Origin of the sequence: Clostridium sp. CMCC3677 (genome assembly GCF_023845585.1) — a bacterium.
Taxonomy (GTDB): Bacteria; Bacillota; Clostridia; order Clostridiales; family Clostridiaceae; genus Clostridium; species Clostridium aquiflavi.
Genome location: NZ_JAMQHS010000001.1, coordinates 461,372 through 514,423, shown reverse-complemented (window position 1 = coordinate 514,423; position 53,052 = coordinate 461,372). Strand labels below are relative to the sequence as shown.

Sequence of the window (53,052 nt, the reverse complement as noted above, 5' to 3'; positions counted from 1 at the left end):
GATATATGCATAAGCAAAGTGGACTGAGTAATTGAACTTAGGAATGCTAAAATGAGTATAGTCCCATTTTAGCTTGCTCCCAATATAAAATTGTGACAAGCAGTAAATATGACAATACTCATTAAGAATTCTCAAAGTCCAATTACAATGCCACTTTACCTATTGCATATATCAACACGCATTTAAAACAGAGCCATAAAATAAAAAAGTTAGCAGTAACTATCTAGTTACTGCTATTAAGGTATATTAGTTTTCACATTCTAAGTTTGCAACTGTGCAAGATGTCTTACATGCTGATTGACATGAGTTAGCACATTCTTTGCATCCTGGCTTACATAAACTATTTTTTATGTTTGTTTTATTGATTGTTTTTATGTGTTTCATTATAAAAACACCTCCATTTAAAAATATACGGTGTTATTATACCATAATACTCTAAGGTATTAAAGGACAAGCTTACCACCTTTTTAATATATACTCAAATTATAGTAACATTATTCTCCTAAGAACTGCATTAATAATAAATTTATAAATTATTTAGTATAAAATTTATATAATTATCACATAATATATAAATTGCTTAAAATATTAATTTAAATAATTCAATAAAAATAATATATAATAACAAAAAAGGTACCTGAAAAATTCATCAAGTACCTTTTTAGCAATACTGTTATTTTATAATAAAATTCTACTTAAAAGTTCATTATTTCTCTTTATAAATTCATCCATATCTTCTGGACTTAATTCCTTATTAGCTATTTTAGCTAAATCAAATATGTGTTCACAAATGAATTTAACATCTTCTTTTTTAGAATCATCTTCATATAAACTTATAATCTTTTTAACAATAGTATTATTGTTATTTACTACTAAAGTTTTTTCTTCATCAAACATTCCTGCTGGCATATTCATAGCTGCATACATTTTGCTCATTTCAGCCATTCTTCTTGACTGTTCAGATATTAATATCATAGCAGGAGTTCCTGCATCCTTTAATCCCTCTACTGATATATTCTTTATCTTTTCACCAAGAGTAGATTTAAACATTTCCTCTATTTTTTTATTTAATTCTTTTACTTCTTCAGTGTTAGAATCTTCATCAGATTTTAAAACATCTGATATATCTGAATCTATTCTAGTAAATTGTACTCCACTTTCTTTCATTTCTAAGAAAGATATTAAATGATTATCTAAACTTGCATCTAATATAATTGCATCTAATTCATATTCTTTAAATAATTTTATATATTGAGATTGTTGTCTTACATCATTTACATAGAATACTTTATTTTCATGTTTTTCTTTAGCTTTTTCTAAATAATCTTTTAATGTAACATATTCATCATTAATAGTTTTAAATATAATTATATCTTTAATTTTTTCATAGAATTTTTCATCTCTTAAACATCCATACTTAATGAATATTTGTATATCATTCCAGAATTTATTATATTCATCTCTGCTATTTTTAAATAATGATGTTAGCTTATCAGCTACTTTTTTAACTATATGATTAGATATTTTAGCTACATCTTTATCATTTTGTAAAAAGCTTCTTGAAACATTAAGAGGTAAATCCGGACAATCTATTGCACCCTTTAAAAGTAATAAAAATTCTGGAATTACTTCTTTTATATTATCAGCAACAAAAACTTGATTGTTATAAAGCTTAACTTGACCTTCTGTAGCTTCTAATTCATGTTTTAATTTAGGGAAATATAATATTCCTTTTAAATTAAATGGATAATCCACATTTAAATGAATCCAAAATAGCGGTTCATTGAAATCAGTAAATACATGTCTATAAAAAGCTTTATATTCTTCATCAGTACATTCGCTTGGTTTTTTCATCCAAAGAGGATGTGTATCATTTAAAGGTTTTGCTTCTTCTGGTGTTATAAGTTCTTTATACTCAGTTCCATCTTCATTTTTCTTTGTTTCATATTTAGGTTCTTCTTTTACCTTGTTTTCATCTTCTAAATATATTTCTATAGGTAAGAATGAACAATACTTAGTAATAATAGTTCTAAGCTTGTATTCATCTAAAAATTCATTACTATCTTCATTGATATATAAAGTTATTATTGTACCTCTTTCATTTTTAGAATCCGAGTTAGAAATCTCAAATTCAGTACCACCTTCACATATCCATCTTGTAGGTTCTGAACCCTCTTTATATGATAATGTATCAATTTGAACTTTATCAGAAACCATAAATGCTGAATAAAATCCTAGTCCAAAATGACCTATGATATCACTACCTTCATCCATTTTATCTTTGTACTTCTCTACAAAATCTTCTGCTCCTGAAAAAGCTACTTGATTTATATATTTTTTAACTTCGTCTTCTGTCATTCCAATTCCGTTGTCAATAAATTTAAGAGTTTTTTTCTCTTTATTTACTATTACTGTAACCTTAAATTTTTCATTTTCATCTACATTTGCTTCACCTAAAGCTGATAATCTTTTTAACTTACTTATAGCATCACAAGCATTACTTATAAGTTCTCTAATGAAAATATCCTTATCCGAATATAACCATTTTTTAATAATAGGGAATATATTTTCTGTATGAATTGAAATATTACCATTTTCTTTTATCATAAACTATCACTCCTTCTAATATCTCGTGTACTTGCTTCTTCACACTATATTTCTTTTTATAGTGAATATTTTATTAACACAACTAAATATTGTCAATGTTTAAAAAATGAATACTTTTTCTAAAAATCTTAATTATCTTAAACCATTCAGTATAAATCTAAGTTTTTCTTCAATTTTGACTTTCTTTGACCTTTGTTTACTCTGAATATTTTCCCATTTACCCATTAATATAGTTTAACTTCGTTCAATCCTTACCTTGCTTCCCCCTTTTCCTGATTCTGCTGAAGTAAGTATTAACTTTACAGGCACTCTATTTTTAATAGACTCAACATGACTGATTATACCTATTTTTAATTTATCATTATGCAATCTTTCTAACGAACTCATAACTACTTCTAATAAATTATCATCTAATGTTCCAAATCCTTCATCTAGGAAAAACAATTCTAATGGTGCTGTTCCCTTAAGCTGTATTTGTGATGATAATGCCAATGCTAATGCTAGTGATGTTAAAAATGTTTCTCCTCCTGATAAGGTAGATGCATCTCTTTCAGCACCTCCATTTTTATAATCTCTTATTATAAATTTTCCATTTTCATCTACTTCCAATCCATAAGTTCCATTAGTTATTTCCTTTAATTTTTTAGATGCTTCCATTGAAATATATTTTAATTGAGTAATAGCAACAAACTCTACAAACTTCTTACCTTTAAATAATTTATCTAAATCATCTAGCAAAGCTAATTTATGATCAATCTTTTCTTTTTTGATTAATAAATCCTTAAGCTCTTTAAGTTTATTGTCTATAAATTTATATTCTTCTTCTAATTTAATTTTAATTTCATTTAATGATTCAAATTTTAGTTTCTTTTCTTTTACACTATTTTGAATACTTATCCATTGTTGTTCTGTAACTTCTCTATTATTTAATTTTTTAACTAAGTTCTCTATTGCTCCTTTGATTTTAGATAAATCTTCTTTATATTTTTCTATCTTTGCCTTTAATATTTCAATGTCATTAAGTTCAATAATATTTGCTTTTACTTCTTCTATAGATTCAAAATTTTCACTTTTTAAACTTTTATTTAAATTTTCTTTTTCTATTTCACATCTCTTTATAATCTGATTTTCCTTAGCTACTATTGAAATAAATTCCTCATTACATTTTTCATATTTAATACAAATTATGTCTTTCAATTCATGAATTAATTTAAATTCTTTTTCTATACACTCTATTTCTTTTTTTATAGAATCTAATAACATAAACAACTTATTTCTATCAATATTATTTGAATCATCAATTAAATTAAATTCTTTTTCTAACTTATCTTTTATTATTTTTATTTTTTCTTCTCTATTTTTATTTTTTTCATTTAATGATGTACGTGCATACGTTCCTTCTTCAGTAATTAAGTTTAAATTTTCTTGTACTTTATCCTTTTCTTTAATTAAGGTTTCAAGATTAATTCTAAATTCTTTTATCTTCTTTGATAAAATTTCTCTTTCTTTTTCTATATTAACTATCTCTTGACTTTTTTTATTAAAATCACTGACATTAGTTTCTCTTATAATAATATTTAATTTTTCATTTATATTGTTAAGTTCTCCTATATCAATAGCTAATTCTTCATTTATCAAATTTACTTGTGTTTCTTTTTCCTTTATTAAAGTTGATATTCTTTCACTATCATTTTCCAATTTATGATTCTCATCTTTTAGTTGTATAAGTGCATTTTCTAACACTTCTTTTTTTGCATCATAGTTTTCTATATCTTTTTTCAACCTATTAAATTGACCTTCTAAATCCTTAGGTACTACGTTTTTAAACTCTTCTCCTAAATTTTCTATTTGAAGATTTTTCTCTCTAATTTTATCTTCCTCAGAGTTGATTTTAGTATTATATATTGTTATGTCTTGTTCCAATACTTTTAAGTTAATTTCATAATCATTAATTTTATTATTTAATTGATTTACTATATCATCATCTAAATCATCTATTAACTTATCTTTGCTTTTTATACCATGTTCTAATGATCCACATACCGGGCATGCTTCACCATTCTTTAAATTCATTCTTATTTTAAAAGCTAAATTTTCTATTTCACATTTTTTGTATTTTTCTTTTAAGTCTAATAATTCATTATCAATACTAGATTTTTTATCTTTATCTTTTTTTAATAATTCTTCTAATTCTTCAATTAATAATTTAGATTTTTTTATTTCATCAGAATATTGATTGAATTTTTCCCACTTTTCATTACAATTAGTTAGATTTTTTTGAAGTATTAATAAATCTTCCTGGTTACCTGGACAGTGTTTAATCAAGTTTTCTAATTCATCCTTGCTTTTATTTAATGAATTAGACTTTACTTTATATATTTTTTGTAACTCATCAAAATTCACTTTTAAATTTTCTATTTCTTTATTTATATTCGTTAATTTATCTTTATTATTACTAATATTTTTTTCAAATAAACTGTATTTTTCAGTGATTAAAAGACCATCTTGAATCTTAACTTTTAATTCATCATCTATTTTTAAGCTTTCAAATTTTTCTTCCAATTCCTTGATATTAATAGTTGTATTTTTAATACTATCCTCTATAATTAAACTATTATTCTTTTCTTTCTTATATTTTTCTCTTAATACTTGAACCTTTGAAGAAATTTCTTCTATTTCTTTATCTAAAATATCTAACTTATTTTTTTCTTCTATTACGTCATTTATTTTTTGTTCTCTTAATTTTAATTCTGGTATTTCTTTATCTTTTTTTTCTGTAATTTCTAATAAATTTTTTTCTGAATTTTCTTTTTCAACCTTCAATTTTTTAAAGTTTATTTCTAATCTCTCTTTTTCTTTTTGAGTCTCATTGCCTTCATTTAAAGTATTTTCATATGCTAATACATATGGATTAACCTTTAATGCAGCTTCCGCAAGTTTAATCTTAATTTTATCTTCTTCTATTTCACTAGATTTATAATTTAAAACTTTTTCTTGTTCTTTATAAGAGTTTAATTCAAATTGTAAATTCCAAATTTCTTCACTAGATTTATATTTTTTCTCTATATCTTTTAATTCATTATTTGCATTACTTAATTGATTTTTAGCACATTCTAGTTCTTCATTTTTTAAATTAAGTTTTTCACTGCTAACTTCATCATAACCTTTTAATTCTCCAGTTAGAAGATTACTCTCTGTTTTTTCTTTACCTATTTCTCTAGATAATTTTACCGAAAGAATATTTCCATACTTTTGAAGATTAAATAATCTTTCAAGCATCTCTCTTCTACTTTTTCCTTCAAGCTTTAAAAATTCACTAAATTTGCCTTGTGGCAATACAACTGTTCTAGTAAAATCCTCTAATCCAAGACCTATTATTTCTTCACATTTTTCAGTTACTTTTTGAGCTTTATCAGCTAAAACTTCTTCTATTTCATTGGTTTTATCAATTATTTTAGCCCTTGAAGTTCTTGGATTACCAGTTTTATTATCACGTTTAAATTCTCTACTTACAACGTATGTTCGCTTTTCTATACCTGATATTTGAAATTTAAAACTTACATTTAATGAATCACAATTAGTATTTATATAGTTAGAGCTTTTTCTTGAAACCTGTCCATATAAAGCTAATGTTATTCCATCTAAAATAGTTGATTTTCCACTACCTGTAGGTCCAAAAATCCCAAAAAATCCTCTTTCAGTCAACTTATTAAAATCTATCTTCTGCTCTTCTATAAAACTATTTAATCCCTTAATCCTAAGCTCAATTGGTCTCATCTTCTTCACCTACCTCTGACATTATATTTAAAAATAACTCAACAACTTCCGTGTCTGCTTCAACGCCTCTTTCTTTCTTATAAAAATCCTTAAATATTTCATCAAAAGACTTTTCTGATATATTCTTAATATCTTCTTCCTCATCATTTATTTTAATCTTAGGAATTATCTCTAATATATCTTTCTTAAAATCTTTCATCTGCTTTATTTCATCTTCTCTTACATATCTATCAGTTTCTATTTCAAGATAAACAAAGCTTTCTCTTTCTGAGTTTTCTTTACATTTTAATATTGCTTCATCAATATTAGTGCATTTCCATATTTCAATAGGCTTATATACCTTTAAATCAATGTCTTGTATATTAGGCTCTTCATTGCATTTTACATCTACAATAAAACACTTCTTATCAAAATTTATTTCTTTTCTATTATAATGAATAGGTGATCCACAATATCTTGCTCTTTTATTAGTACCAGGAACAATTTGTGGTTTATGAACATGCCCTAAAGCTACATATTGAGCTTCATGGGGAAAACATCCTCCATCTACTATATAGCTTCCCCCTAACTGAATACTTCTTTCTGAACCACCTTCTTCACTCCCCATAGCAAATAAATGTGATGCAACTAAATTAATCGTATCTTTTCTATAATGTACCTTAAGAGAATCAAATAATGAATGTATTCTATCGCTATAAGACTTCACTCTATCTTCTTCATTGTCCATTTCTCCATATAAAACTTCATTTAATCTTTTTTCACTAGGATATGGAACAGTTAATATAACAGCTTTTTCATCATTTATTTCTAATTCAACATATCCTTCTCCAGACTCTATAACTTTATGATTTCCATATTCACCACATTGAACTATGGTTTTAGGAGTACCAACCATAATTATTCCATGATCTCTTGCAAGAGGACCTGCTGATACAAGTCTTTCTGGACTATCATGATTGCCTGATATAACTAATGTAATTCTCTCGCCATTAGATGATATTTTTTTCAATGTATCATAAAACATTTTTTCTGCTCTTGCTGGGGGATTACTAGAATCATACACATCACCTGCAATAATAACTAAATCTATATTATTTTCTTTAACTAACTTAGCAAAATCATTTAAAAATAATTCCTGCTCATCCATTCTACTTTTTCCCTCTAGGTTTTTACCTAAATGCCAGTCACCAGTATGTAATATCCTCATCTTTACCTCCCAAAATTAATATAAATATTTAATTAAAACATATCTTCTTAGTCCACCATATTTTAATTTATCTTTTCCAACTTTATATCCTATTGATTCAAATGTATTTAAACTAAATTTATTATAAGGAGAAACTGTAGCTGTCATAATTGAAATTTTATTATTTAAAGCTATCTTCTCTAAAATTTCACAAAGAATTTTTTGAAGTTTATTTCCTCTAAAATCTTCTCTAACTATTGTAACTTCAACTTGACCAATCTCTAAAAGTTTTTCTCCCTCTATATCTAAATCATAACCATAATTCTCTTTTTCATATCCTAATTTTCTATATACACCTAAAGCTATTAATTCATCTGAATCTAAAGTAAAATATCCTATAGCTTTACCTTCCCCTTGCATATATTCTATAAATTCTTCTTTTGTTGATAAAACATATAATTCTTTATCTTCTAATGATTTATCTACATATTCTTGTAGTTCCATTATTTTTTCAATATAGCTTTCATCCAACACTTTTAATTGTGCTTTTATATTAATACCATCTTTTCTTTTTAAATCTATTATATTTTTCATTTTTTGCTCTCCACTTCATTTATATAAAGAAAAAACGCACTAAAGATGCTGTGCGTACTTTATATTAATTTTATAATAAATTCTATTCATATACAATTTTATATAAATTCCTAAAGAATAAAAAAATAGTGTATTGATTTAATAAAAACCAATACACTATTTTTTAGATATTAAATATATATTATTTTTAGTTACTGTGAAGAGTTACTCTTATTATTGAACTTTTTTAAAGTTTTTATTCATATCAAAATATTTTTTTATTCCAGTAATGCTAACAATAGATAAGCTAGTAATAATACTAACCGCTGCAATAATTTTTCTATTTTTAGAATTTCTCTTTATTAAATGATATTTACAGTATTTTTCATCCTCTTCCACAGTATTACAACATTCTTTAATTTTACACTTCATAAATACTCCTCCTTTTATTTTGCGCTATATTTACGCAAATTCCCTTACCCATAAAATATAGCCTATTTTTTTAATATGTTTTTTATAAATTTTTTTGAGTTATGTACCATTTGGTTTATATTTACTATTTTCGTTTCATCTAAACTTTTATTTATAGCATTATCTTCTTTAAATTTATGATTCACATAATTTCTTCCATATAATAATTGATGCTGCCAAGAGTTCTCTTCATTTTCAGGAGGCAACCAATTATATATTTTATTTTCGTCTATTATTTCATCTAAATTCTCTAACTTTATAAATAAATATTGTAATTTTTCTTCTTCTATACCCTGAGATATTTTTAAATCTATTAATGTTTTTATTCCTTTTTTTAAATAAACATAATCTTCACATAATTGATTTAACTTTCTCTCTACATTTTTTTCTGAATACTTAGCAGAGCCAAAATTTTTTTCAAAAATATTTAATTCGTCCCATTGTACAAAAAAGTTAACTAGATTTATAAATTCTCTTAAAATACTATCTAATCCTATATTTAGTTTACTTTGAGCCATAAGTTGAATAAAAGTTTTTCTTTCTTCATGATTTTCTAATATTGACTGTTCAAAATCTTCTAAAGCTGACATTATATTAGAATATCTATAATTCCTTTGACTTTCCTTAATATCTTCTAGTAAAAAATTTACATCTTTTATTTTATTCTCTAATCTATTAAACTGTTTATTAATTATAAAATCACTAAAATCTTTCTTACAACTTTTAAACATAATTTTATCCACCTTAAATATATTTTTTAATCTTTCTTAGTTTTTAATACAATAATATCATAATTATTTTTTATATTAAGTCACATTAAAATATCTTCTCATGAAAACTTATTAAGTTCATGAGAAGATATCTTTTAATATAATAAATTATAAACAAGGACGCATACTGTCTGCACTTATCCCCATAGTTGATAAATTATGTAACACAGCAGATGTTGTCGGTCTTATATATCCAAATAAGCCCAGTACAAGAAGTGATGTGTTAAATAAAAGTATATTTCTATAATTTTTATTTATCTTTAACATAAGGTTTTGACTTATCTTTCTAACTATTACAAGTGACTCTAAATCAGATGACATTAATGTTGCATCTGCAACTTCTTTTGCTATATCCGATCCATCTTTCATAGAAATAGAAACATCTGAAGCTGCAAGTGCTGGTGAATCATTAATTCCATCACCTACCATTATTACTTTATGTCCATCTGCTTTTAATTTTTCTATAATATTAGCTTTTTCTTCTGGTAATACCTGTGCATAGAATCTATCTATTCCTAACTTTTCGCTTACTATTCTAGCATTTTTCTCTCCATCACCAGTTAACATTATTACTTGATTTATTCCTGTATCTTTTAAATTTGAAATTATTTGTTTGGCTTCTTTTCTTATTGGATCACTTATGCAAATAAATCCTGCTGGTTTATTTCCAACTGCTAAATAAATAAGAGAATAGCCATTACTTTCTTTTTCTATAAGTTCTTTTTGTTCATCTGATAATATGATTCCTTCATCTTCAAACACAAAATGATAACTTCCTATTATTGCTTTTTCTTCATTAATAGATGTTGCGATTCCATGAGCTACAACATACTCTACTTTTGCATGTTCTTCTTTATGATGAAGTTCTTCTTGTGCAGCTTTTTTAACAATAGCTCTTGCCACACTATGTGGAAAATGTTCTTCTAAACATGCGGCTGTTTTTAATACATAATTTCTTTCAAATCCATCAAAAGGTATAACTTTAGCTACTGTTGGAGATGCTACAGTTAATGTACCTGTTTTATCAAATACAATTGTATCTGCTTCTGCTAATGCTTCTAGGTATTTACCGCCTTTAACCATAACTTTATGGGTTGATGCTTCTCTCATTGCAGATATTACTGAAATTGGAGTAGACAACTTTATTGCACAAGAGTAATCTACCAATAGTATTGCTAATGCTTTTGTAATATTTCTTGTAATTAAATATGTAGCTGCTGCTCCAAATAAACTAAATGGAACAATATTATCTGCTAGTTTTTCAGCCTTGCCTTGTATATTTGCTTTTAACTCTTCTGAATTATCTATTAACTCAATGATCTTACTAATTCTACTTTCTGAACATAAAGCTTTTACCTCTACTTTTATGTCACCTTCTTCAACAACAGTTCCTGCATATACTATATCATCTATTCCTTTTTCAATGGCAAGAGGTTCTCCAGTCATTGAAGATTGATTTACCATAGCTTGACCATCATAAACAACTCCGTCAACTGGTATAACATTTCCAGTATGAATTATTATTTTGTCACCAACCTGAAGATCTCCTATAGGTATTAATATTTCTTTATCATCATTTGCTAACCATACACTATCTACATTTATAGCTAAACTCTTAGTAAGTTCATTTTTTGTTTTCTTTCTTGTATAGTCTTCAAGTAACTCAGAAATATTAAGTAGGAACATTATGGAACCTGCTGTTTTATAGGCCTTTTGAGATAACGCTGCTCCAATTGATGCTGCATCTAATACATCAACATTTATATTTCCTTGTAGTAAACTATTTACCCCCTTATTCATAAACCTAAAAGAATTCCAAACTGCTAATACTTTACGTATGCCTGTTGGTACAAATAGTTTTATAAAAACTCTTCTTCCTATCATATGTAAAATTGTATTTTTAAATTCTTTATCTATTTCCTTTGAGTTTTCTTTATTATCACAATCTAATTCTGGTAATTCTGATATTTTTATTTTAGAAAGTAACTCTAATATTTCATCTTTATAGTCTTCATCATAAAAAATTAAAATACTTCCAGTAACATAACAAGCCTCTGTACCTTCAATATATTCACTCTTTTCCAAGATATACTCTATACTACAACTTTGCTCTAATGAAAAAGCAAATTCTCCGCATCTTACTCTTAAACGACCTGGCATATCATGGACTATTTTATATTTCATTTATAAATCACGTCCTTTTATTTTCATGTGCCTTAATTAAATATTAGGTTTCATAAGCTTGTTTATAAAACTCATGAAACCTAATATAAATTGTTATTAATTAAATCTTAATTTAATTTTAACCTTCAGAAGATACAGAATCTTCTACTGAACTTTTTCTTGCTTCATAGCAGATATCTTGTGCATCTTCTTTCATTGTTTCAAATAAATTTTGTGCATCTTGTTGAAGTTTCATTCCATTAGCTAATGTACTAACATAAATCTTCTTAGCTGTCTTACTTTTTAAAGCTTTTAATCCTAAAGTACCAGCTACAACTCCACCTGCAAATATCATAAGTTTTTCATTTTTTAATATGTTTTCCATAAATACCTCTTCATTCTATTTTTTTATAATTCTACATTTTAAATTATAATTTTACAAAAATTATAATATCATATTTTAAAAATGATTGTCAATTGAACTTGAAAGTCATAATTTCAATCTTAAAATAATATTTATTTATATATTAATTTATTATTAAATTATAGTAAATAAATATTATACATTTAATTTATAAAAAATATTTAAAACTCTAAAAAAATCACAATAATTGTATTTACTGTTATGACTTAAAAACTTATTTAATAAATTTATAATATTTTTATATTAGCTTAACTCTTTAAATATTAAAAACTATATTATTCAATAAAAATATTTTATAATTGATAATGATTTTCATTTACATTTTATAGATTATATGTTATATTATTTTCAGGCTTAATTTTATCGCGGCAATTTTTTATGGGAGATGATATTATTATGGCAAGAATGATTAAACCGAGATTTAAATTATGTAGGAGATTAGGATTAAATGTTATAGGTCATCCTAATGCAATGAAAAGAGCTAATAATGGTAGCGCTAGAAATGCAAAGAAACTTTCAGCTTATGGTACTCAGCTTCTTGAAAAGCAAAGACTTAGAGCATACTACGGCGTAATGGAAAAACAATTTGCAACTTATGTAAAAAAATCACTTAAAGATAAAGAACCCACTGGTCCTGCTTTAATAAAAAGATTAGAATGTAGGTTAGATAATTTAGTTTATAGATTAGGCTTTTCAACTTCAGTTGCTCAAGCACGTCAGATGGTAGTTCATGGACATATTTTAGTTAATGGTAGCAAAGTAAATATTCCGTCTTTCAATATAAAGATTAACGATGTAATTGCTTTAAGAGAAAAATCTCAAAAAAATGAACTTTTTAAAGAAAATTTTTTATCACAAAGTAATAATTTATATCCATATTTAAGCAAAAATGAAACTGATTTTTCAGGTACTCTTATAAGAAATCCTGAAAGACATGAAGTTCCAATACAAATTAATGATTCTCTAGTAGTAGAATACTATTCTAAACTTTAATAATTAATAGACTATATATTAAATATAGTCTATTAAAAAAAATACTTATATATAAATTTTAAGATAATTTATATTAGTTTTTTAGTTGAAAAGAGGTGTCTTATGTGAAGAGTAATACTAATAAAAACCCAAATCAAAAAAATAATTATAAAGAATACTTGTTTTGGGAAAATAGAATATTAAATGATCATTCGTTATGGGAAGGATATTTTGATAACAGATCTATAACCACAGAATCTAAAATTGCTTATACTGGAATATTAGATTCTGAAAAAGGTATTTTAAAATGTGGATGGGTAGTTTATCCTTCTATAAATGCTCTTTTGGGTTTTTTACAACATATATTCTTACCTACTTCTTTTTTAACTTATTTTGATCGTACATGTGAAGGATTCTTCATTCCAGTATCTACTTTTGATATTATAACTGAAGAAGTAATTAAAAATAATTCTATTAATATAAGTAATCTTAATTCAATGATAGAATCTTACAATTTTCTAAATTCTCTTTGGGAAAGTAATGAAGACAGGCTATTATTAGAATTAAATTTATTTTGTGATAAGTTTAATAACAACTGGGATAGTGATCCTGAAAAAAAATTATTTATTAAAATTTTCAATTCTCCTTCAGATACATATGAATTTATAACAGAGTCTATAAGATGGGACTTTGAAGAATTTATAGAAGAAGAACTTTCTATGAGTTTAAGTAATCTTAAATTTACTTGTAATAATGTAATTAATGAACCTTTATTAAATAAAAAGTTCATTGATATATTAAATATAAATATACCAATATTATTTTAGCAAATTGTAATAATTAATTTAACATTGTTGCGCCAAAACAATGTACACCTTCTATTACAATAATTATTTGTTTTTGCTAAAATCTAAAAATATATAATATTATTAAAAGAACAAAAATAAAGAGGATAATTTAATTTATTCTCTTTATTTTTGTTCTTTTAATTACATAACTTTAATAATTAACTAGAATTATAAAAAATAAGAATTTCAATAATATAGTTATATTTTTACATTGACTTTTCATGTAATGCTAAATACTATCAATATAATAACTGAAAAATTTATATGGAGGTATATAATGATTATCTTATTAGGATTAACAACAATTACATTTTTAATTTTTCTATTTTCATACCTAAAAGATTCAAGAAAATTAATTAATGGATTTCTATTTAATATTTTCTTATTTTCAGCAATGATAACAACTGTTGATATTGCATTTGAAACACAAAATAGATTTTTAATACTTTTATTTCTTGTATTTTTTATAATTATGTTTATAGTTTTTGCTTTTGGTATTTATGCATTAATTGTAGGGTTATTTATAAATGCTAAAGTTGTCATAAAACGTGAAAGTAGAACTCCTGCTAACTTATTAACTTTTTTTCTTGCACTAGCATTAATACTATATTTAATTTGGTCTTTTGTAATAAGTAGTTGGAATTTTCCTGAGGAAGTAAAAGTTCTTTTAAGTGGAATAAATTTTGTTTTACTATACTATTTATTCGATGTTTTCAATTTTTTAATGATATCATTTCTTTATCAATTTAATAAGCCAAAACTTTGCCAAGATTTTGTTATTGTATTAGGCAGTGGATTAATTGGAGAGAGAGTTCCACCACTATTAGCTAGTCGTATTGATAAAGCTATTGAATTTTATAACAAACAAGGTACTGTAACTAATCCACCTAAAATTATTTTTTCTGGTGGTCAAGGATCTGATGAAAAAATTTCTGAAGCATTAGCTATGCAAAGATATGCTATCAAAAAAGGAATTCCTATTGAAGATACCATTTTAGAGGATAAATCAGTAAACACTTTACAAAACATGGTGTTTTCTAAAAAAATAATGGATAATTTAACTCCAAATACGCACTCTAGTATATTTGTAACAAATAATTTTCATTTATTTAGAGCTGGAATTTTTGCAAGAAAAGCAGGTTTAAAAAGTCAAGGAATTGGCTCTAAGACAGCATTTTATTTTTTACCAAATGCAATGATTAGAGAATATATTGCTTTTGTAGTTATGTATAAAAAAAGACATGCAATTATTACTTTATTAATATTGATTGTGAGTATACTTTTATCTCTAGTTCAATATTTCTTTGTGACACCTTACTTATAAATTTTATTTCGTACATAATTTTAATAGAACAAAATCGCTAAGGTGACTTAGGAGCCGTCGATTTTTTTAGCCATGCACCCTTTCCAAACGCAGTGCAGGAATAATGGTGCGGCATATGATTATTTTTTATTCTTTAGGGGTACTCATAATACCTTTAAAACACATTATTTTAAAAGTTATCCACAATTTTTTTAATAATATAAATTCCTAAAGAATAAAAAAATTGCACTTTAATATAGGCTCTGTTTTAAATATGTGTTAATATATGCAATAATTACTTATTCCACTTTGCTTATGCATATATCAACACGCTACTAAAACAGAGCCTAAAAAGTCCTTAAATTTATTCAAAAATTTTTTTAACTTCATTTAGTTCCTTAAAATTTGTAAAATCGAAATGTAATGGTGTTAATGTAACATAGCCTTGGGATAAAAAGTATAAATCACTTTCATCTTTTTCTATTTCATTTCTAACACCTCTAGTTTCATAAACTCTATCATCATCTTCTTGTAAAAGAACATATTCTGTTTTGTATGTAGATTTTCCAATCTTACATACTTTTAATCCTTTAATATCCTCTTCATTAATATTAGGAACATTAACATTTAATACTACATTCTTTTTTAAATATTTTTCCTCCGCTAAATTAACTACTTTACTTACCCAATTAGCAGCTTTACTGTAGTCCTCATCATCTCTCTCCCAATCTACATCCATAGATATAGCAATGGATGGTACATCATAAATTGCTCCTTCTATTGCAGCTGAAACAGTACCTGAATATAGAATATCAATTCCACTATTAAAGCCTCTATTTATACCTGAAATAACAAGATCAATATCTTTAGCTAATAATGATATTCCAGCTTGAGTACAATCTGCTGGTGTTCCAACAATACTATAAGCCTTACAATCTAAGCCTTCAATTTTTTCTTCTCTAATTTTAATTGGTATATTAATAGATATAGAATGGCTTGATGCACTTTTTTGTTCTCTTGGTGCAACGACTATTACATTATGCTTTTCTAACATCTTTTCTGCCAAAGTTTTTATTCCTCTAGCACCTATACCATCATCGTTAGTAATTAAAATATTCATATTTCTCCTCCATATATTAAACCATATATATTTTGACCATATACTTTTATTAAATGGTAATTATGTTATTATTATACACCATAATTTTACTCTCATTAAATTTATTAATATTTTTTCAAAACAAATTAATATTGATGGTTTTTATTAATTATAATGTTTCAATCAATAAAGAGGCTTCATTCAATTAGAAGCCTCTTTATTTTTTCTATATTTTAAATTTATTTTCTCAATTTAAGTCTTCTTATCATTGTATTCAAAGTTTCTGCTTGTGCTGTTAATTCTTCACTTGCAGCAGCACTTTCTTCTGATATTGCTGAATTAGATTGAATAATATCTGAAATTTGGATAATACCACTATTCACTTGTGCAATTGATTCTGCTTGTTCTTCTGATGAAGATGCTATATCACAAACTAATGCTGTAACTTTATTTACTTTATTAACTACTTCTAATAAATTTTCTGCTGTATTATTTGCTAAATTTTTCCCAGTAATTATGTTATTTATTGCTTCTTCAATTAATATAGCTGTTTGTTTTGAAGCTTGTGCACTTTGATTTGCTAACTTTCTTACCTCTTCAGCCACTACAGCAAAACCTTTTCCTGCCTCACCTGCTCTAGCTGCTTCTATTGCAGCATTTAATGCAAGCAAATTAGTTTGTGCTGCTATGTCATCAATAGCCTTAATAATATTATTTATATCATTGGATGATTTTTCTATCTTATTCATTGAGCTTAACATATTTTTCATTTCATCATTACTTTTTTGTACATCTTCAAGTAGTTTAATTGTTATCTCATTAGTATTATCTGCATTTTCAGCATTATTTTTTACTTTTTCATTTATTCTTTGCATTGATGCTGATAATTCTTCCACTGAACTTGCTTGATTTGTAGATCCTTCTGATAAAACTTGTGCAGTTGTTGAAACTTGTTCTGAGCCTCCAGTAACTTGATTAGATGCCTCTCTAATTTCACCAAATACTTCATTTAAGGATTGCAAAATATTATATAATGAACTTTTTATTTCAAGAAAGTTTCCCTTATACTCTACTTCAGTTTCTATGTTCAAGTTTCCATTTGAAACATTCTCCAAAACATTCTCTATATCATCAATATAAGCCTTTAAAGATTTAACCATTTTAGAAAATGCATCAGTTAATTCTCCAATTTCATCCTTTGATGTTGATTCAATTGAAACATTTAAATTTCCTTGTGATATTTCATTCGCAATATTTACCATGTCATTTATTGGATTACTTATCAACTTTGAAATACGCTTTGCCAATACTATAGTTAATACAAAAGAAATTATTATACATGATATTACTGCCAATATTGCAATGAATGATAATATTCTTAATCTATTTGAAACTTTATCACAATCAATAATATTATTATTTAAAAGTTCATCTGCTAAAGTAGTTATATTTGCTATAACAGGTTTACCTTCTTTTCTAAATAAATCTAATGATTCCTGATTTTTATTACCTAGCCCTAAATTAACTACTTTTGTTCTAACAGTATCATACTTTTCAACTGAATCCTTAAGATTATTAAATATTTCTTTTTCTTTATCTGTCATACTTTTATTTCCAATTTCTTGTAATAATTCACTTATTTTATTCTCACATTCATCAAGTAAGTTTTGAGATTCTAATAGTTCATCCTTATTTTCTAAAAATATAATATCACGTACAATCGCTCTAGATTTTTGAATCTCCATACCTAATTTCCCAATATCACCTTGTGAAAATCCATAATTAACCAAAGCATATTGATAATCCTTATTAGTTTTTATTAGAAAACCAAGTGCAATTAAACCTGATATTATTGAAATTATTGCTATTCCAATAAATGAAACTATTAGTTTTTTATATATTGGCATATCTTTAATCTTCATGAAATCCTCCTTAGTATTTTTCCTCATCTGTTAAGTTATATGAGCATTGCTCTTCTCAAATTTTAGAAACACAATAAATTTAGCTTGGATAAGTAGTTTGACAAAAAATATTAATTAACAAACTTATTCAACTTTCAAAGAATTAGTAGTTCTGCAAAATGTTAATCTATTTTTCATAAGAACCTAATAGAATCAGATTTGATATGATAAAATTAAATCTAAAAATAATATAACATATAATTTATCACTTGTAAATGAAAACCATTATCATATTATAGATGCTTTTATTGTGATAAATTGGATATTTTAATAGCAATATTTATAATATTATCGTATGCATACATTCATTGTCTACTTCATTTACTACTTTTAACAAATCACGCTCCATATTTAGCAGTATAAATTTATATAATCTTGAACAAACTAAAATCAAATTTTACTGTTGAAATGACTATATAACTATGAAAGGAATTTTAAGAAATTTATTATTATCATCATTTCTATTAACTTTAATTTTAGTACCAGTTAAATCTCAAGCGTCAGAAAAAGGTATCCCTTGTAACAAGGCTACATGTGATTTAAGAATGTCAGAGCAAATTCTTTGGATAGATCATGTTTCATGGACTAAAAGCTTTATTACAAGTGATCTATCCTCACTTGAAGATAAAAAAACTGTACTAGAAAGACTTCTTAAAAATCAAGATGACATTGGAAATTCAATTAAACCTTATTACGGAGAAGCTGCTGGAAATAAACTTTCTGTACTACTAAGGGAGCATATAGAACTTGCAGGGCAAGTTACTGATGCTGCTAAAAGTGAAAATAAAGATGATTTAGAAAAATATAATAAACTTTGGTATGAAAATGCTGATAAAATATCCGATTTTTTAAGTTCTGCTAATCCTAACTATTCAAACAAAGTTTTAAAAGATATGCTATATAAACATCTACAATTTGTTACAGATCAAGTTGTAGCCAGCTTAAATAAAGATTGGAAATCCGATATTGAATCATATGATAAAGGTGAAAAACATATGATTATGTTTGCAGATATACTTACTGACGGTATAATTAAACAATTTCCACAAAAATTCAAATAGTTAATATATAAATTTATGATAAAAATAGAACCGTATCTATTTATTTATGATACGGTTCACCCCAACACCTTCTAATTTTCTATCTTTAATCTTCTAACTCCAAATCAATATTTTTATTTAATAAATTTATCATTATAATTAATATATAATTCTATTTGAAATCAATATATTAAACTTTTTTTATTCCTTAGCAAACCACATATCTTTCTATTCCTATTGCTACCCCATCATTATGTACAGTATCAGTAACTTTTTTTGCATATTTCTTAACTTCATCGCAAGCGTTTCCCATTGCTATTCCACATCCAACTGTTGATAGCATTTCTATATCATTTTTTCCATCTCCAAATGCATAGCTATTTTCAATGGGAATATCTAAGTGTTCTAAAGCTTTTAATATTCCAGTTGCTTTAGTATTTTTCTTTGAATATAGTTCAAAAGATTTCTCATCTATGCTGCTAAAATAATCATAATCAGAATTACTCTTTACTAATGATAAACATAATCTTGAAGCTTCATCATCAGTACATAGCATTTCTACTTTATGAACATTAATTTCTTCAATATCATAATCACTTTTTATATATCTTCTAGAAATCCCTAAACTGTCATAAAAATTATAAAACTCTTTATAATCTTCTTTCATATATGAGTAAAGTTCTCCTTCTAAAATATATTGGATATTATGTCTTTCAAATTTAGATATTAGATTTTTTACAAACTCTTTATTAATAGGATCACTATATATCGTTTTATTATCAATTATCACTTGAGCTCCATTTGCTAAAATAAAACCATCAAATCCAAACTCTAATATGGCTTGGCTCAAAAATGCATATGGTCTACCAGAAGCAATAAAAACATAATTTTCATTAGCTTGTAAGAAACGAATTACCTTTTTAACTTTTGGTGTAATATCTAATAATCCATTAAAACAATCTAATAATGTTCCATCTATATCCAAAAATATAATCTTTTCCATAAATCCATCCCCCATCTTCTTATTTATTCTGATTTTATATCGTTTATTATCATTTGTCAATTGAAATTATAGTTATTTTATATTAAAATGATAATAAATGATAATTTAAGGAGATATAAAAATGTTTATAGAAGAACGTTATAAATATATTTTAGATTTATTGGATAAAAACGGGAAAGTATTAGTTAAAGATTTAAGTAAAGAATTTAATGTAAGTGAAAGCATGATTAGAAAAGACCTTCAAGCTTTAGAGAAAAAAAATCTATTACAGCGTACTTACGGTGGTGCTATAAATGTAAAACATTCACTTGTTAATTGCCAAAGTTTTAGTAAACGTGTGGTTGAAAACATTGATTTAAAGGAAATTGTTGCTCAAAAAGCTTTTAATCAAATAAATGAAAATGATACTATTTTTTTAGATGCATCAACTATTTCATATATGATTGCAAAATTAATAGTAAAAAATGATACACCCATAACTTTAATCACAAATATGTTTGAAATATCATCATTAATTCCTGAAAATTCAAAGACACATTTTATTTTTATTGGTGGAGACTATAATGTATTTGTAGGTGGTAGCATTGGATCGTATTCCATTGAGCAAATAAAAGAATATCGTTGTAATAAAGCATTTCTAGGTTGTACTGGGATTGACCTTAGTGATGGTAGTATAAGCACTGCCATTTCAGAGGATTCATGTACTAAAAAGGCTATAATAAGCATATCTAAAGAATTATTTTTAGTAATGTTAAATGAGAAATTTAAAACAAATGGCAGTTTTATTTTTTCAAATGCTGTTGATTTTCATGGTATTATTACTGAAGATTTACCTGATAAATCTATAATTAATTTACTTGAAGAATACTATGTTAATTTAATATAATATTTTCTTTTAGTAAATAATTTATATAATAAATAAAATATTATTAGTAATCTAGATTATTATATATAAATAAGACTATGTTTTAAAACAGTGTTGATATATGCAATAGGTGAAGTGGTATTGTAATTGGACTATACTCATTTTAGAATTCCTAAGTTCAATTACTCCGCCCACTTTGCTTATGCATATATCAACACTCTGCTAAAACATAGCCATAAATAAAAGAGATAAATGAGCTTATATATTAATCCATTTATCTCTTTTGTTAATTAATAACTTAATTTTTATTTACTAGATAATACTTTGCTAGCCTATATAACATTTTAGCAATTTTTAAATACTAAATATTATAATAATTCTTTTCTTAACTCTTCTGGTGATTTTGCTGAAAGATATGCTGGTGGAACATCAAATACTGTGCAAGCACCTGTTTTTCCTTCTTTAGCCATCTTAACAATTGCTCTAGCATATGCAACTAATACACTTGAAGTAAACTCTGGATTACTCTCTAATGAAAGTGAAAATTCTATTTTCTCCTTATTTCCATTACCTGTAACCCCTGTTCTTATAACAAAACCTCCATGTGGCATTCCTGAATGATTTTTCTTTAATTCTTCTTCACTTATAAAGTTAACTTCCGTATCATAGTCTGAAAAATAATTTGGCATAGTCTTAATTTCATTCTCTACTCTTGTCTTATCTGCACCATCTTCTAATACAACATAACAAACTCTTAGATGTTTTTCTCTAGTTGTAAATTCTGGATTTTCACCAGTTCTAACTTTTGATAATGCTTCTTCTTTAGGAATTGTATATTGTTTTCCGTCTTTAACTCCATCTATTCTTCTTATAGCATCTGAGTGACCTTGACTTACACCTTTACCCCAAAAAGTATAATCTTTTCCTTCTGGTAAAATTGATTGACCTATTAATCTATTTAAAGAAAATAAACCTGGATCCCAACCAACTGAAATTATACTTAAAGTTCCAGCAGATTTAGCAACCTTATCAATTCTTTCAAAATATTGTGGAATCTTTGCATGTGTATCAAAACTATCTACAGTATTAAACATTTCTGCGATCTTAGGTCCTTGTTCCGGTAAGTCAGTAGCTGATCCTCCGCAAAGTATCATAACATCAATTTTATCTTTATATTCTGCGATTTTTGAAATATGTATAGCATTTAAGCCATCTTCAATAGAAACTCCTTCTCTTCTTGTAAATACAGCCTCTAACTCTATGTCGTCATTTTGTTTGATTGCCTTTAATACCCCTCTTCCTAAATTCCCATATCCAATTACTCCAACTTTAATTTTATTTTCCATATACTATAGCCTCCGTTTTTATTTTAATTAATTACTATTTTACCATATTTTATTTATATAATTTATTGAAAGTAAATTAATAGCAATAATATTTACTGAATCCAACACAATAAAAAATGAGTACCTTTTTCAGCTACTCATTTTATTAATCATATTCTACTTTTTTATATTTATATTTTATTCTATGATTGCTTCAAAATTTTTATATAATCTTCTGCAAATTGTATTGCTGCATCAACATGAGAAGAATCATTTCCAATATATAAACAATATCTTACTCCGTCATAGTTCCATTCCATATCATAACGTTCATCTATGGCAATTGGTTTATTTTCCAGATCAGTTACACCTTCACCTTCTGAATTCTTCTTCACATTATATTTAACATTTTTTCCTTGTGATATTCTACATTTAATATCATTAATATTTATTTCTTTTTCATCATCTTCAAGTTGTTTTGAAGAATTTTCATTATATTTAAATAAGGTTAATCGGAATTTGTGTCCTTGATTATCTACATATGTTAAACCAGGCATCATAGTAACCTTATAATCCTTACTAAGCTCATCAAAAGTTTTCTCATCATCTATTGCCTTCTCTAATTTGTCACGTACCTCACTTGAATCCTTATATTTTACACCATCAGCCATTATTGTTACACCTGGTTCCATAACATAATCTTCTATTTTTTCATATGAATAATTTCCTATTTTTTCAGGTAAATTAATTTTAAAACCAATTCTTCTTTCCATATCTTCCTTATTCTCATCTGTTATTGGTACAACACCAAAACCAACTGGAACCTTTTCATCTTCCGATCTTTCTACAATATTACCAGATTCATCAGTTATAAATATTGTTCTAAAGACTTCCTGTGCAGCTGCTCTAACTTCTGGTGAAACTGTAAAAACTCCAACAATAGAAAATGCTGCACAACATGCAGTAATCAACGCCGCTTTTTTTATATTTTTTATTTTAAAATAACTCATATTAGTCACTCCTTGTTCTTTTTTATTCCAAGCATCATTAAAAATATCTCTTGATGCTTTAATATTATTAGCACTATCATCCATAGCTGATTTTATTAAACTGTCAAATTTATCATTCTTATTCATTCTAATACACTCCTTTATCTATATAGTTGACTTACACTATATTTGTTTGCATTTAACTTCTGCTAGATGATTTTGGTTTTCAAAACAATCACCCAATTGCTTTTTTAAAGCACCTCTTGCATAGAATAAACGGGATTTTACTGTTGCTTTAAAGCATCCAGTTACTTTTGAAATTTCTTCTATTGACATATCATTAAAGTAATATAAAATAACAACAGTTTTTAAATTTTCACTTAAATTATTAATTGCACTTTTTACTATGTGCTTTGTTTCATAAGTATCAATTATATTTTCTTCATTTTGTTTTTCATTATAAAACAAAGCTTCATTTTCTGATGTTATATCAGTAGGAACTAGCATTGATTGTTTTTTAGACATTTTCCAGCCTGTGCGAACAAGAATTCTAAAAAACCATATTTTAAATGCTTCAGGATCTTTAAGCTTATCTATTTCCATAAAACATTTCATATAAGTTTCCTGAAGAATGTCCTCTGCAATTCCTCTTTTTCCAGATAAAAAATAAGCAGTGGCCAATGCTTTCTTTTCTACGGTTTGCAAAAGTTCCTGAAATGCCTCCTTTTCCCCTAGCTTACAACGCATTATTGTGTCTTGGATATCCAACTTTTACATCTCCTTTCTTTTTGCATTCTATAATATAAGAGCATAACTATATCATTTAGGTTTTGTTAATTTATTATTTTTTTAAATTTTAGTCTTATAACATAAAAAATCTCTTTATATTTATAATTATTTTTAATTCAATTTTATTGCAATTTTTAATCTTAAATAGCAAAAGGAGTACCTTTTTCAGATACTCCTTTCATCGTCTATATACAAAGTTATTAAACTATAATTTATATTCAATTTTATTAACCATATTTCCTTTAGTTTATTTCTATTTATTTATGATTTGATTCTTTTTATTGTTTTATTACACTATATATTTCAAATGACTGTAAATATTAATTGTAGATGTGTTATTATGCTGATATACTTCTTAATATATAAATCGTAACTGTGATAAAATTTTACTAATGATGGAGGATAATTTAAAAATGATGCATTATGTTTTCCCTATTAAAATAGCTATGCTAACTTTTTCTATTTTAGCTATATTTATTACGATTCCTTTTAGTTTATATCAATATAGAAAATATGGATATATTAATAAATTTAGGACTCTTATTTTATATTCATTTTTACTATACTTATTATGTACTTATTATTTAATAATATTGCCACTACCTCTTACTACTGACATTCGTAGTTTACAAGCAGAAGGAACTCAGCATATTCAATTAATACCTTTTAATTTTATTATTGACATTTTTAAAGAAACTGATATTGTATTTTCCAAACCTTTTACATATATAAATATTCTTAAAGAAAGAGCTTTTTTACAAGCTGCATTTAATGGAATTTTACTTACGCCACTTGGTATTTACTTAAGATATTATTTCAAAAAAGATTTAAAGAAAACTATACTTATAACTTTTTTAGTTTCATTGTTCTTTGAGCTTACTCAACTATCTGGTTTGTATGGTATATACAATGCTCCATATAGACTTTTTGACGTGGATGATTTAATCTTAAATACTTTTGGTGGATTCTTAGGCTATTTAATAGCTCCATTATTTACATACTATCTTCCTAAATCAAATACATTAGATGACAATATAGATTTACAAAAACTTAAAGTGGGATATGTAAGAAGATTTTTTGCATTCTATATAGATTGGTTTATATTGGGCTTTATTCCTAATATTAATTCCAATTTGTTTGTAAAATCTTTAATAGTATTTATTTACTTTATTGTACTTGTCTATTTAACTAATGGTCAAACTCTTGGAAAATATTTGTTTAAAATAAGAATTAAAGGAAAACATGAAAAGCTATCATTTAAAGAAATTTTTATACGATATGGAATTCTTTATTATGGAGTTTTTGGTGTAAATAAAATCTTATTTACTGCTATTGACTTAAATAAAATTGACTATGCTAATTATATTATTGTCATCATGCTTATAGCTATAGTAATTAACTTATTAATATTTGTACACCTTTTACTAAGTATAATAAAGAAAGATAATATGCTGTTTTATGAAAAATTGAGTAATACAAAAAATATTATTATATAATATTAAAATAAGAAAGACTTAGTATAATAATACATCTAAGCCTTTCTTATTTATAAATTTTAATACGATATTAATTAAAGACCCTGTAATCTAATACTTCTTTCCGTATAACCCCTAAGTGAAGTTCATCTTTTTATTCCGCTGTAAACTCTAAGTTACTATAATATTTACTTATCATAATAATATATGATTTACAGTATCTCCAATTTCATTGTTTATATTCCATAATATCTATAATCTATTTCCTATATAATCTTTTTTAAATCATCTAAAAATTTTAAAATAGTAGTTATTTCTTCATCCTTATACTTATTCAAAATTTCCATTAACTTTTCTTGTTCTTTTTTATGAAAATATTCATGTAATTTAAACAAGGCCATACCTTTCACTGTTAGGCTATAATAAATTTCTTTTTTATTATTTTCTATCTTATCTGCATTAATAATCTCCTTTGAAAGAAGCTTTGAATTTATTTTTGATATACCACCTTTAGTCATATAAAGCTCTTTTGCTATGAATATATTATTAGCCATATTATTTTTACCTATACATTCAATAACATGAAACTCTGATAATGATATATCTCTTATATCATCTTCTGATATTTTACTAAGTTCCTTCCTAACCTCTTCTTCATCTTCTTTTATGTTTAAAATTGCTTGAATTAAATTTTTCTCTTGGTTTTTGTTTGAATCACTTACATGATTTATAAAAGAAATCACTTTTTCAAATAATGCCCCTGACTTATCATCTATTATCATAAATCTGCCCCCATTTAGTTTCTTAGTTAACAATATATATTATAATTCAAAAATTTTTTTATTCAATACTATCAAAATTGTTTACAAGGAAACCTTCTTTATGATATTATTAAAATAGTTTCCAAGGAAACGTTTTTAATTTAATGGAGGTTTTAAAAATGAAAATTGATTTAACATTAGAAATTAGCAAGGAAGTACTTTCCTCAACTCTTAAGAAGGCAATAAATGAGGATAAAGCCTTCGGATCTATAGGTCATATAGGAACTCATTTTGATATTATGAATAAAAAGTTTCCTCTTGATTATATAAATAGAATTGGAAAAATATTTAATGTATCTCACATAAGAAATAGTGAGATTTCATTAAAGGATATTAACCTAAACGAAATTAAGGAAAATCACTTTATTATTTTTTATACTGGCTACTTAAAAGAGATGGGCTATGGAACAGCTGAATACTTAACAGATTATCCTGAGCTTTCTAAGGAATTAATTGATTATTTAATAAATAGAAAAGTTAGTCTAATAGGAATAGATTCACCTGGAATAAAAAAAAGTTCTGAACACAGATATATAGATCAGTATTGTGCAGATAGAAATATATTTATTGTTGAGAATATAAATAATCTTGATCTATTATGGTCAGAGGCCAAAAATAATTCTTTTACTATGCACACTTTTCCTCTTAATATAAGAGGTGCAACAGGTCTTACATCTAGGGTAATAGCCGAACTATAAAATCATGTGATTCTTTATAAATAATTTTGTACAAACTACGTATTAGACACTATTTATTGATAATAATTTTTATAAAAATATATAATTAGGAAATATTATAAACCAAAAAATGATATGCTCCCTTTATAGTAGACAGTTAAAATAATAAAACTGTTTTTATAAAGGGGGTATTTTTTATGTCAAGAAAAGCCAAATGTTCTCTTGATGAATATATAGATTTTTATAATCAAAAAGATTACAGAAAAAGTTAAAAAGTATGACTCCAATAGAATATCGAAGTCATACTTTAAGTAGCATACTTTTTTACTTAAACTCCCTAAGATTTTTTAGTTTTAATTCCAAATTTCATTTGCCCATTCTGGATGATCAATAAAAGGATTTCTATTGTGCTGATATTTTTTGTATATTATATCATTTCTCCTTTTTTCAAGTTCATCAACAGGGTCTTGGTTATTCCATTGAAGCAATGTGCTTAATTTTCCCATGTATGGATTAGCCCCATTATTAACTTTATCATTCAATTCTAGATCTACTTCTCCTCTATCACCTTCATATCTTACATCCATGTAAAATAACATTCTAGCGATATCACCTTTTACACTATCTCTTGGTTCCCATGAATCATTATCATATTTACATAAAGTAGCTTCACTATGTGGAACTCCGCCATTGTCAAAATCTAAATTTCCTCTTGAACTGTTTACAGATACATCTGCTGGTCTTAAATGATGTAAATCTGTTCCTGGACCTGCTTTAGTTCCAAAATTACCATGTGACTTTGCCCAAACATGCTCTCTATTCCAATTATTCACGCCTGCTCCTTTTGTGTTTTTTCCTTGAGAACGACCTGTATATAATAATATTACGTTATTTGTATTATTAGGATCTTCATCTGTATCCATCAATGCTTCCCAAACAGCAGCGTATGATAACTTTTTATTATCATCAATTATTTCATGAAGTGATGATTTTAAAGCTTTTCCACTCTTTCCAATAGCATCTGTATAATAGGTATCATCATATGAAGTTGCTGTATCAGTAATTATTGTATCATTACTACTTACCTCGTCATTTCCACTAACATCATCCTCAATGATTACATCTGAATTATTTTCACCTGCTGATGTATTTCCACTTAAATCAGTATCAGAAGTACTTACCTCTGAAGAAGTTACTTTTGTTATACTAGTAATATTTTTTAATCCATCATGTGAAAAATATGAAGTTAAATAACCGGTAACATTAACTTGACTCCCTTGTAAATCTGGGTTTGTTTTTAGTCCAAAAGAATTTCTATATGTTGCAGGAATTTTAACATAAATCATATTTAATGTATTTGTTTCTGTTGCGCTATCTGCAATTGCAATAGCAGTATCTCCAGTATATACACTTGTTAAAACTCTATCAGTAGCTATTGGCTGTCCAATTATATATCCCTGAACAGTTTTTAATGTATTGTTTTGATTTTCTATAGCTTCAGTTACTGAATATGGCTCTGTGCTTGTTCCACTTCCAATCATAGCATATGTTGTGTTAGGTATAGAAAAAGAAAAAACTAAGACTAAACTAAGTATAAATGACAATGTAAACCTTTTGATTTTAAACTTTGCATTATTCAATATTATGCCTCCTGAAATATTTATTAATAATCCGTTTTAATGCATAGCTTCCCCCTCTTTATAGCAATGCATTTAAATATACCAGATTATTATGTTTTAATATATTCTAAATATTTAGGATATATTAATGAAAATGAAAATTTTTATATTTACATAATTCACTAAATTTTTATTTAGATAAAAGAAGAAAGAAAGCCTATTGTCATATTAAATATATCAAACTTCTTTGACCCTCTTTTATATATGATTAAAAATATGTTATTATTATTAAAAGACTTTTTATTAATATAGAGTGAATAAAATCAACTTTAAAAATCACAGGAGATTTGTATGGAAAAACTTACTTTTGTAATGGAAAATTATTTAGAAGCTATCTATGAGTTATCAGAAGAAGGCAACGGAGTTAAAATGACTCGTATAGCAGAAAAGCTTGGAGTAACTAAAGCAAGCACTAATAGCGCTATGGTAACTTTAGCTGAAAAGGGACTTATAACTAATGAAAGATATAAGGAAATATTTTTAACTCCTTTAGGCTTAGAAATAGCTAGATTTACATCTAAAAAGCATCACATTATTAAAGATTTCTTTATAAAAATTCTAAACATCGATATCTCTATTGCAGATGAAGACGCTTGTGCTATAGAACATGTTATTAGTTCAGATTCTGTTTATGCTATGCAAAAATTTCTTTCAGAACATGAGAATAAATAAAAAAATCAACGACTCAAAATTGCTTTGGCGATTTTAAGCAGTTAATTTTTTTACCTTTAAGATACCTGACTTCTATAGAGCATAGCATAAGTTCCTCCAGAACGAATCAGTTCATCATGGGTTCCCGTTTCTTTAATGCCTGTTCCTTCTAAAACTACAATTTTATCTGCATTAAGGATAGTTGATAATCTATGAGCAATTACTATAGTTGTTCGATCTTTTGAAATTTCATCTAATGCAGCTTGAATTTCTTTCTCTGTTTTTGTATCAAGAGCTGACGTTGCTTCATCTAAAATAAGAATAGGTGAATTTCTAAGAATTGCTCTAGCTATGGAAATTCTCTGTTTCTGTCCTCCAGAAAGACGTACTCCACGCTCACCTATTATGGTATCATAACCATTTTCTAAATTCTCAATAAAATCATGAGCATTAGCTGCTTTTGAAGCCTCAAGAACCTGCTCCCTAGTAGCTTCTTTCCAGCCATAAACAATATTTTCATAAATTGTTCCGTTAAATAAAAAGGTGTCCTGCAAAACCATGCTTATATTGTCCCTAAGACTCTTTAAAGTTACATCTTTAATATCTATTCCATCGATTAAAATGCTTCCATTCTGAGGATCATAAAAGCGATTTAAAAGGCTAGCTATTGTGGTTTTACCAACTCCAGTTGCCCCAACGAAAGCTACAGTTTCTCCCGGATTTACTTTTAAATTTATATTTTTCAAAACGTTTATCTCATCATTGTAGGAGAAAGAAATTCCCTTAAACTCAACTTCTCCTTTAACCCTAGGTATTTTCTTTGCATTAACTTTTTCTTTAACATCTGTAACTTCATCCATAACCTCAAAGACACGCCTACATCCTGCAACTGCGTTACCTGACATTTCCATAAGCCTTGAAAAACTCTTTATAGGTCCATAAAACATACCAAGATACATAGAAAATCCTACAATATCCCCAATATTAACTTCTCCTCTTGAAACCATAAATCCGCCAAATATTATAACTATAACAGAACCTAGAGCCGTGAAAAATGTAAGAAGTGGAAAAGTGGTTTCAAAAAAGAAGCTTGCCCTTAAGTATGTCTTACTATGTTTCATAGAAAGGTTCTTAATCCTTTTTTCTTCTCTTTCCTGTTGATTGAATATCTGTATTTCTTTAATTCCAGAAAAATTATCTTGCACAGTACCAGAAAGTTCTCCTCTAACCATAGAATTCTGCTTCCATATAGGAGAAAGATACTTACTCTGCCAAAGAGTAATTATAATAAGAAAAGGAATAGCAACAAGACTTATAAAAGCTAACTTTACATTAATAGAAAATAATAATATCCCTACACCTACGAAAGTCAATATATTAACAACAAAATCAGGAATTACGTGAGCTAAAAGAATCTCTACCTCCATAACATCATTAATAACTCTGCTAGTTAAATCTCCTGTACGACTTTTATTAAAATACTTAAGCCCCATATGTTGAAGCTTAGAGTAAAGTTCTGTTCTCATATCTGCAACATAATGCAAAGCTGCATGATGGTTTAAATATCCTGAAATAGAGCTTCCAGCTGATTGAAGTATAGTTGCAACTAAAAGCATCAATCCTATTCGTAAAGATTGAGCTCCAAAATCAGAGCTTCCTTCTGTTGCTATACTTGTAAGCTCTCTTAAGGCCCAGGGATTATAAAATCCTGCTATAGTAGAAATAATAACAGCTATTAATGCTAATATTAAATAAATCCAATATCTTCTGGCTCCTATAAAAATACGTAAAGTGGTCCTCATATACCTACCGCCTCCTTTTCCTTCAATTGCACATCCTCATTTTCATCTATAATATCATAGGTAATGCATACTGGACGATTGCTCTTAGGCTCAATAACAACATCAGCATTAATATTGAAGGTTTTTCTAAGAACCTCTGGAGTCATAACTTCTTCAGGAGTTCCATGTTTTATGATGGCTCCTTTTTGAATAGCAATAATATAGTCAGAAAATCTTGCAGCAAGATTTAAATCATGAAGTACCATAACAATAGTACACTTTTGATTACGGTTAAGCTCATATAAAAGCTTTAAAACCTCTAATTGGTGAGCAAGGTCAAGATAAGTAGTAGGTTCATCTAATAAAATTAAATCAGTTTGCTGTGCTAGAGCCATAGCAATCCAAACTCTCTGTCTTTGCCCTCCTGATAAAGTATCAACTTCTCTTCTCTCAAATTCACTTAACTTAGTTGCAGCTAAAGCCCATTTAACAATTTTTTTATCTTCCTCCGTGAGATTTCCAAAACCTTTTTGATGAGGGAAACGTCCATATGCAACTAACTCACTTACAGTAAGTCCACTTGGTGCATTAGGAGTTTGAGGAAGTATGGCCATCTTTTTAGCTATTTCTTTTGTAGGTAATTTACTTATATCTTGTCCACTTAGATGTACTATACCCTTCTTAGGCTTTAATATACGTCCAACAGCTTTCAAGATAGTTGATTTACCGCAGCCATTTGCTCCTATAATAGAAGTTATCTTTCCCTTTGGTATCTGCATATTTAATTCTTTTACAATAAGAGTATCCTCATAAGCTATATCTAAATTTTTAGTTTCAATACTTTTCATACAAACCTCCTTAATTTGACTTTACTAATAGGTATAAGAAGTAAGGTGTACTTAATACAGTAATAACAATTCCTGTAGGAACATCGGTTCCAAGACTTATAGTTCTAGTAATAGTGTCTGATAATAGAATAATTATTGATCCTACTAAAGATGCCGTAGGAATCAATAGTTTATGATTTGAGCCTACAAACTTCCTTGCCATATGTGGTGAAATCATTCCAACAAAAAAGAAGTTTCCACCTAAGGCTACACTACCTGATGATAAAGCAACAGCTGCTACAGCTAGACCTATGAATTCACTCTTTACTGCTACTCCTAAGCCTGTTGCAGTTTGATTACCAAGGTTTAAAGTATTCAAAATACGAGATTTATAAAATACATATAAAAACAGAATCAATACCCAAGGTGCAAGAATAGAAATATACGTCCAATTGTCTCCCCAAAGACTTCCTGCACTCCATCTTTGAACAAAATCCATCTGATTTTCATCTAGCTTTAAAGTAAGCATCATAGTAACAGCACTATATCCACTTCCAACAGCTACCCCTGTCAAAATTAATCCTGTAGGTGATATATTTTTTCCTCTTCTATAGGAAAGTAAAAATATAAGCACTGCTGCTGTCATTCCACCTACAAAAGCTAGAAGTGGGAGAGCAATAGCCGAAGGTACACTATCTACCTTAAAAATAACTATAAACAATAATACAAATAACCCTGACCCAGAACTTATTCCCAAAGTTCCAGGACTAGCCATATCATTGCGAAGTAAACTCTGCATTACACATCCAGCTGTTCCCATACCAATACCTACAAGCATAGTTAATACAATACGAGGAAGACGAAAATCATATACTATAAGATTTTGTTTAGCTGTGCCTTTCCCAAGAAGAACATTAAAAACTTCCGAAGGAGAGAGATTCATTTTACCTGAATTCACACTTATTACTGCCACAACTAACATAGCAATGGTAAGTACCAAAATAATAGTTATACCACGTGAAACTGAATAACCCTTTTTCTTCATTCAAATTCCCTCCTTTGCATCCTTGTAAGATAAAGAAAATATGGAACACCTATTACAGCAAAAATAATTCCAATTGGAGTTTCATAAGGCTTATTAATAAGCCTTCCAACTAAATCTGCTACCACAGTAATCAAAGCTCCATATAATCCCGAAGCTGGAACAATGTATCTATAATCTACCCCTATAAGGTAGCGGACAATATGAGGTACTATTAATCCTATAAAGCCAACAGGTCCAACAACAATTACAGAAAGTCCTGTAAGTATTAAAACAACTACAGTAGAAATCCCTTTAACCTTCTTAGTATTAAGTCCAAGACCTATAGCTGCATCATCTCCAAGATTTAAAACCGTAATTGAAGGCGATATAACAAGGGCTACAATAATACCTACAATAAAGAATGGGAAAACTATAGCAAGTTCACTCCATTTAGCACCTGCTGTTCCTCCAGCAGTCCAATAAGCTAAAGCATATCCGAGTCTATATTTAATAGAAAGATATTGGCTAAAAGCACCAAATAACATTGATATAGAAATACCTGCTAAGACAAGTCTCTGTGGTTTCATCCCTCCTCTACCGATAGATGCAATAAAATAAGTCATACTTGTAGTAACAGCTGCACCAATGCAGGCAAAAAGCATCATCTGTCCATAACTTCCACCAGGTAAAAATGCCATACAAAAAGCTATAGCAAAAGTAGCACCGCTACTTATACCCATAAGCCCAGAATCAGCAAGAGGGTTTCTTGTAGTTCCCTGCATTATAGCACCACATATGGCAAGGCTTGACCCAACAATTATATTAGCTACTATACGAGGAAGTCTTAGAGTTTGAATAATCTGGTGTTCAGTTAAAGAAGAGTCAAAATTAAAAATGGCTCCCCAAGCTGTAGACAAATTCATATCGGCAGCGCCAAAAGAAATTGACGCCGCTGACATAATCACCAACAAAACCACCCCTGCAATCATATAGATTGTAAAATTCAAAGCTCCTAATTGTCGCTTTTTATTATAGGTCTTTTGCATATTTATTTTCCTTTCTTAATTAAAATTATTTAGCTAATGGATTTATTGCATTAATCATATAGTCAAGTTGTTCAGTAAGACTTGTAATATCAGAATAATAGAAAAGACCTAAGTAATTCCCTGGTATTTCTACAACTCTGCCTGCTGCAACCGCAGGAATGCTCTTCCAAATATCTGTTTTTGCATATTCAGATTCTTTACCTTCTTGTTTGAACCACAATATATAGTCTCCAAAATACTCATGAGCCACTTCATAACTTATAGATCCACGGCCTTTTCCGGATTTCTCTATAAGTTCTTTAAGCTTGGCTGGATATTTAAGGCCAAGATAGTCATATACTAAAGTACCACCTCTAGAGCCTGTCTCATAATATATACCACTCCATTCTCCAGAAGGACCCCAATCTTCCATAATGCTGAAAGTTTTTCCTGTAAACGCATCTCCTTTAAGAGTTTTCTTCGCAACATCAAGTTTTTCTTCAAATTTCTCAACAGCTTCTTTTGCTTCAGTAGTACGTCCTGTAGCTTCTCCAATGAACTTTATTCTATCAATAGAACTTTGAGATTCTGGAATAACAAGAACTGGAGCTATTTTGCTGAATTTATCAAAGTCTGCCTCATCATATGTAATGATAAGATCTGGTTCTAAAGCCATAACTTCTTCTGCTTCCCACTTTTCTATTTTTGTTGTAGCCTTAAGTTTATTATAAAAAGGCATAGTTTCTTGTTCCCAAGCATTATATCCAACTAGATTTAACCCTAAAGTAATAACATCTCCAACATACCAGTTTGCAACCACACGCTCAGGTTTAGCAGGAACTGTAATATCTCCTTTTACAGTAGTTACAGTACGAACAGTTGATTCTTTTTTCTCTGCATTTTTAGATGAAGAGCAACCATATAAAATTGCTGTAGTCATAAATATTGCACAAAATAATGACAATAATTTTTTCATTTTATATCTCTCCTTTATAAATATCTTATATTAATCTGATAACGCCGGCACCTGCGTTATATACGAATGTAAGACTAGTCTAACTTTAAAAATCGTAGCATTTATAACTTCTCCTGTCAATCGCTTAAGAAGCTCATTTTCAGAAGTCATTTTCTATTAAAATGATGGTAATTTATTGTTTTATAAGAGTTAAATGAAAATAGTTCTCTTCGTTATGGATTGCAATTTAAATAAAACGGATTATATTTATATTGAAAATCATTCTCAAATAATGATATAATTTTCTTACTTTAAATCAAAGAAAAGAGAGGTGTGAAAGTTTTATGTATGAATATAAAGATTCTTCTTGGAAAGCTTTAGCGGATAAATATAATCTTACTAAAAGACCCTATGGCAAAGGGCAAATTTATGATTTTCCACATCATTGGTCAAATGGATGGATTGCAGAAATAAACCCTGCTAAAGGATTATTTGTTTCAAGTGCTTGGCTTACTCCAAGTGAACAGATAGTACATACAATAAATTCTAGTGATCCTTTTATGCTGCTTTTTTGTATTGACTGCGGAGAAATAGTCTATTCACAGCAAGGAAAGAAGAAGCAAGCTTTATCCCCTATCACTCATCTAATTATTAATCCTCAAAAACAATTTACCTTTACTTTCTCTAAAGACGTACACTATTGTTTTACCAGTGTTTTAATTTTTGATGGCTTTATAAAACCTTTTCTCAAAGATCGCACCAATGCACCTAAAATCAGTGTTGAGGATGCGAAGCTTTGGAAAACACAACATTACAATACCCCTGATATAATGCTTATTTTGGAACAAATTAGATGGGCTGTACGAAATACAGACATGCCTTTACTTGCTTTTGAGGGTATGACTTTGCATCTATTATCTGCAATCACTAGAAATTTCCCTGATATACCTAAAATAAGAAGCAGCCGCCGTCACTATGTTACTTGGGAAAATGAGCAAAAGATTTATGAAGTGAAAACTAAAATTGATGAGGATATTTTGAACCCTCCAGCTATAATTGAACTATGCAGAATAGCTGAAATGAGCGAAAGCAAGCTTCGTGAATCTTTTAAAAACCACTATGGAATTCCCCTTTATAAATATATTCGCATAGAAACCATGAAAAGAGCCATGCAGCTTTTATCTGCTGACCATCTAAGTATTCGTAACATATCTGAACTATGCGGCTATAAAAATCCAGCAAAATTTGCTGCTGCCTTTAAAGATGTACATGGAATTACTCCTAGTTATTTTAGAAAATCTTTTAATTTATAAAAAAATTTAAGATACTTATATCACATAAGTATCTTAATCTTTCTTACTAACTTTCTAGTAATTTATTCATAATATAATCTAACTGTACATTAGATGAGTAAATATCTATATCATAAAATAATGTAAAATCAATTGGTATAACATGTCCTTCTTTAACTGCCGGAATTGACTGCCAAACTGGATTGTTCGCTAGTTTCCCAATCTCTCCACTAAATATTATGTAATCTCCAGCATAATCCTTAATTGTTTCAAGAGAAATCTCTCGATGCTGATCTTTACCAATAACTTCATTCTGTATAACATCTGGTGCTTTGAATCCTAATTGACTATAAATTAGGTCGCCTCCACGGCCCCATTTATCACCATACACCCAAACTCCTCCATTTTGGTTGCTTTCAAAAATACTGAATTTCTTATCCATAATTTTTTTAGAATCCAATTCTTTCTTTGCATTATTTATCTTTTCTTTAAAATCAGACTGTGCCTTTTCTGCCTCTTCCTTTTTATTTAAAACCTCCCCTAAAAAGGCTATTCTCTCCTCCATATTAAGAGTAGTAAAAGGAATATAAACTGTAGGAGCAATCTTAGAAAATTCATCAATCTTTTCTTCGCTTACAACAAGAATAAGGTCTGGATCATATTTCATTATCTCTTCTGGTTCAAACTTTTCCCATACAGGTAAACCCTCTACCTCTTTTTCATAAGCACTACCTTTTGCATCATATGTAGCTACTGGTTTAACTCCTAAAGCCAAAACATCACCCATTCCATAAGTAGCAATAACTCTTTTAGGATTAGCAGGAACATTAACATCACCTCTTACAGTACTTACAGTACGAACAGCTTCTTCTTTTTTAGTAGTATCCTTAGCTGAAGAACAACCAACTAAAATTAAAGTAGTCATAAATATTGTACAAAATAATGACAATAATTTTTTCATTTTATATCTCTCCCTTATAAACATCTTATTTTTAACCTGAATAACACCTATGCCCGTGCTATACAAAAATGTAAGACTAGTCTAACTTTTAAAAGCGTAGCATTTATATTTTCCTCTGTCAATTGTCAAGGAAGCTCCTTTCCAAAAGTTACTTTTTCTTAAAATAAGGGCTATTTATTGTCTTATAATAGTTAAATGAAAATTCTTCTCTTTATTATGGAGTGTAACTTAATTAAAATGGATTATGCAATATACATATCTTAAAGAGCTTCTTTTTTGTATAATTTTACTAACCCACTAATTTAAAATTCTATAAGATAAATACATAAAAAATTAGCTAGTAAAATCTACTTTTACTAGCTAATACTTTTAATCTCCAACACCAAAATCAGTATTTTCAAATAATATTTCTATTTTTTCAACATCTCTTAAGAATTGATATTCTTTTTCAAACCACTTTATTAATTCTTCATCCCTTTTTATTTCAGTAGTATTTTCAGTAAATATATTTACTGTTCCATAGTCAAAATGATGTAATACTATATCTATATCTCTTTTTATCATTTCTTTAGTTTGTCCTTTTATCCCAACCAAAAGACAAACTGATTGAAAATGCTCTTTTACTTCTTCATATGTTTTAAAGTTAGCATTTTTATTTAAGAATTTGTTTCTAAAATCATTATCGAAACTCTCAACTCCAATTTTAAAAACTATTTCTATTCCAAAAAAATCTCTCATTTCTTGTAGTTTATTTTTATAACACCAATGACTTTCTAAAAATATTTTTTTTATACCGTTCTTATCTATTACTTCTTTTATCTTATTTAATGTTTCTTTTGGTAATTCAAAACAGCTCCCAGAATTTATTACTTCTAAAGTCTTATAAACACCATTTACATTATCAAGAACTTCAAAATCCAATTTATTTATTTCTTCCTCTTTTGTTGAGTTATCATCTATATAATCACAAAATGTACATTTTCCCCAAATACATGGAAATCCTTTTAATAAAACAATTTCTCTCTTATTTTTTTCTTTTATAACATTATATCTGTCCATTAACTTCATTCCTAACTAAATTCATAATAAATTTCATTGGCATCGCTTTTATTACTGAAAATACTAATGCAAAACTAACGGCTTTATCTAATAAATCAGTAAATATTTGAGTAGAAAATACTGCTGTAATTGTACTTATTCCTAAATTTTTAAATATAGCAACAATTATGCTAGAACCTGATGACGTTACTCCATTAAACACAAATGCTGCTACTATTGATGCCGTTATTGATCCTAAAACAGTAATTAATATAATTGATAATACAGATCTAATACCTTCAAATTTAGAATTTTTAAAACATGCTCCCGTACTTAAACCTACAATTATTTGAACAGGCATAAAGTAAAATGAAATTGGATCAAAAGTTGCTCCATTTACTATTGAAGTTAATCCACCAACTATTCCGCCATTAATTGGACCTAGTAAAACTGCACTTAATAAAGTTCCTATTGTATCAATATATATTGGTAATTTAAAACTTAGCGCTATAAATCCCCCTACAAGATTTATAACTATACATAAAGACATAAATGTCATTACATTTAAATTTATTTTTTTCATATTTTAATTCCCCCTTTTATTGCTTAATTGCCGTACTTTGAATTATTTAATATATTAAAAATATCTTTCTTATGCTCTGGAAGTAACCTTGTTAAAAACATTTCCATGAATGCTTTTGAATTTACTTCTGTTAATACCAGGCAATTTGGTTCTTTTCTATAAAAATCCCCTTCATCTACTAAGCTCATACCAATTGCTTTTCCTTCTGTAACTATATCCACGTAATATTCTTTTCCACTACAAAGACTTGGATCTATAAAATAAGCTATTGCTAATGGATCATTTATCACGCACCCCAAAGTTCTTTCTTGCTCCCAATGAAAATCCACATAAAATCTTGTTATTTTAACTATTAAATCTGCTAATGGATTCTTAAATTGTTTTAACATCTCTATATAGTTAGGCGTTAATACAATTTCTCTTGTTACATCTAATCCAACCATGGTAATTTTTCTATTAAGTTCATTAAAAACTTTTTCTGCGCCATGTGGATCTACCCAAAAATTAAATTCAGCAACTTGCGAACAATTTCCAAAGCTCTTAAATGCTCCCCCCATTAAAATTAATTCTTTCATCTTTCTCGTTGTTTCTTTATCTTTATCTAAAGCTTTTGCAATATTAGTTAAGGGACCTATTGCTATTATTGATAATTCATCCTCTTCTTTTAAAGAATCTAAAATGAAATCTACTGCGCCTTCTTTATAATTAGCTTCTTCTACTTTCGGTAAAAATGTTTCTCCAAGTCCATCTTCACCATGAGTATCTTCTGCTGTAATTAGCTCTCTTGTTAGTGGTTCCCCATCCCCTATATATACAGGAATATCTAACCTTCCAAGTTCTTTTAATATTTTAAGAGCATTTTCTGCACCTTTTTTAGCATGTACATTACCAGAAACAATAGTTATACCTTTTACTTCTAATTCCTCAGACTTTAATGCAAACATGATTGCTAATGAATCATCAATTCCAGGATCACAATCTATTATTATTTTTTTCTTATTCATTACTACTTCTCCTTACCTTTTGTGTTTAGAACACAAATACAACGCTTACTCTTCATATCTAATTCTCCACTATTATTCTCTCTAAACACATATATTATTAGATTTTTTTAATTTAAGGCTATGTTTTAAAATACATTATTTTAAAAGTTATCCACAAATTTTTTAATAATATAAATTCCTAAAGAATAAAAAATGCCTTGAGAATAACCATCTCAAAGCATGAAAAATAAAAAAAGTCGCAATTAACCATGCGACTTATTAAATCTTATTTAATTGCCTAGTTTTTTATAGAGGGATGGTCTTCGAACCTCTCCCACTTTTTAACAAAGTGGATTTTTATTAAATTTTCTTATTGAGTATATCAAATATTATAATTATTTTCAAGTAACATTTACTTACTTTGAACCTTGTCTAATTTTTTATTGTATAGAAACATATATAATGAAGCTGTAAATATTATTAAATATCCTATAATACTTAAGTGATCTGGTAATGCTCCAAATATAACTAAACTTATTATAGCTGAGAATAATATGTTAGAATAATCAAAGATTGATATTTCCTTAGCTGGTGCATACTTATAAGCTAAAGTTACTCCAAATTGACCTACACTTGCAAAAACACCTGCTAATATCAAATAAATTAATTGCATCATAGTCATAGATTTATAGGATAGCATCATAAATGGAAATAATACTATTGATGAAAAAGTTGAAAAATAAAATACTATCGTATAATGTTTTTCTTTTCCCCCCAATTCTCTTACACAAGTATAAGCTGCTGCTGCAAATATAGCACCACCAACTCCTGCTAAAGCCGATATTACTTCAAGATTGAATGATGGCTTTATAATGAATAATGCTCCTAAAAATGCAATTATTAAAGATATGATTTGTTTTGTATTTATTTTTTCTTTTAAAAATAAAGCTGAAAAAATAATCACAAAAAATGGGCTCAATTTATTTAGCATATTAGCATCTGATAAAACTAATTTATCTATTGTATAAAAATTCAATACAATTCCCAGTGTTCCAAATAAAGATCTTAATACAAGAATCTTTTGATTTTCTCTTTTTCCAAAAAAGCTTTCTTTATGTTTAATTATTAAACTTAAAGCAATTAAACTTGCTACTAAATTTCTAAAAAATGATTTTTGTAAAGATGGTAAATCTCCTGAAAGCTTAACAAAAGCTGACATCATTGCAAATCCAAATGCTGATAATATTATAAATATTATTCCTTTACTTCTATTACTAAAATTATCTAAATTCATGATTTCCTCACTTTCTTAATTAAATAAAGTTCTATATATAATTTATATATTTTTTAAAACTTTGCTTCAATAACTTATTCATATAAAATTCTTTCCATTAACTATAATAACATATTACTCTTAGTTCTTTAAAATTTAATGTTAAATAATATATAAACATTTATTCAAAATATGGATAAAATAAAAACTGCTGATAACAATTTTATCAGCAGTTTCTATTTTAATACGTATGATTAATTATAATATATAATTTGATGAAATGTACTTTTTCTTAGGGAGAACAGAAAAAATCCAAACTAAATAATAAGGTCACGCAATTATTTATTTAGTAAATTAGTATTTTGAGTGTGTGCTTTCAATACTTGCTAATTTATTTTTTCATAGTACACTTCATAAAATCTTTGCTTTGGTAAAATTTTTATTGTGTATAGCAATAATTTGTCTCATTTGTCATTGAATGAGTTATGTTTGCTTTGAGATTGATTCTCATTTACAATATTATAATATCTCTATTTTGTACTATTGTCAATACTTTATTAGAAAAATTTAAAATTTATTTTTTAATTGTTTATAATATAAAATTTCTATTAAAATTCTATGTCTTTAACTTGCTTATATAATTTACTAAAACAGAATCTTGTTTAATTTATGAATATATAAATTTTCTGCTAAGTTGATAGGTCTTAAATCAAAAATTGATATTATAATGTAAGATTTAATTTATAGTAATTAAGCTTACATTTATAATATCAATTTTATTTTAATCTAGAATACTTAAATTTTTCATACTTAAGTCTAATATTTTAGCTGAATGAGTTAACGCCCCCACTGATATATAGTCAACTCCTATTTCTGCTATTTCTTTTATGTTATCTATATTTACATTACCTGAAAATTCTATTAAAACCCTATTATTAATTATTCTTACTGCTTCCTTTGCTGTTTTCAAATTCATATTATCAAGCATTATTATATCCACTTTAGCTTCTAATGCTTCATTAACCATATCTAATGTTTCTGCCTCCACTTCTATTTTTCTAACAAATGATGAATTCTTTTTACACATCTCAACTGCCTTTTTTATTCCACCAGCTGCACTTATATGATTATCTTTAAGCATAATTCCATCAGATAAATTAAACCTATGGTTATCTCCCCCACCAATTTTTACTGAATACTTTTCTAAAATTCTTAAATTAGGAGTTGTCTTTCTAGTATCTAATAACTTAGCCCTTGTATGCTCTATTTTGTTAACAAATTTATTTGTAAGAGTTGCTATACCACTCATTCTTTGTAGTAAATTTAATGCTACTCTTTCGCCTAATAATACATTACGTGTATCACCTTTCAATAAAGCAATTTTTTCACCAGGACATATTTTATCACCATCTTTTTTATTAAATCCAATCTGAACATTTCCTAAAATATCAAATACTCTTTTAAATACTTCTAATCCTGAAAGTATTCCCTCCTCTTTACATAATAGGTCTACTGTGCATATGCTACTTTCTTTTATTATTGAATTTGTTGTTATATCTTCATTTGGAATATCCTCTAATAATGCTTCTTTTATTATTTTATCTACAACTAAATAATTCATTTGTTACCATTCCCCCATTTAAAACAAGCAATTCTTTAACTATCTGTTCTTTTTCTTCACTTAATTCTTCTATTGATTTATTTATATTTTTTACTGATATAATATTAGAATTGATATATTTTTCTGTTGAATTAATCAAATTTGCACACCTTTTTGAAAATACAAGTCCCTCTAATAGTGAATTGCTTGCAAGGCGATTAGCTCCATGAATTCCAGTGCAACTTGTCTCTCCAACAGCATATAAATTTTTCATTGAAGTTACTGCATTAATATCCACTTCTACTCCTCCCATAAAAAAATGTTGTGCTGGTGAAACTTTAATATAGTCTTTAGTTATATCAGTTCCTCTTTTTAGACATTCTTTATATATTGATGAAAATCTATTCATAATATAATCTTTATCTAAAAATGTTATATCTAAATATACGTATTCACTGTCTGTTTTTTTCATTTCTTCATACACAGCTTTAGAAACCACATCTCTTGGCAAAAGTTCATTAATAAATCTTTCACCATTAATATTTAAAAGTTTTCCTCCTTCTCCCCTTAAAGACTCTGATATAAGAAATCTTCTCTCAAAATTACCTTCGTCATAAAATACTGTTGGGTGAATTTGAATATAATTAATATCCTTCACTTTTATATCATGCTTCTTAGCAATAGCTAATGAGTCACCTTTTAATATTCTTTGGTTTGTTGAATCACTAAATAATCCACCTATTCCTCCAGTGGCTAATACTACATTTTTAGCATAAACATTTATTTGATCATTATCTTTTAATAATATTCCACCAATACATTTATTTTCATTTTCTATAATGTCAACAAAATAAGTATTTTCATAAATCATTATATTTTCTTTTTCTTTTGCTTGTTCAATAAGTACTTTTGCTACATTTTCACCAGTGTTATCTTTTGTGTGAACAATTCTATTTACTGAATGTGCTCCTTCTTTAGTATAATTTAAAGTTCCATCATCGTTCTTATCAAAATTTACACCAAGAGATATTAAATTTTTTATATTACTCATTGATTCATTAGCTAAAACCTCTACTGCTTTTAAATCATTTTTGTATTGTCCAGCTTTTAAAGTGTCTTCTATAAAAATAGGTATGTCCTCTTTACTTATTGATGTAGATATACCTCCTTGTGCCAAATAAGTATTCGTACATGTAACACTAGATTTGCATACTACTAAAACATTTAAGTTTTCGTTTAAATTTAATGCACAGTATAGTCCTGATACGCCTGAACCTATTACTAAAACATCTACAAATTTATTTCTAACCATATTTATTACTCCCCTAACTTATGCATATTTTCTAATGAAACTAATGCTCTCTTTCTAATATCTTCATCTAGTGTTATTTCATTTTTCATATTTAGCAAAGTATAATATAAATTTTCTAAGCTTGTCTTCTTCATATTCCCACAGCATATACTTTTTCCTGGAATATAAAACTTTTTATTAGGATTTTTATTTTTTAATTCATACAAAATCCCTTCTTCGGTACAAATAATAAATTCACTGCCTTTATCCTCCGTTGCGTAATTTATTATTTCACTTGTACTTCCGATATAATCTCCTAAACCTCTTATTTCCTTTGTACATTCTGGATGAACTAATATTTTTGCTTCCGTATATTGTTCCTTTAACATTAATATATCTTCTTTTAAAATTTTATTGTGACATGGACAGAATCCATCCCATAATATAAAATCCTTCTCTTTAAAAAATTCTGATATATATTGACCTAAATTTTTATCTGGTAAAAATATTATTTGTTTATTAGGCACATTCTTTATTATTTTTAATGCACTTGAAGAGGTAACTGAAACATCACTACATGCTTTAACTTTATATGTAGAATTTATATAACATACTACATAAGCATTAGGATATTTTTCTTTTAAAGTTAATAATTCTTTTTCTTTTGCCATATCTGCCATTAAACAACCTGCATCAATACATGGCATTAATACTTTTTTGTTAGGAGATAATATCTTTGCACTTTCTCCCATAAATTTAACTCCACAAAACACTATTACCTCTTCTTTACAACTTCTAGCTATCTTACTTAAATAATACGAATCTCCAACATAGTCTGCTAATTCTTGTATTATATCTGGCTGATAATAATGAGCTAATATTATTGCATTTTTTTCATTTTTTAACTTTAATATTTTATCTATTAAATCTATAGACATAGTTACACCACTTTCAATTTTATTTTACATCTGTATATACACTTATGTAATGATTATATCACCACCATTTTTTATCTTCAATATATAAATAATCCAAATTATAATAAACAGAATTAATATAATAAATAAATATTTTTGTTTTTTGAGGGAATACTTTTATTGTGTGCTAATAATAGGTTAAAACGTACTTTAAATAGATTACGTTGAATTTACAAATTTAAATTCTAATTTAGATTAAAATTTATACTAAATTATAATATGAAATTCAGTATAAATTTTCCTTATTTTAGAATGAATAAATTTTAGGAGGAACATATAATGAAAAAGTTTGTTTGTACAGTATGTGGTTATATTCATGAAGGAGATACCCCACCTGAAATTTGCCCTGTTTGTAAAGTAGGTGCAGATAAATTTATTGAAATGAAGGATGATATGGCTTGGGCTGATGAGCATAAAATAGGAATAGCAAGCGGCATCCCTAGTGAACTTATAGAAGACTTAAGAGCTAACTTTACAGGAGAATGTACTGAAGTTGGAATGTATTTAGCTATGTCTCGTCAAGCTGATAGAGAAGGTTATCCTGAAGTTGCAGAAGCATATAAAAGAATTGCATTTGAAGAAGCAGAACATGCTGCTAAATTCGCTGAAATTTTAGGTGAAGTAGTAGTTCCTGATACAAAAGCTAATTTAAAAGCTAGAGTTGAAGCTGAATTTGGTGCTTGTGATGGTAAAAAGAAATTAGCTACATTAGCAAAAAAGGAGAATTTAGATGCTATACATGATACAGTTCATGAAATGTGTAAAGATGAAGCTAGACATGGTAGAGCATTCAATGGACTACTAGATAGATATTTTAAGTAGAAATATCTATCTAAAATTATTTTAAATATAATACTAAAACATAGCATAAATATAAAATTTTATTTTAAGAGGAGTGTCTTTAATGCAAAAAATTAATTGTGACGTAAATAATTGTTCTCATAACTGTTCTGGTGTTTGTTACGCTAATCGTGTTGATATAGGTGGAGATTCTGCACAAAAAGATTGTGATACTTGCTGCGGATCTTTTTTAGATAAAAAAAATTATAGTGATTTAACTAATAATTCAAATAGTTCTGGTGAATGTGATTGTCTAGTTTGTACTGTTAAAACTTGTACTCACAATTGCAATAACCTTTGTGATCTTTCATCAATAAATGTTAGTGGAGCAAATCCAAACATGTATATAGAAACTAATTGCCAAAGTTTTGAAGCTAAATAAACTATTCTAATCAAATTAAAAACTTTTGAATTCATTTATATGCTGAATTTAAAAGTTTTTATTTTTATTTAATTTCTTTAATACACATCTTGTATTTGCACCTTACTCTGTTATACTTGTTATTGTCATGTAAGATTGAAAGAGGTGTTCATTATAAAAACAAATTATAAAAATGTAGAAAATAACTATGAAATTAATAACAAAATTGCTTTTATTACAATTTTAAAGAAAAATGGTGAAGAACTTACAACTAAAATAGATGTTGAAGATCTTAATAAAGTTAAAGAACTAGGTAATTGGTTCGCTGAATGGAACAAAGATCTTAATAGCTATATAGTACAAAATATAAGCTTAACTAAAATGAATAAAAAGTCTAAACCACTAAAGCAAAGTTTACAATCTATAATTTTAGATACTAATCCAAAGACTCCTATTAGACATATTAATGGAGATACTTTAGATAATAGAAGATCTAATTTAGAAATAGTTGAACGTAACATAAGAAATGATTATGAAGTGGTTAATGATGATACTATAGCTATACTTTTAAGAGATAAATATGGTAAGGTACAAAATAAAGCATTAATATCTAAAGAAGATTTAAGAAAAGTAGTAACTGATACATATACTTGGGTGCTTCACAAAAATTATGATAATTTATGTGTTATTGCAAATACACCTAATGGTAGAATACATTTAGATAGGGTACTTATGAATCCTGATGAAAACCAAACAGTTCATCATATTAATCTTAATCCATTAGATAATAGAAGAAGCAATTTAGAAACAACAAGCATTTAATTCTATTATTCTCATAAAAATTTAGCCTATGTTTTACTAAAGTGTTAATACACTTAAAACATAGGCTAAATTTAAAATAAGCTATAAGTATACTTTTTTATACTTATAGCTTATTTTTTATATTAATATTATTTTAAAGTTATTCCTTGATTATCTTTTCCATGACAAATTGCTGCTGATGAACACCCAGAACACCCACAACCACAACCGCCTTCTCCATTTTTAGCTTTCTTTACTCTTTTGAACACTACTAATCCCATCATGAAAAATATAATACTAGCTATTATTATTGTAGCTAACATAAGTATCACCACCCCTTATAAAATTTATTAGTAGATAATTTTAAATAATTACCTACTAATATTTAACATACTATTTTATATAACTTAATTTAACATTACTATTTATATTTACTGATTTTTTATTTGATAATAGAATTCCAGCTATTATTGCTACTACTATAGCGATAGATATAAGTGCGCCTATTATATTTCCACCATAGAATAAAGCATTACCAACTTGATTTATTAATAATGCAACAAGATATGCTGTACCTGTTTGGAATCCTAATGTAATCCAAGTCCATTTCCATGAACCCATTTCTCTTTTTATTGCACCTATTGCTGCAAAACAAGGAGCACAAAGCATATTAAATGCTATGAATGAAAATGCACTTACTGCTGTAAACATTCCTGCTACATTCATAAGAAGTGTTGGATCTTCTTCTGTTGCTTCTGCAATACCAAACAGTATACCAAATGTTGCTACAACATTTTCTTTTGCTACAAGTCCAGTGATTGTTGCAACCGCAGACTGCCAATTACCAAAACCTAATGGTGCAAAAATTGGTGCAAAAACATTTCCTATACTTGCTAGTATACTGTCACCAGCATCTACCATTTCTAATGACCAATTAAATGATTGCATAAACCAAATTGCTCCACAAGCAACAAATATAATTGTACCAGCTTTTATAATAAATGCCTTTCCTCTATCCCACATATGCATAAGAACGCCTTTTAAACTTGGTATATGATATTGTGGAAGTTCCATAACAAATGGAGCTGGCTCTCCTTGAAATAGTTTAGTCTTCTTTAAAAGAATTCCACAAATAATTATCATTATAATTCCTAAAAAATATACTGATGGTGCTACCCATGATGCTCCACCAAATATTGCTCCTGCAAGCAATGCTATTATAGGAACCTTAGCACCACATGGAATAAATGTAGTTAACATAATTGTCATTTTTCTATCTCTATCATTTTCCATAGTACGAGTTGCCATAATTCCTGGAACTCCACAACCTGAACTGATAAGCATAGGTATAAATGATTTTCCTGAAAGTCCAAACTTACGGAATATTCTATCCATTATAAACGCAACACGTGACATATACCCACAATCTTCAAGTATTGATAATAGGAAGAATAATATCATAATTTGAGGTACGAATCCTAATACTGCTCCTACTCCACCAATTAAACCATCAACTACTAATCCTTGTAACCATTCTGCTACGCCTAACCCTTCAAGCCAAGTTGAAACATTTCCACTTATAATTTCTCCAAATAATGTATCATTTGTCCAATCTGTAGCTATAGTTCCAAGTGAACTTACAGCTATGTAATATACTCCCCACATAATTAATGCAAAAATAGGAAGCGCTAAAAAACGGTTTGTTACAATCTTATCAATTTTGTCTGATGTAGTTTCATCATTTTTATTATTCTTTCTTACTGCTTTAGAAACTACTTTTCCAATAAAATCATAACGTTCTCCCGTAATTATACTTTCACTATCATCATCAAGTTCATTTTCACATTTATTTATTATTTCTTCTACTTTATCTAACACATTTTTCGAAAATTTATTATTACTTAAAATATTTTTATCACGCTCAAAAAGTTTAATAGACAACCATCTAGTATCTATTTCATTCTTAAAACTGCTGTTATCTAAAGCTTGTTCAATATCTTTTATAGAACTTTCTACTTCTTGTGATAGCTCTAGCTTAAAGTTATTAGCATTTTCTTTTTTTGAAAGTTCAATTGCTTTTTCAACAACTTCTTTAATACCTTTTCCTTTTATAGCTGAAGTTTCAACAATTGGACAGCCTAATAGTTCTGAAAGCTTTTCTATCTTTAACTTGTCACCATTTTTTTCAACAATGTCCATCATATTAAGTGCTAAAACTGTTGGAATTCCAAGTTCTAAAATTTGAGTAGTTAAATATAAGTTTCTTTCAATATTAGATGCATCAATTATATTAATTATTACATCTGGTTTATCATTCATCATAAAATCACGTGTCACAACTTCTTCAAGCGTATACGGTGAAAGTGAATATATACCTGGTAAATCTACAATTTCAACATCCTTATTCCATTTTAATTTACCACCCTTTTTTTCTACTGTTACCCCTGGCCAGTTACCTACATATTGTGTTGATCCTGTAAGGTCATTAAACATAGTTGTCTTTCCACAATTGGGATTACCTGCAAGACCTATCTTTATTGACATTTGTCTTCCCCCTTAATTTATATAGATTATCATTATCATTAAATGATTATAAAACAAAATCGCTAAAGCGACTTTAGATCTGTATCGATTTTTTACGCATCTGCCTTTTTGAACGTATGTGAGAAAAATATGGCAGGTGACTACAATTATCTTTTTTATTCTTCATGGTTCATTTGTTAACCTTTAGCTAAATTTATCTTTCAGTTATCCACAATCTTTCCAAGAATACAATTTTCTAAAGAATAAAAAAATACATTAATTTAATACTTACCCAACAATTATCATTTCTGCATCAGCTTTACGAAGTGATAATTCATAATTTCTAACTTTTATTTCAATTGGATCTCCAAGTGGTGCTACTTTACGTACAAATATCTCGCAGCCCTTAGTTATTCCCATATCCATAATACGCCTTTTAATAGGACCTACTCCTTGTATCTTAAGAACATTAACTGTTTGTCCACATTTAATATCTTTTAATGTATTCATTAATAATTCCTCCTTAAACTATTATTCTACTAGCCATAGCTTTATCTAATGCTATTCTACTTCCCTTTACTTTTATTATTAAACTTCCTGCAATTTCAGAAATAATGCTTACAGTTTCTCCTGCAATAAATCCTAAACTTGATAGGAACTTTTTAGTCTCATCATTACCTCTAATTTTTTTAATTGGCATACTTTGTCCTGTATTTGCTAATATTAATGGCATATTTTCTCCTCCTCATATTATGTACTTATACAAATATATATAGTACACCTTTTATGAAAATGAATAATCTTTTCTGTTGATAATTATTATCATGATGATATTATAACACTTTTATCCAAACTTGAAAATGATTTTCATTAATTTTGTCCTATTTTTAATTTATATTTAAAATAAAACGTTTTCTGATGATGATTTATTATGTTTTTCTTTGTTAATATATAATATCTTTATTATTTTCTAATTTTAATCTTTTATATAATTTTCTCTACATAAAAAGGATATTAACTAGATTCATTAGTTAATATCCCTAAACTTTAAACTTATCACTTTATTTTACTTGCATATATTTCCTGCTACATTTAATACATCCCAAGTTCTTGAAAATGGTGGTGAATAACATAAATCTAGCATTCCAAGTTCTTTAGTTGTTAATTTTCCAAATATGCATGCAGCAATAACATTAACTCTCTGTACAGCATCTTTATATCCTGCAACCTGTCCTCCTAATATTCTTTTACTTTTAGCTTCATAAATCAACTTAACATAGATCTTATTTTGACCTGGATAATAGTTAGTTTGATTCATATCTGTTATAAATTTAGTCTTATAATCTAATCCCATTTGTTTAGCCTTTTCTTCTGTAATACCAGTTCTTCCAGCTTCAATATCTAAAACTTTTATGCAACTAGATGATAATGAACCTTGAAATGGTAAATTAGTTCCCCCTAGATTTTCTCCAACAATACGTCCAAGTTTATTGGCACCTGTAGCAAGAGGTACATAACTTTTTTCATTTGTAACTATTTGATTTATTGTTGCACAATCTCCAGCTGAATAAACATCTTCAATTGATGTTTTGCCATATTCATCTACAATAATTGCGCCATTAGATAACATCTCTATTCCACTATCTTTAATAAATTCTGTATTAGGTTTAACTCCAGTAGCTATAATTACTATATCAGCATTTATTTCTCTTTTATTAGTACGTATCTTACTGACTTTATCATTTCCTATAAATTCAGTAACAGTTTCTTGTAAATATAAATTTACACCTTTATCTCTTAATTCCTGTTCTAATACTTCAGTAATTTCTTTATCAAAAACATCCTTTAATATTCGATCCTCCAATTGAAATACTGAAACTTCTTTCCCATTGCTTTTAGCTGCTTCTACTGCTTCTAATCCAATAAATCCTGCACCTACTATTGCTATACTCTTATTATTTTTCTCCATTAAAAGTCTTTTTAAAATCTTTCCATCATCCATACTTTTTAATGTGTACACATTTTTTAAATTAACATTTTTAATTGGAGGTATTATACTCCTTGCACCTGTCGCTATCATTAATTTGTCATATTTATCATTAAATTGAGAACCCGCCTTCAGATTCTTTACTGTAACCAATTTATTTTTAAAATCTATATTAACAACTTCATGATTAGTTTTAACATCTACTCCACTTTTTATAAATTCTTCAGGAGTTCTTGCAATCATATTTTGTGAGTCTTCAAAAAAATTTCCTACGAAGTAAGGTAATCCACAAGCACCAAATGATACTATATCTGATTTCTCATAGATTACTATTTCAGCTTCAGGATTTACTCTTCTTAATTTTGCAGCTGCACTTGTACCTGCTGCTATTCCACCAACAATTACTACTCTCATTTTTTTCCTCCTACTCTATATTAAACATTATATTTTCTACTTACTTTAACTCTTTATTACATAATAATATCTTTCTTTTAATTGGTCAATATTCTTATCTGATTACTCTTATTTACCTTAAATACTACACATACTTTAAAGTAGTGTTTATATTTTATCTTCTTTTCATTTAATTATTATGTTAAAATAATTTATATAGTAAATATTTCAAAAAGAGGTGTTAATTATGGATCGTATGAAATCAATGTTACTTACAGTCGGTATTATATTGGTATATTCAGTTGCCGTTGCACTAATCTATAAACTATATAAGAAATTCTCTGCTAAAAGAAAAAGTAGATAAGTTTTACTATAAATATCTTCAATTTAAGAAAGATATAAAATTAATGAAATCGATTAATTTTATATCTTTTTTTGCAATGTAAAAAAAATCATTGATATATATAAGTAAATTAGACTGAATTATTAAACTTAGGAATACTAAAAATGAATATAATCCAATTATGATGCACTTTATCTATTAAATATATCACTGTAACCTAAAATATAGCCCTTGTAATATCTTACTAACATTTTATATTATTAATATTTAATAACTCTTTTAAATTATTTATCTTATAATCATATTTATCTAAATCACCAAATCCATAGCTAGCATATATAAATGGCACTCCTGCTTTCTCACTTGCTATTGCATCCCATTTAGTATCCCCTACATATGCTGGATTATTTAATTTATTTCTTTGCATTACTATTTTTATATTTTCAGCTTTTTCTAATCCTGTTCTACTTGGATCTTCAAAATCCAGAAAATATTTTTTTAAATTATGCGCCTCTAAAAAACATTGTATGTAGCCATCCACACAATTGCTAACTATAAATAATTTATATTTTTTATATAATTCTTTTATTGTATCTTGCAACTCTGGATATAATTTACCCCCATTTTTTAATAAATACTTTAATTCAATTTTAGTGCATTCATCTATTACATCTTTTCTCGATTTTTCACTTAACTGTGGGAAAAACTTTTCTAATATATCATCCA

At 27.2% G+C, this 53,052-nt stretch carries 48 protein-coding genes and 1 riboswitch (1 of these 49 running past the window's edge); of the genes, 12 read left to right on the top strand and 36 right to left on the bottom strand.

Going from position 1 to position 53,052, the window contains the following annotated elements; genetic code table 11:
- Positions 1–246: 246 nt before the first annotated feature.
- The 9 genes from scfA to NG901_RS02055 form a co-directional block, all read right to left on the bottom strand.
- Positions 247–384: a six-cysteine ranthipeptide SCIFF gene (scfA, locus tag NG901_RS02095; protein ID WP_003371542.1), complete on the bottom strand. Its 138-nt coding sequence runs from the start codon at positions 382–384 to the stop codon at positions 247–249.
- 294 nt (positions 385–678) lie between these two features.
- Positions 679–2,607, bottom strand: a complete 1,929-nt coding sequence (htpG, locus tag NG901_RS02090) for a molecular chaperone HtpG (RefSeq protein ID WP_252212083.1) — start codon at positions 2,605–2,607, stop codon at positions 679–681.
- Between the two features lie 234 nt (positions 2,608–2,841).
- Positions 2,842–6,384 carry an SbcC/MukB-like Walker B domain-containing protein gene (locus NG901_RS02085; protein ID WP_252212081.1) on the bottom strand — a complete coding sequence of 1,181 codons (3,543 nt, stop codon included), beginning with the start codon at positions 6,382–6,384 and terminating at the stop codon, positions 2,842–2,844.
- The gene (locus NG901_RS02080) at positions 6,371–7,591 is read right to left on the bottom strand and encodes an exonuclease SbcCD subunit D (RefSeq protein WP_252212080.1); all 1,221 of its coding nucleotides are present in this window, start codon (positions 7,589–7,591) and stop codon (positions 6,371–6,373) included. Before NG901_RS02080 ends, NG901_RS02085 begins: the two co-directional genes overlap by 14 nt.
- Positions 7,592–7,606: 15 nt before the next feature.
- Positions 7,607–8,164: a GNAT family N-acetyltransferase gene (locus tag NG901_RS02075; protein WP_252212079.1), complete on the bottom strand. Its 558-nt coding sequence runs from the start codon at positions 8,162–8,164 to the stop codon at positions 7,607–7,609.
- A 213-nt stretch (positions 8,165–8,377) separates the two neighbouring features.
- The gene (locus NG901_RS02070; RefSeq protein ID WP_252212078.1) at positions 8,378–8,575 is read right to left on the bottom strand and encodes a hypothetical protein; all 198 of its coding nucleotides are present in this window, start codon (positions 8,573–8,575) and stop codon (positions 8,378–8,380) included.
- A 62-nt stretch (positions 8,576–8,637) separates the two neighbouring features.
- Positions 8,638–9,345 carry a hypothetical protein gene (locus NG901_RS02065; protein ID WP_252212077.1) on the bottom strand — a complete coding sequence of 236 codons (708 nt, stop codon included), beginning with the start codon at positions 9,343–9,345 and terminating at the stop codon, positions 8,638–8,640.
- 147 nt (positions 9,346–9,492) lie between these two features.
- On the bottom strand, positions 9,493–11,568 hold the full coding sequence (locus NG901_RS02060) for a heavy metal translocating P-type ATPase (RefSeq protein ID WP_252212076.1): 2,076 nt from the start codon (positions 11,566–11,568) through the stop codon (positions 9,493–9,495).
- A 118-nt stretch (positions 11,569–11,686) separates the two neighbouring features.
- Positions 11,687–11,932, bottom strand: coding sequence for a DUF6110 family protein (locus NG901_RS02055; RefSeq protein ID WP_252212071.1), 246 nt, complete (start codon positions 11,930–11,932; stop codon positions 11,687–11,689).
- Positions 11,933–12,367: 435 nt separating this feature from the next.
- Here NG901_RS02055 and rpsD point away from each other — a divergent pair, with 435 nt between their 5' ends.
- From rpsD to NG901_RS02040, 3 genes are all read left to right on the top strand, one after another.
- On the top strand, positions 12,368–12,964 hold the full coding sequence (gene rpsD / locus NG901_RS02050; protein WP_252212070.1) for a 30S ribosomal protein S4: 597 nt from the start codon (positions 12,368–12,370) through the stop codon (positions 12,962–12,964).
- Between the two features lie 104 nt (positions 12,965–13,068).
- Positions 13,069–13,770, top strand: a complete 702-nt coding sequence (locus NG901_RS02045; protein WP_252212068.1) for a hypothetical protein — start codon at positions 13,069–13,071, stop codon at positions 13,768–13,770.
- Positions 13,771–14,068: 298 nt separating this feature from the next.
- Positions 14,069–15,115, top strand: a complete 1,047-nt coding sequence (locus NG901_RS02040) for a YdcF family protein (protein ID WP_252212066.1) — start codon at positions 14,069–14,071, stop codon at positions 15,113–15,115.
- A 343-nt stretch (positions 15,116–15,458) separates the two neighbouring features.
- Here the strand turns inward: NG901_RS02040 and surE are convergent, their stop codons facing one another.
- Both surE and NG901_RS02030 read right to left on the bottom strand, forming a co-directional pair.
- Positions 15,459–16,214: a 5'/3'-nucleotidase SurE gene (gene surE / locus NG901_RS02035; RefSeq protein ID WP_252212064.1), complete on the bottom strand. Its 756-nt coding sequence runs from the start codon at positions 16,212–16,214 to the stop codon at positions 15,459–15,461.
- A 218-nt stretch (positions 16,215–16,432) separates the two neighbouring features.
- Positions 16,433–18,115, bottom strand: a complete 1,683-nt coding sequence (locus NG901_RS02030) for a HAMP domain-containing methyl-accepting chemotaxis protein (protein WP_252212062.1) — start codon at positions 18,113–18,115, stop codon at positions 16,433–16,435.
- Between the two features lie 461 nt (positions 18,116–18,576).
- On the opposite strand from NG901_RS02030, the gene NG901_RS02025 reads away from it, so the two are divergent.
- On the top strand, positions 18,577–19,215 hold the full coding sequence (locus NG901_RS02025; protein WP_252212060.1) for a glycosyltransferase: 639 nt from the start codon (positions 18,577–18,579) through the stop codon (positions 19,213–19,215).
- Between the two features lie 187 nt (positions 19,216–19,402).
- Here NG901_RS02025 and NG901_RS02020 read toward each other — a convergent pair whose 3' ends face one another.
- Positions 19,403–20,197, bottom strand: coding sequence for an HAD family hydrolase (locus NG901_RS02020; RefSeq protein ID WP_252212058.1), 795 nt, complete (start codon positions 20,195–20,197; stop codon positions 19,403–19,405).
- A gap of 121 nt (positions 20,198–20,318) precedes the next feature.
- Here NG901_RS02020 and NG901_RS02015 point away from each other — a divergent pair, with 121 nt between their 5' ends.
- Positions 20,319–21,083, top strand: a complete 765-nt coding sequence (locus tag NG901_RS02015) for a DeoR/GlpR family DNA-binding transcription regulator (protein WP_252212051.1) — start codon at positions 20,319–20,321, stop codon at positions 21,081–21,083.
- A gap of 347 nt (positions 21,084–21,430) precedes the next feature.
- Here NG901_RS02015 and NG901_RS02010 read toward each other — a convergent pair whose 3' ends face one another.
- The 3 genes from NG901_RS02010 to NG901_RS02000 form a co-directional block, all read right to left on the bottom strand.
- On the bottom strand, positions 21,431–22,408 hold the full coding sequence (locus NG901_RS02010) for a diaminopimelate dehydrogenase (protein WP_252212050.1): 978 nt from the start codon (positions 22,406–22,408) through the stop codon (positions 21,431–21,433).
- A 182-nt stretch (positions 22,409–22,590) separates the two neighbouring features.
- Positions 22,591–23,523, bottom strand: coding sequence for a hypothetical protein (locus tag NG901_RS02005; RefSeq protein WP_252212048.1), 933 nt, complete (start codon positions 23,521–23,523; stop codon positions 22,591–22,593).
- A 36-nt stretch (positions 23,524–23,559) separates the two neighbouring features.
- Positions 23,560–24,144, bottom strand: a complete 585-nt coding sequence (locus NG901_RS02000) for an RNA polymerase sigma factor (RefSeq protein ID WP_252212047.1) — start codon at positions 24,142–24,144, stop codon at positions 23,560–23,562.
- 434 nt (positions 24,145–24,578) lie between these two features.
- Here NG901_RS02000 and NG901_RS01995 point away from each other — a divergent pair, with 434 nt between their 5' ends.
- On the top strand, positions 24,579–25,661 hold the full coding sequence (locus NG901_RS01995) for a VanZ family protein (RefSeq protein ID WP_252212046.1): 1,083 nt from the start codon (positions 24,579–24,581) through the stop codon (positions 25,659–25,661).
- Positions 25,662–25,906: 245 nt separating this feature from the next.
- Here the strand turns inward: NG901_RS01995 and NG901_RS01990 are convergent, their stop codons facing one another.
- Positions 25,907–26,422 carry a MarR family transcriptional regulator gene (locus tag NG901_RS01990; RefSeq protein WP_252212044.1) on the bottom strand — a complete coding sequence of 172 codons (516 nt, stop codon included), beginning with the start codon at positions 26,420–26,422 and terminating at the stop codon, positions 25,907–25,909.
- Positions 26,423–26,580: 158 nt separating this feature from the next.
- Here NG901_RS01990 and NG901_RS01985 point away from each other — a divergent pair, with 158 nt between their 5' ends.
- Positions 26,581–27,159 (top strand): cyclase family protein, encoded by a 579-nt coding sequence (locus NG901_RS01985; RefSeq protein ID WP_252212041.1) that lies wholly within the window; start codon positions 26,581–26,583, stop codon positions 27,157–27,159.
- Positions 27,160–27,491: 332 nt separating this feature from the next.
- Here the strand turns inward: NG901_RS01985 and NG901_RS01980 are convergent, their stop codons facing one another.
- Positions 27,492–28,778 carry an endonuclease gene (locus tag NG901_RS01980; protein ID WP_252212038.1) on the bottom strand — a complete coding sequence of 429 codons (1,287 nt, stop codon included), beginning with the start codon at positions 28,776–28,778 and terminating at the stop codon, positions 27,492–27,494.
- A 330-nt stretch (positions 28,779–29,108) separates the two neighbouring features.
- On the opposite strand from NG901_RS01980, the gene NG901_RS01975 reads away from it, so the two are divergent.
- The gene (locus NG901_RS01975; protein WP_252212035.1) at positions 29,109–29,489 is read left to right on the top strand and encodes a metal-dependent transcriptional regulator; all 381 of its coding nucleotides are present in this window, start codon (positions 29,109–29,111) and stop codon (positions 29,487–29,489) included.
- A 56-nt stretch (positions 29,490–29,545) separates the two neighbouring features.
- Here NG901_RS01975 and NG901_RS01970 read toward each other — a convergent pair whose 3' ends face one another.
- The 5 genes from NG901_RS01970 to NG901_RS01950 are packed head-to-tail and all read right to left on the bottom strand — an operon-like array spanning position 29,546 to position 35,101.
- Entirely contained in the window at positions 29,546–31,270 is a 1,725-nt protein-coding gene (locus NG901_RS01970; RefSeq protein ID WP_252212033.1) for an ABC transporter ATP-binding protein, read from the bottom strand.
- Positions 31,267–32,097, bottom strand: coding sequence for an ABC transporter ATP-binding protein (locus NG901_RS01965; protein WP_252212030.1), 831 nt, complete (start codon positions 32,095–32,097; stop codon positions 31,267–31,269). Before NG901_RS01965 ends, NG901_RS01970 begins: the two co-directional genes overlap by 4 nt.
- 10 nt (positions 32,098–32,107) lie before the next feature.
- On the bottom strand, positions 32,108–33,121 hold the full coding sequence (locus tag NG901_RS01960; protein ID WP_252212028.1) for a FecCD family ABC transporter permease: 1,014 nt from the start codon (positions 33,119–33,121) through the stop codon (positions 32,108–32,110).
- Positions 33,118–34,146, bottom strand: coding sequence for an iron chelate uptake ABC transporter family permease subunit (locus NG901_RS01955; RefSeq protein ID WP_309556301.1), 1,029 nt, complete (start codon positions 34,144–34,146; stop codon positions 33,118–33,120). The genes NG901_RS01960 and NG901_RS01955 overlap by 4 nt, the downstream gene beginning before the upstream one ends.
- Positions 34,147–34,171: 25 nt before the next feature.
- On the bottom strand, positions 34,172–35,101 hold the full coding sequence (locus NG901_RS01950; protein ID WP_252212026.1) for an ABC transporter substrate-binding protein: 930 nt from the start codon (positions 35,099–35,101) through the stop codon (positions 34,172–34,174).
- 323 nt (positions 35,102–35,424) lie between these two features.
- Between NG901_RS01950 and NG901_RS01945 the strand changes: the two genes are divergently transcribed.
- On the top strand, positions 35,425–36,393 hold the full coding sequence (locus NG901_RS01945; RefSeq protein WP_252212023.1) for a helix-turn-helix domain-containing protein: 969 nt from the start codon (positions 35,425–35,427) through the stop codon (positions 36,391–36,393).
- A 46-nt stretch (positions 36,394–36,439) separates the two neighbouring features.
- Here the strand turns inward: NG901_RS01945 and NG901_RS01940 are convergent, their stop codons facing one another.
- From NG901_RS01940 to nadA, 8 genes are all read right to left on the bottom strand, one after another.
- Positions 36,440–37,333 carry an ABC transporter substrate-binding protein gene (locus tag NG901_RS01940; protein ID WP_252212021.1) on the bottom strand — a complete coding sequence of 298 codons (894 nt, stop codon included), beginning with the start codon at positions 37,331–37,333 and terminating at the stop codon, positions 36,440–36,442.
- 369 nt (positions 37,334–37,702) lie between these two features.
- The gene (locus tag NG901_RS01935) at positions 37,703–38,392 is read right to left on the bottom strand and encodes a radical SAM protein (RefSeq protein WP_252212019.1); all 690 of its coding nucleotides are present in this window, start codon (positions 38,390–38,392) and stop codon (positions 37,703–37,705) included.
- Positions 38,379–38,954, bottom strand: a complete 576-nt coding sequence (locus NG901_RS01930; protein WP_252212017.1) for an ECF transporter S component — start codon at positions 38,952–38,954, stop codon at positions 38,379–38,381. The genes NG901_RS01935 and NG901_RS01930 overlap by 14 nt, the downstream gene beginning before the upstream one ends.
- A gap of 23 nt (positions 38,955–38,977) precedes the next feature.
- A complete protein-coding gene (locus NG901_RS01925) occupies positions 38,978–39,958 on the bottom strand; it encodes a nucleoside hydrolase (protein ID WP_252212015.1) in 981 nt (326 codons plus the stop codon).
- A gap of 271 nt (positions 39,959–40,229) precedes the next feature.
- Positions 40,230–40,275: riboswitch (PreQ1 riboswitch) on the bottom strand.
- A 74-nt stretch (positions 40,276–40,349) separates the two neighbouring features.
- A complete protein-coding gene (locus NG901_RS01920; protein WP_252212013.1) occupies positions 40,350–41,231 on the bottom strand; it encodes a DMT family transporter in 882 nt (293 codons plus the stop codon).
- 760 nt (positions 41,232–41,991) lie between these two features.
- Entirely contained in the window at positions 41,992–42,831 is an 840-nt protein-coding gene (nadC, locus tag NG901_RS01915) for a carboxylating nicotinate-nucleotide diphosphorylase (RefSeq protein WP_252212011.1), read from the bottom strand.
- Positions 42,809–44,122, bottom strand: a complete 1,314-nt coding sequence (locus NG901_RS01910; protein ID WP_252212001.1) for an L-aspartate oxidase — start codon at positions 44,120–44,122, stop codon at positions 42,809–42,811. Before NG901_RS01910 ends, nadC begins: the two co-directional genes overlap by 23 nt.
- Positions 44,123–44,127: 5 nt before the next feature.
- The gene (gene nadA / locus NG901_RS01905) at positions 44,128–45,033 is read right to left on the bottom strand and encodes a quinolinate synthase NadA (RefSeq protein ID WP_434062230.1); all 906 of its coding nucleotides are present in this window, start codon (positions 45,031–45,033) and stop codon (positions 44,128–44,130) included.
- A 324-nt stretch (positions 45,034–45,357) separates the two neighbouring features.
- Here nadA and NG901_RS01900 point away from each other — a divergent pair, with 324 nt between their 5' ends.
- The 3 genes from NG901_RS01900 (at position 45,358) to NG901_RS01890 (ending at position 47,101) form a co-directional block, all read left to right on the top strand.
- Positions 45,358–45,900 (top strand): NADH peroxidase, encoded by a 543-nt coding sequence (locus tag NG901_RS01900; protein ID WP_252211996.1) that lies wholly within the window; start codon positions 45,358–45,360, stop codon positions 45,898–45,900.
- An 82-nt stretch (positions 45,901–45,982) separates the two neighbouring features.
- Positions 45,983–46,300, top strand: coding sequence for a DUF1540 domain-containing protein (locus tag NG901_RS01895; RefSeq protein ID WP_252211994.1), 318 nt, complete (start codon positions 45,983–45,985; stop codon positions 46,298–46,300).
- A 144-nt stretch (positions 46,301–46,444) separates the two neighbouring features.
- Positions 46,445–47,101, top strand: coding sequence for a hypothetical protein (locus NG901_RS01890; protein ID WP_252212096.1), 657 nt, complete (start codon positions 46,445–46,447; stop codon positions 47,099–47,101).
- A gap of 128 nt (positions 47,102–47,229) precedes the next feature.
- Here the strand turns inward: NG901_RS01890 and NG901_RS01885 are convergent, their stop codons facing one another.
- The 6 genes from NG901_RS01885 to NG901_RS01860 all read right to left on the bottom strand — a co-directional run.
- Positions 47,230–47,403: a FeoB-associated Cys-rich membrane protein gene (locus tag NG901_RS01885; RefSeq protein ID WP_252211992.1), complete on the bottom strand. Its 174-nt coding sequence runs from the start codon at positions 47,401–47,403 to the stop codon at positions 47,230–47,232.
- 70 nt (positions 47,404–47,473) lie between these two features.
- On the bottom strand, positions 47,474–49,624 hold the full coding sequence (gene feoB, locus NG901_RS01880) for a ferrous iron transport protein B (protein WP_252211990.1): 2,151 nt from the start codon (positions 49,622–49,624) through the stop codon (positions 47,474–47,476).
- A 267-nt stretch (positions 49,625–49,891) separates the two neighbouring features.
- The gene (locus NG901_RS01875; protein ID WP_252211988.1) at positions 49,892–50,113 is read right to left on the bottom strand and encodes a FeoA family protein; all 222 of its coding nucleotides are present in this window, start codon (positions 50,111–50,113) and stop codon (positions 49,892–49,894) included.
- 13 nt (positions 50,114–50,126) lie between these two features.
- Positions 50,127–50,336, bottom strand: coding sequence for a FeoA family protein (locus NG901_RS01870; RefSeq protein ID WP_252211986.1), 210 nt, complete (start codon positions 50,334–50,336; stop codon positions 50,127–50,129).
- 333 nt (positions 50,337–50,669) lie between these two features.
- A complete protein-coding gene (locus NG901_RS01865) occupies positions 50,670–52,004 on the bottom strand; it encodes a CoA-disulfide reductase (protein WP_252211984.1) in 1,335 nt (444 codons plus the stop codon).
- A gap of 566 nt (positions 52,005–52,570) precedes the next feature.
- Positions 52,571–53,052, bottom strand: partial view of an HAD family hydrolase gene (locus tag NG901_RS01860; RefSeq protein WP_252211982.1) — the 3' portion only. It continues 148 nt past the right edge of the window; the window shows 482 of its 630 coding nt (coding positions 149–630); the start codon falls outside the window, past its right edge; it ends in the stop codon at positions 52,571–52,573.

Excerpts from the sequence above, each read along its gene's own strand:
- scfA (WP_003371542.1), bottom strand. The coding sequence starts at position 384 with ATGAAACACATAAAAACAATCAATAAAACAAACATAAAAAATAGTTTA.
- htpG (WP_252212083.1), bottom strand. The coding sequence starts at position 2,607 with ATGATAAAAGAAAATGGTAATATTTCAATTCATACAGAAAATATATTC.
- NG901_RS02085 (WP_252212081.1), bottom strand. The coding sequence starts at position 6,384 with ATGAGACCAATTGAGCTTAGGATTAAGGGATTAAATAGTTTTATAGAA.
- NG901_RS02080 (WP_252212080.1), bottom strand. The coding sequence starts at position 7,591 with ATGAGGATATTACATACTGGTGACTGGCATTTAGGTAAAAACCTAGAG.
- NG901_RS02075 (WP_252212079.1), bottom strand. The coding sequence starts at position 8,164 with ATGAAAAATATAATAGATTTAAAAAGAAAAGATGGTATTAATATAAAA.
- NG901_RS02070 (WP_252212078.1), bottom strand. The coding sequence starts at position 8,575 with ATGAAGTGTAAAATTAAAGAATGTTGTAATACTGTGGAAGAGGATGAA.
- NG901_RS02065 (WP_252212077.1), bottom strand. The coding sequence starts at position 9,345 with ATGTTTAAAAGTTGTAAGAAAGATTTTAGTGATTTTATAATTAATAAA.
- NG901_RS02060 (WP_252212076.1), bottom strand. The coding sequence starts at position 11,568 with ATGAAATATAAAATAGTCCATGATATGCCAGGTCGTTTAAGAGTAAGA.
- NG901_RS02055 (WP_252212071.1), bottom strand. The coding sequence starts at position 11,932 with ATGGAAAACATATTAAAAAATGAAAAACTTATGATATTTGCAGGTGGA.
- rpsD (WP_252212070.1), top strand. The coding sequence starts at position 12,368 with ATGGCAAGAATGATTAAACCGAGATTTAAATTATGTAGGAGATTAGGA.
- NG901_RS02040 (WP_252212066.1), top strand. The coding sequence starts at position 14,069 with ATGATTATCTTATTAGGATTAACAACAATTACATTTTTAATTTTTCTA.
- surE (WP_252212064.1), bottom strand. The coding sequence starts at position 16,214 with ATGAATATTTTAATTACTAACGATGATGGTATAGGTGCTAGAGGAATA.
- NG901_RS02030 (WP_252212062.1), bottom strand. The coding sequence starts at position 18,115 with ATGAAGATTAAAGATATGCCAATATATAAAAAACTAATAGTTTCATTT.
- NG901_RS02025 (WP_252212060.1), top strand. The coding sequence starts at position 18,577 with ATGAAAGGAATTTTAAGAAATTTATTATTATCATCATTTCTATTAACT.
- NG901_RS02020 (WP_252212058.1), bottom strand. The coding sequence starts at position 20,197 with ATGGAAAAGATTATATTTTTGGATATAGATGGAACATTATTAGATTGT.
- NG901_RS02015 (WP_252212051.1), top strand. The coding sequence starts at position 20,319 with ATGTTTATAGAAGAACGTTATAAATATATTTTAGATTTATTGGATAAA.
- NG901_RS02010 (WP_252212050.1), bottom strand. The coding sequence starts at position 22,408 with ATGGAAAATAAAATTAAAGTTGGAGTAATTGGATATGGGAATTTAGGA.
- NG901_RS02005 (WP_252212048.1), bottom strand. The coding sequence starts at position 23,523 with ATGAATAAGAATGATAAATTTGACAGTTTAATAAAATCAGCTATGGAT.
- NG901_RS01995 (WP_252212046.1), top strand. The coding sequence starts at position 24,579 with ATGATGCATTATGTTTTCCCTATTAAAATAGCTATGCTAACTTTTTCT.
- NG901_RS01990 (WP_252212044.1), bottom strand. The coding sequence starts at position 26,422 with ATGATAATAGATGATAAGTCAGGGGCATTATTTGAAAAAGTGATTTCT.
- NG901_RS01985 (WP_252212041.1), top strand. The coding sequence starts at position 26,581 with ATGAAAATTGATTTAACATTAGAAATTAGCAAGGAAGTACTTTCCTCA.
- NG901_RS01975 (WP_252212035.1), top strand. The coding sequence starts at position 29,109 with ATGGAAAAACTTACTTTTGTAATGGAAAATTATTTAGAAGCTATCTAT.
- NG901_RS01970 (WP_252212033.1), bottom strand. The coding sequence starts at position 31,270 with ATGAGGACCACTTTACGTATTTTTATAGGAGCCAGAAGATATTGGATT.
- NG901_RS01965 (WP_252212030.1), bottom strand. The coding sequence starts at position 32,097 with ATGAAAAGTATTGAAACTAAAAATTTAGATATAGCTTATGAGGATACT.
- NG901_RS01960 (WP_252212028.1), bottom strand. The coding sequence starts at position 33,121 with ATGAAGAAAAAGGGTTATTCAGTTTCACGTGGTATAACTATTATTTTG.
- NG901_RS01955 (WP_309556301.1), bottom strand. The coding sequence starts at position 34,146 with ATGCAAAAGACCTATAATAAAAAGCGACAATTAGGAGCTTTGAATTTT.
- NG901_RS01950 (WP_252212026.1), bottom strand. The coding sequence starts at position 35,101 with ATGAAAAAATTATTGTCATTATTTTGTGCAATATTTATGACTACAGCA.
- NG901_RS01945 (WP_252212023.1), top strand. The coding sequence starts at position 35,425 with ATGTATGAATATAAAGATTCTTCTTGGAAAGCTTTAGCGGATAAATAT.
- NG901_RS01940 (WP_252212021.1), bottom strand. The coding sequence starts at position 37,333 with ATGAAAAAATTATTGTCATTATTTTGTACAATATTTATGACTACTTTA.
- NG901_RS01935 (WP_252212019.1), bottom strand. The coding sequence starts at position 38,392 with ATGGACAGATATAATGTTATAAAAGAAAAAAATAAGAGAGAAATTGTT.
- NG901_RS01930 (WP_252212017.1), bottom strand. The coding sequence starts at position 38,954 with ATGAAAAAAATAAATTTAAATGTAATGACATTTATGTCTTTATGTATA.
- NG901_RS01925 (WP_252212015.1), bottom strand. The coding sequence starts at position 39,958 with ATGAATAAGAAAAAAATAATAATAGATTGTGATCCTGGAATTGATGAT.
- NG901_RS01920 (WP_252212013.1), bottom strand. The coding sequence starts at position 41,231 with ATGAATTTAGATAATTTTAGTAATAGAAGTAAAGGAATAATATTTATA.
- nadC (WP_252212011.1), bottom strand. The coding sequence starts at position 42,831 with ATGAATTATTTAGTTGTAGATAAAATAATAAAAGAAGCATTATTAGAG.
- NG901_RS01910 (WP_252212001.1), bottom strand. The coding sequence starts at position 44,122 with ATGGTTAGAAATAAATTTGTAGATGTTTTAGTAATAGGTTCAGGCGTA.
- NG901_RS01900 (WP_252211996.1), top strand. The coding sequence starts at position 45,358 with ATGAAAAAGTTTGTTTGTACAGTATGTGGTTATATTCATGAAGGAGAT.
- NG901_RS01895 (WP_252211994.1), top strand. The coding sequence starts at position 45,983 with ATGCAAAAAATTAATTGTGACGTAAATAATTGTTCTCATAACTGTTCT.
- NG901_RS01885 (WP_252211992.1), bottom strand. The coding sequence starts at position 47,403 with ATGTTAGCTACAATAATAATAGCTAGTATTATATTTTTCATGATGGGA.
- feoB (WP_252211990.1), bottom strand. The coding sequence starts at position 49,624 with ATGTCAATAAAGATAGGTCTTGCAGGTAATCCCAATTGTGGAAAGACA.
- NG901_RS01875 (WP_252211988.1), bottom strand. The coding sequence starts at position 50,113 with ATGAATACATTAAAAGATATTAAATGTGGACAAACAGTTAATGTTCTT.
- NG901_RS01870 (WP_252211986.1), bottom strand. The coding sequence starts at position 50,336 with ATGCCATTAATATTAGCAAATACAGGACAAAGTATGCCAATTAAAAAA.
- NG901_RS01865 (WP_252211984.1), bottom strand. The coding sequence starts at position 52,004 with ATGAGAGTAGTAATTGTTGGTGGAATAGCAGCAGGTACAAGTGCAGCT.